The sequence below is a fragment of the Nocardia acididurans genome, from assembly GCF_016741815.1.
In the GTDB taxonomy this organism is placed as follows: Bacteria; Actinomycetota; Actinomycetes; order Mycobacteriales; family Mycobacteriaceae; genus Nocardia; species Nocardia acididurans.
Map to the genome: position 1 here is coordinate 114,157 of NZ_JAERRJ010000015.1, position 49,737 is coordinate 163,893.

The 49,737-nt window shown below is 68.3% G+C and carries 42 protein-coding genes (1 of these 42 only partly in view); 20 read left to right on the forward strand and 22 right to left on the reverse strand.

Annotation, left to right across the window (positions count from 1 at the left end):
- The 3 genes from gatA to JK358_RS33375 form a co-directional block, all read left to right on the forward strand.
- Window positions 1-1,139: the 3' portion of an Asp-tRNA(Asn)/Glu-tRNA(Gln) amidotransferase subunit GatA gene (gene gatA / locus JK358_RS33365; RefSeq protein WP_201955412.1), read on the forward strand. 331 nt of this gene lie to the left of the window's left edge; 1,139 of the gene's 1,470 nt are visible here — the last part of the coding sequence; its start codon lies off the left edge, out of view; the stop codon is at window positions 1,137-1,139.
- A gap of 183 nt (window positions 1,140-1,322) precedes the next feature.
- Window positions 1,323-3,566 carry an ADP-ribosylglycohydrolase family protein gene (locus JK358_RS33370; RefSeq protein WP_232852336.1) on the forward strand — a complete coding sequence of 748 codons (2,244 nt, stop codon included), beginning with the start codon at window positions 1,323-1,325 and terminating at the stop codon, window positions 3,564-3,566.
- A 92-nt stretch (window positions 3,567-3,658) separates the two neighbouring features.
- Complete coding sequence (locus JK358_RS33375) at window positions 3,659-5,674, forward strand: ADP-ribosylglycohydrolase family protein (RefSeq protein WP_201955442.1); 2,016 nt, start codon at window positions 3,659-3,661, stop codon at window positions 5,672-5,674.
- 42 nt (window positions 5,675-5,716) lie between these two features.
- Here JK358_RS33375 and JK358_RS33380 read toward each other — a convergent pair whose 3' ends face one another.
- Window positions 5,717-7,177 (reverse strand): alpha/beta-hydrolase family protein, encoded by a 1,461-nt coding sequence (locus JK358_RS33380; protein WP_201955446.1) that lies wholly within the window; start codon window positions 7,175-7,177, stop codon window positions 5,717-5,719.
- Window positions 7,174-7,938 carry a hypothetical protein gene (locus JK358_RS33385; RefSeq protein WP_232852337.1) on the reverse strand — a complete coding sequence of 255 codons (765 nt, stop codon included), beginning with the start codon at window positions 7,936-7,938 and terminating at the stop codon, window positions 7,174-7,176. Before JK358_RS33385 ends, JK358_RS33380 begins: the two co-directional genes overlap by 4 nt.
- 168 nt (window positions 7,939-8,106) lie before the next feature.
- On the opposite strand from JK358_RS33385, the gene JK358_RS33390 reads away from it, so the two are divergent.
- Entirely contained in the window at window positions 8,107-9,300 is a 1,194-nt protein-coding gene (locus JK358_RS33390) for a sensor histidine kinase (RefSeq protein ID WP_201955449.1), read from the forward strand.
- 24 nt (window positions 9,301-9,324) lie between these two features.
- Here JK358_RS33390 and JK358_RS33395 read toward each other — a convergent pair whose 3' ends face one another.
- From JK358_RS33395 to JK358_RS33410, 4 genes are read right to left on the reverse strand one after another with little or no spacing between them, the layout of a single operon-like run.
- Window positions 9,325-9,822 (reverse strand): hypothetical protein, encoded by a 498-nt coding sequence (locus tag JK358_RS33395; protein WP_201955452.1) that lies wholly within the window; start codon window positions 9,820-9,822, stop codon window positions 9,325-9,327.
- Between the two features lie 12 nt (window positions 9,823-9,834).
- Window positions 9,835-11,232, reverse strand: a complete 1,398-nt coding sequence (locus JK358_RS33400) for a hypothetical protein (protein WP_201955454.1) — start codon at window positions 11,230-11,232, stop codon at window positions 9,835-9,837.
- Window positions 11,229-11,537 carry a WXG100 family type VII secretion target gene (locus JK358_RS33405; protein WP_201955457.1) on the reverse strand — a complete coding sequence of 103 codons (309 nt, stop codon included), beginning with the start codon at window positions 11,535-11,537 and terminating at the stop codon, window positions 11,229-11,231. Before JK358_RS33405 ends, JK358_RS33400 begins: the two co-directional genes overlap by 4 nt.
- Window positions 11,538-11,561: 24 nt before the next feature.
- A complete protein-coding gene (locus JK358_RS33410; RefSeq protein ID WP_201955460.1) occupies window positions 11,562-11,876 on the reverse strand; it encodes a WXG100 family type VII secretion target in 315 nt (104 codons plus the stop codon).
- Window positions 11,877-11,972: 96 nt separating this feature from the next.
- On the opposite strand from JK358_RS33410, the gene JK358_RS33415 reads away from it, so the two are divergent.
- Together JK358_RS33415 and JK358_RS39625 are read left to right on the forward strand one after the other, a co-directional pair.
- Window positions 11,973-12,632, forward strand: coding sequence for a response regulator (locus JK358_RS33415; protein WP_201955462.1), 660 nt, complete (start codon window positions 11,973-11,975; stop codon window positions 12,630-12,632).
- Between the two features lie 66 nt (window positions 12,633-12,698).
- Window positions 12,699-15,425, forward strand: coding sequence for a serine/threonine-protein kinase (locus JK358_RS39625; RefSeq protein WP_307817864.1), 2,727 nt, complete (start codon window positions 12,699-12,701; stop codon window positions 15,423-15,425).
- A gap of 78 nt (window positions 15,426-15,503) precedes the next feature.
- On the opposite strand, the gene JK358_RS33425 is transcribed toward JK358_RS39625, so the two are convergent.
- On the reverse strand, window positions 15,504-15,773 hold the full coding sequence (locus tag JK358_RS33425; RefSeq protein WP_201955590.1) for a hypothetical protein: 270 nt from the start codon (window positions 15,771-15,773) through the stop codon (window positions 15,504-15,506).
- Window positions 15,774-16,167: 394 nt separating this feature from the next.
- Between JK358_RS33425 and JK358_RS33430 the strand changes: the two genes are divergently transcribed.
- From JK358_RS33430 to thrS, 3 genes are all read left to right on the forward strand, one after another.
- On the forward strand, window positions 16,168-17,049 hold the full coding sequence (locus JK358_RS33430; RefSeq protein ID WP_201955465.1) for a helix-turn-helix domain-containing protein: 882 nt from the start codon (window positions 16,168-16,170) through the stop codon (window positions 17,047-17,049).
- On the forward strand, window positions 17,046-17,249 hold the full coding sequence (locus tag JK358_RS33435) for a DUF397 domain-containing protein (RefSeq protein ID WP_201955467.1): 204 nt from the start codon (window positions 17,046-17,048) through the stop codon (window positions 17,247-17,249). Before JK358_RS33430 ends, JK358_RS33435 begins: the two co-directional genes overlap by 4 nt.
- A gap of 275 nt (window positions 17,250-17,524) precedes the next feature.
- Window positions 17,525-18,742, forward strand: coding sequence for a threonine--tRNA ligase (gene thrS, locus JK358_RS33440; protein WP_201955469.1), 1,218 nt, complete (start codon window positions 17,525-17,527; stop codon window positions 18,740-18,742).
- A gap of 17 nt (window positions 18,743-18,759) precedes the next feature.
- Here the strand turns inward: thrS and JK358_RS33445 are convergent, their stop codons facing one another.
- Together JK358_RS33445 and JK358_RS33450 are read right to left on the reverse strand one after the other, a co-directional pair.
- Window positions 18,760-19,998 carry a serine hydrolase domain-containing protein gene (locus JK358_RS33445; protein ID WP_201955472.1) on the reverse strand — a complete coding sequence of 413 codons (1,239 nt, stop codon included), beginning with the start codon at window positions 19,996-19,998 and terminating at the stop codon, window positions 18,760-18,762.
- A gap of 105 nt (window positions 19,999-20,103) precedes the next feature.
- On the reverse strand, window positions 20,104-20,733 hold the full coding sequence (locus JK358_RS33450; protein WP_201955474.1) for a TetR/AcrR family transcriptional regulator: 630 nt from the start codon (window positions 20,731-20,733) through the stop codon (window positions 20,104-20,106).
- A 141-nt stretch (window positions 20,734-20,874) separates the two neighbouring features.
- Here JK358_RS33450 and JK358_RS33455 point away from each other — a divergent pair, with 141 nt between their 5' ends.
- Window positions 20,875-21,270, forward strand: coding sequence for a nuclear transport factor 2 family protein (locus JK358_RS33455; RefSeq protein ID WP_201955477.1), 396 nt, complete (start codon window positions 20,875-20,877; stop codon window positions 21,268-21,270).
- Between the two features lie 171 nt (window positions 21,271-21,441).
- Window positions 21,442-23,616: a SpoIIE family protein phosphatase gene (locus tag JK358_RS33460; protein ID WP_201955480.1), complete on the forward strand. Its 2,175-nt coding sequence runs from the start codon at window positions 21,442-21,444 to the stop codon at window positions 23,614-23,616.
- 138 nt (window positions 23,617-23,754) lie between these two features.
- Here the strand turns inward: JK358_RS33460 and JK358_RS33465 are convergent, their stop codons facing one another.
- From JK358_RS33465 to JK358_RS40520, 6 genes are all read right to left on the reverse strand, one after another.
- Window positions 23,755-24,786, reverse strand: coding sequence for an ATP-dependent 6-phosphofructokinase (locus JK358_RS33465; RefSeq protein ID WP_201955482.1), 1,032 nt, complete (start codon window positions 24,784-24,786; stop codon window positions 23,755-23,757).
- A 148-nt stretch (window positions 24,787-24,934) separates the two neighbouring features.
- Window positions 24,935-25,837 (reverse strand): serine hydrolase, encoded by a 903-nt coding sequence (locus JK358_RS33470; RefSeq protein ID WP_307817865.1) that lies wholly within the window; start codon window positions 25,835-25,837, stop codon window positions 24,935-24,937.
- A 182-nt stretch (window positions 25,838-26,019) separates the two neighbouring features.
- A complete protein-coding gene (locus JK358_RS33475) occupies window positions 26,020-26,964 on the reverse strand; it encodes a serine hydrolase (protein ID WP_201955484.1) in 945 nt (314 codons plus the stop codon).
- Complete coding sequence (locus JK358_RS33480; RefSeq protein WP_307817866.1) at window positions 26,954-28,753, reverse strand: serine/threonine-protein kinase; 1,800 nt, start codon at window positions 28,751-28,753, stop codon at window positions 26,954-26,956. The genes JK358_RS33475 and JK358_RS33480 overlap by 11 nt, the downstream gene beginning before the upstream one ends.
- A gap of 57 nt (window positions 28,754-28,810) precedes the next feature.
- Window positions 28,811-29,494 (reverse strand): response regulator, encoded by a 684-nt coding sequence (locus tag JK358_RS33485; protein WP_307817867.1) that lies wholly within the window; start codon window positions 29,492-29,494, stop codon window positions 28,811-28,813.
- Complete coding sequence (locus JK358_RS40520; RefSeq protein ID WP_201955488.1) at window positions 29,491-30,867, reverse strand: sensor histidine kinase; 1,377 nt, start codon at window positions 30,865-30,867, stop codon at window positions 29,491-29,493. Before JK358_RS40520 ends, JK358_RS33485 begins: the two co-directional genes overlap by 4 nt.
- A gap of 187 nt (window positions 30,868-31,054) precedes the next feature.
- Here JK358_RS40520 and JK358_RS33495 point away from each other — a divergent pair, with 187 nt between their 5' ends.
- From JK358_RS33495 to JK358_RS33515, 5 genes are all read left to right on the forward strand, one after another.
- Window positions 31,055-31,384 carry a hypothetical protein gene (locus JK358_RS33495; RefSeq protein ID WP_201955490.1) on the forward strand — a complete coding sequence of 110 codons (330 nt, stop codon included), beginning with the start codon at window positions 31,055-31,057 and terminating at the stop codon, window positions 31,382-31,384.
- 27 nt (window positions 31,385-31,411) lie between these two features.
- Entirely contained in the window at window positions 31,412-32,200 is a 789-nt protein-coding gene (locus tag JK358_RS33500; RefSeq protein WP_201955492.1) for an ABC transporter ATP-binding protein, read from the forward strand.
- Window positions 32,197-34,692 (forward strand): ABC transporter permease, encoded by a 2,496-nt coding sequence (locus tag JK358_RS33505; protein WP_201955494.1) that lies wholly within the window; start codon window positions 32,197-32,199, stop codon window positions 34,690-34,692. Before JK358_RS33500 ends, JK358_RS33505 begins: the two co-directional genes overlap by 4 nt.
- A 44-nt stretch (window positions 34,693-34,736) precedes the next feature.
- Complete coding sequence (gene gatB, locus JK358_RS33510) at window positions 34,737-36,251, forward strand: Asp-tRNA(Asn)/Glu-tRNA(Gln) amidotransferase subunit GatB (protein ID WP_372440779.1); 1,515 nt, start codon at window positions 34,737-34,739, stop codon at window positions 36,249-36,251.
- 164 nt (window positions 36,252-36,415) lie between these two features.
- Window positions 36,416-37,243: a MerR family transcriptional regulator gene (locus JK358_RS33515; RefSeq protein ID WP_201955499.1), complete on the forward strand. Its 828-nt coding sequence runs from the start codon at window positions 36,416-36,418 to the stop codon at window positions 37,241-37,243.
- Window positions 37,244-37,297: 54 nt separating this feature from the next.
- On the opposite strand, the gene JK358_RS33520 is transcribed toward JK358_RS33515, so the two are convergent.
- Window positions 37,298-38,449 (reverse strand): PQQ-dependent sugar dehydrogenase, encoded by a 1,152-nt coding sequence (locus tag JK358_RS33520; protein WP_201955501.1) that lies wholly within the window; start codon window positions 38,447-38,449, stop codon window positions 37,298-37,300.
- Between the two features lie 184 nt (window positions 38,450-38,633).
- On the opposite strand from JK358_RS33520, the gene JK358_RS40525 reads away from it, so the two are divergent.
- Window positions 38,634-39,608, forward strand: coding sequence for a DoxX family protein (locus tag JK358_RS40525; protein ID WP_307817868.1), 975 nt, complete (start codon window positions 38,634-38,636; stop codon window positions 39,606-39,608).
- Window positions 39,609-39,713: 105 nt separating this feature from the next.
- Here JK358_RS40525 and JK358_RS33530 read toward each other — a convergent pair whose 3' ends face one another.
- The 3 genes from JK358_RS33530 to JK358_RS33540 form a co-directional block, all read right to left on the reverse strand.
- Complete coding sequence (locus tag JK358_RS33530) at window positions 39,714-40,013, reverse strand: hypothetical protein (RefSeq protein ID WP_201955503.1); 300 nt, start codon at window positions 40,011-40,013, stop codon at window positions 39,714-39,716.
- 17 nt (window positions 40,014-40,030) lie between these two features.
- Window positions 40,031-41,872 carry a dihydroxy-acid dehydratase gene (gene ilvD, locus JK358_RS33535; RefSeq protein WP_201955504.1) on the reverse strand — a complete coding sequence of 614 codons (1,842 nt, stop codon included), beginning with the start codon at window positions 41,870-41,872 and terminating at the stop codon, window positions 40,031-40,033.
- 77 nt (window positions 41,873-41,949) lie between these two features.
- On the reverse strand, window positions 41,950-42,411 hold the full coding sequence (locus tag JK358_RS33540) for a PH domain-containing protein (protein WP_307817869.1): 462 nt from the start codon (window positions 42,409-42,411) through the stop codon (window positions 41,950-41,952).
- 319 nt (window positions 42,412-42,730) lie between these two features.
- Between JK358_RS33540 and JK358_RS33545 the strand changes: the two genes are divergently transcribed.
- The 3 genes from JK358_RS33545 to ilvC all read left to right on the forward strand — a co-directional run bounded on the left by JK358_RS33545 (window position 42,731) and on the right by ilvC (window position 46,295).
- Window positions 42,731-44,686 (forward strand): acetolactate synthase large subunit, encoded by a 1,956-nt coding sequence (locus JK358_RS33545; RefSeq protein WP_201955506.1) that lies wholly within the window; start codon window positions 42,731-42,733, stop codon window positions 44,684-44,686.
- Window positions 44,683-45,186: an acetolactate synthase small subunit gene (gene ilvN / locus JK358_RS33550; protein ID WP_181581209.1), complete on the forward strand. Its 504-nt coding sequence runs from the start codon at window positions 44,683-44,685 to the stop codon at window positions 45,184-45,186. Before JK358_RS33545 ends, ilvN begins: the two co-directional genes overlap by 4 nt.
- A gap of 107 nt (window positions 45,187-45,293) precedes the next feature.
- The gene (ilvC, locus tag JK358_RS33555; RefSeq protein ID WP_201955587.1) at window positions 45,294-46,295 is read left to right on the forward strand and encodes a ketol-acid reductoisomerase; all 1,002 of its coding nucleotides are present in this window, start codon (window positions 45,294-45,296) and stop codon (window positions 46,293-46,295) included.
- A 54-nt stretch (window positions 46,296-46,349) separates the two neighbouring features.
- On the opposite strand, the gene JK358_RS33560 is transcribed toward ilvC, so the two are convergent.
- From JK358_RS33560 to JK358_RS33570, 3 genes are all read right to left on the reverse strand, one after another.
- Window positions 46,350-47,483, reverse strand: coding sequence for a hypothetical protein (locus JK358_RS33560; RefSeq protein WP_201955508.1), 1,134 nt, complete (start codon window positions 47,481-47,483; stop codon window positions 46,350-46,352).
- On the reverse strand, window positions 47,480-48,067 hold the full coding sequence (locus JK358_RS33565) for a hypothetical protein (RefSeq protein WP_201955510.1): 588 nt from the start codon (window positions 48,065-48,067) through the stop codon (window positions 47,480-47,482). The genes JK358_RS33560 and JK358_RS33565 overlap by 4 nt, the downstream gene beginning before the upstream one ends.
- Before the next feature lie 9 nt (window positions 48,068-48,076).
- Window positions 48,077-49,737: VWA domain-containing protein (locus JK358_RS33570; protein ID WP_232852340.1), on the reverse strand; the 1,661-nt coding region annotated here is incomplete at its 5' end.

Consider the following 49,737-nt stretch of genomic DNA (forward strand, 5'->3'; position numbering starts at 1 on the left):
AGCTGCGCGACGCGGGCATCCCGATTCTCGGCAAGACCAATATGGACGAGTTCGCCATGGGGTCCTCCACCGAGAACTCGGCGTACGGCCCGACCCGAAACCCGTGGGATACCAGCCGGATTCCCGGCGGCTCGGGCGGCGGCTCGGCGGCCGCGCTGGCGTCGTACCAGGCTCCGCTGGCCATCGGCACCGATACCGGCGGCTCGATCCGCCAGCCCGCCGCGGTCACCGCGACCGTCGGCACCAAGCCGACCTACGGCACCGTCTCCCGCTACGGCCTGGTGGCCTGTGCGTCCTCGCTCGATCAGGGTGGCCCCTGTGGCCGCACCGTGCTGGACACCGCGCTGCTGCACGAGGTCATCGCCGGATACGACCCGCGCGACTCCACCTCCCGCAATGTGCCGGTGCCGCCGGTGGTCGCCGCCGCGCGCGAAGGCGCACAGGGTGATCTGCGCGGCGTGAAGGTCGGCGTGGTGAAGGAACTGCACTCCGACTCCTACCAGCCGGGTGTGCTCTCCTCTTTCGACGCCGCCGTCGCGCAGTTGAAGGATCTGGGTGCGGAAGTCATCGAAGTGTCCTGCCCGCACTTCGAATACGCGCTGCCCGCGTACTACCTGATCCTGCCGTCCGAGGTGTCCTCGAACCTCGCGCGTTTCGACGCCATGCGTTACGGCCTGCGCGTCGGTGACGACGGTTCGCATTCGGCCGAGCAGGTCATGTCGCTCACCCGCGAGGCCGGATTCGGTCCGGAGGTCAAGCGCCGCATCATGATCGGCACCTACGCGCTGTCGGCCGGGTACTACGACGCCTACTACGGTCAGGCGCTCAAGGTCCGCACGCTCATCGCGCAGGATTACGACCGCGCCTACGAGCAGGTCGACGTGCTGGTCTCGCCGACCAGCCCGTTCACGCCGTGGAAGCTGGGCGAGAAGGTCAACGATCCGCTGGCCATGTACCTGTCCGACCTGTGCACGCTGCCGACCAACCTGGCCGGGCACTGCGCCATGTCGGTGCCGTCGGGGCTCAGCGCCGACGACGGGATGCCGGTGGGTCTGCAGATCATGGCTCCGGCGCTGGCCGACGACCGGCTGTACAAGGTCGGCGCGGCGTACGAGGCGGCGCGCGGCGCTATCGCCTGAGAAGCTTTGCGAGCGAACCCCTTCCGCCGGTCGGCGGGAGGGGTTCGCTGTTTCCGGGGGAGGGGTGGCGCGGCGGCGGCACGGAGACAAATTCGGCCATTCAGGATAAATGCATCTCAAATTGACGTAAGGGTCGGTATCGCGGCTGCGAGCGATCTCCTACGCCGGTAGGCTGCACTCTGTTTGGAATTGGGCGAGGGGATCATGTTGCAGCACGGCGAAGTCTTCGCGGGCTATGTCATCGAACGCGAACTCGGCCGTGGCGGAATGGGATCGGTGTACGCCGCCCGTCACCCCCGGCTGCCTCGGCTCACCGCGCTGAAACTGCTGCACCGCGACATGTTCGGTGATCACGAGACCCGGCTGCGCTTCGAACGCGAGGCCGATGTGGTGGCCCAGCTCGACCATCCCAACATCATCACCGTCTTCGACCGCGGCGCTGAGGGCGATCAGCTCTGGATCGCCATGCAGTACGTCGACGGCACCGACTGCGCCTCCCTGGATCCCCGGGATCTCGCGCCCGAGCGCGCCGCGGACATCATGGTGCAGACCGCCGCCGCCCTCGACTACGCGCACAGCAAAGGCGTGCTGCACCGCGATGTGAAGCCCGCCAACATCCTGCTGTCGCATACCGCCGGAACCGGTTCGGGCTTCCGAGAACGCGTACTGCTCAGCGACTTCGGCATCGCCCGTGTACTGGACGGCACGGCCGGGCTCACCCGCACCGGCACGCTCAACGCCACCCTGGCCTTCGCCTCACCCGAGCAGCTCACCGCCTCGGAGCTCGATCACCGCTCCGATCAATACTCGTTGGCCTGCACGCTGTTCCGGCTGCTCACCGGGCGCGGGCCGTTCGACGCGGGCAATCTCACCGCCGTCATGCTCGGCCACATCCAGCGGCCGCCGCCCGCCGCCAGCACCCTGCGCGGCGATCTGCCGCCCGGCCTGGACGCGGTGCTCATGCGGGCCATGGCAAAGAATCGTGCGGACCGCTTCGCCTCCTGCAGCGAATTCGCCGAGGCGGCACGGGAAGCCGTGGCGGGCAGCCGGACGCCCGTGGGATTCGGCGGCGCGACGGGATTCGCCCACGCCCCGGGGGCGACCGCGGGCTACACCGCCGGGCCCGCCGCGACCCGGGGATACACGCATGGGTCGGGCGTCGATCCGGACTACACGTACGGACCGGTCTCCGCGCCGGGCTTCCCCTCCGCCGCCCCGCTCACGCCACCGCCCGCCACCACGGTCGCACCGGTGCACACCGGACCGGCCGTCCGCGCGGAATCACCCGTGGGACCGGCGATCGCGCTGGACACCGTGCACGGCTGCCTGCTCGGCGGCGCGGTCGGCGACGCGCTGGGCGCACCCGTCGAAGCCACCTCCGTGCAGAACATCCAGCAGTGGTACGGGGTGCGCGGGGTGACCGGGGATCGGGACTCGTACAAGGGCGAGATCTCCGACGAAACCCAGCTCACCCTGTTCACCGTCGAGGGCCTGATTCGCAGCCGGTTGCGGGCGCGCGCCAAGGGCATCGGCGACGCGCCCCTCGGCATGATCCAGGCGAGCCTGCTGGTCTGGCTGGAGGGCCAGGGTGTCGAGATCACCGAGCAGCCCCTGCGCCTGCACAGCAGCCTGCGCGAATACCGCGAGCTGATGAGCTACCGGGGACCGAGCAATGCCGCGACCTCGGTGCTGAAGCGCGTCGCGGATCAGCGGAAGCCGTTCGCGCTGCTGGGAACTCGCGGCAATCCGGTCAACGACTCCAAGGGGTGCGCCGCCGTGGTGCGGGCCGCGCCGTTCGGGTTCAGCACCGAATCGCTGGAGGCCGCCTTCGAATTGGGCTGTGACGCCGCCGCCATCACGCACGGTCATCCCAGCGGTCAGCTGCCCGCGGGCGTGCAGGCCGCCCTCGTCTTCGGGCTCGCGCACGGCCAGGATCTGCGCACCGCCCTCGACGGGGCGCGCGGCGAACTGGAGCGGCAGCGCGACCACGAGGAGACCTCCCGGGCGCTGGCCGCGGCCGTCCAGCTCGCGCGGGACTCCGCCCGGCACGGGCGTCCCATGCCGACACCCGACATCCTGCAGCGGCTCGGCAACGGGCTGGTCGGGCCGGAGGCGCTGGCCATCGCGGTCTACTCGGCGCTGTGCGCGGACACCGTCGGCGGGACGCCGGAGCAGATCTTCCGCAATGGAGTCCTGCTGTCGGTCAACCACTCCGGTGACAGCGACTCCACCGCGGCCGTCTGCGGTGCGCTGCTCGGCACCCTGCTCGGGGTGGCGGCCGTCCCCGACGAATGGCGCAGCGGATTGGACGCCGCCGCCATCGTCGAACGCCTCGCCACCGACTTCTGCAAGGAGTACGGTCCCAACCCGCCGCACGACAAGTCCGGCCATCCGACCGCCAACTGGCTCGCGCGCTACCTGGGCTGACCGGGCGACTCCGTCGCCGCGGCGCAACCGCTGCGGGCGGTTCGGCGTGCCCGGTAGGCTGCAACCTGTTTCGAAGTGCTAGGGGATCGGGGATGGTACGACGCGGGGAGATCTTCGCCGGATATCGCATAGAACGCGAAGTGGGTCGCGGGGGGATGGGGTCGGTATTCGTTGCCCGGGATCCGCGGCTGCCGCGCTGGATCGCGCTGAAACTGCTGCATCGGGAGATGTTCGGGGACACCGAGACACGCAAGCGTTTCGAACTCGAGGCCGAGGTGATCGCGCAACTCGACCACCCGAACGTGATCACCGTGCACGATCGGGGCTGCGAGGACGATCAGCTGTGGATCGCCATGCAGTACGTGAACGGGACCGACTGCCAGACCTTGGAACCCGAGGACGTCTCACCGGAGCGGGCGGTGCAGATCATCCTGCAGACCGCCGCCGCACTGGATTACGCGCACGGCAAAGGGATCCTGCACCGGGATGTGAAGCCCGCCAACATTCTGCTGTCCGCCACCGCCGGATTCGGGTTCAACGAACGCGTCCTGCTGACCGATTTCGGGATCGCGCGCGTGCTGGGCGCTTCGGCGCACCAGCGGCTCACCACCACCGGGAAATTGAACGCCACCCTGGCGTACGCGTCGCCGGAACAGTTGACGGCCGAGCAGCTGGATCACCGATCTGATCAATATTCGCTGGCGTGCACGCTTTTTCGGCTGCTGACCGGGCGGGCTCCGTTCGAGTCACCGATGGTGGGGGCGGTGGTGCTGGGGCACGTCCAGGCGCAGCCGCCGGCGGTGACCTCGCTGCGCGCGGGACTGCCGACGCGCCTGGACGAGGTGCTGGCGCGGGCGCTGGCCAAGAAGCCGCAGGAACGATACGGCTCGTGCACCGAATTCGCGGAGGCGGCGTGGGAGGCCATCAGGACGCCCGTCGCCGCGGGTGCGGATCGGCGGCCGCCGACCTGGCCGGAGCGGGTGCACGGCGCTCTGCTGGGCGGGGCCGTCGGTGACGCGCTCGGCGCGCCCGTGGAGACCATGCTGTTGCGAAATATTCAGCAGCGCTTCGGGATCCAGGGCGTGAACGGCGATCCGGACCTGTATCGGGGCAGGATCTCCGACGAAACGCAGATGACGCTGTTCACCACCGAGGCGCTGATCCGCGGTTCGGTGCGGGTGCGCAGCTCGATGCACGCGCGGGCGCGTGGACTCGGAGTCGCCGCCACCGGGCTGATCCAGGAGAGCCTGCTGGTGTGGCTGGGCGGGCAGGGGATCGCTGTTGCCGCACAACCGTATCCCTTGCGCAGCAGCCTCACCATGTATCCGGAACTCATGTCCTATCGGGGGCCGACGCATGCGACGGTGTCCGCCATGGAGCGGGTGGCGGCGCTGCGGCGGCCGGGTATCGCGCTGGGTACCCGGGAGCAGCCGATCAACGACTCCAAAGGGTGTGCGGCCGTGGTGCGCTCGGCGCCCTGCGGATTCGCGCGATCGATGGCCGAGGCGTTCGAATTGGGTTGCGACTCAGGGGCGCTCACGCACGGCAATCCCAGCGGCTGGCTGCCCGCGGGCGTCTTCGCCGCCACGGTGTTCGGGCTGTCGGCCGGGCTGGAGCTGCGTGCGGCGCTCGAGCAGGCGCGGATCGAACTCGTCCGGCACGACGGGCACGAGGAGACGGCGGCGGCGCTCGACGCCGCCGTCCGGCTGGCCGGGGAGCAGGCCGTGGCCGGGGGGCCGATGCCCGAGCCGGACAGTCTGGAGGCGCTCGGGTACGGGGTGATCGGCACCGAGGCGCTGGCCATCGCGGTCTACTCGGCGCTGTGCGCGGAGGTGATCGGCGGCGCGGACGAGCAGGTGTTCCGCAATGGAGTGCTGTTGTCGGTCAACCACTCCGGGGACAGCGACGCCACCGGATCACTGTGTGGGGCGCTGCTCGGGGCCCGGCTGGGTGTGCGGGCCGTCCCGGAGCGGTGGCGGACGCCGTTGGACGCGACCGCGGTCATCGAGCGGTTGAGCACCGACTTCTGCCGGGAATTCGGGGACCATCCGCCGCAGGACGCGGACGGTGTGCCGCCGGACGAATGGTATGCCCGGTATCCGGGGTGAATCACTGGGCGGCACACCGAGTCTCGGCTCACGCGCATCGCCTCAGCAGGTGCCGAGCGCGGTGCCCTGATCGGTGCCGTAGCGGTGCCCGTGGCCGGGCGGGGCATCCAGGGCGGCGAGCAGATCCGCCGAGGTCTGAACGAAGCTCACCACCGGAAGCCACTGCGGCACCGGCGCATCGGGCCGCGTGTCGCCGAGGTCGGGGGCCTTCCACAGCAGTGACGGCGACCAGTGCACCACCGGATCCGAGGCGTTCGCGAGCACCGTCGCGCCCGCGCGGTGCGCCGCATTGCCGGGCGGTCCCGCCCACAGCGCCGCACAGCTGCGCCGGTCCTGGTCGGCGTCGTCGGCGAAGACCGAACTGCCGCCCAGCGCGCCCAGGCTCTGCCCGTAGATGTACAGCTTCGGCGGCTGCGACATTCGCGAAAGACGTTCCTCCAGAGCGGTATACAGTGCGCGCGCGGACTCCTCGGCGGCCTTGCGTCTGAAGATGAACGTCACCCAGCTGGGCGCGTTGGAATACTGCAACCCGACCACAGCCACATCCCCGCCGAATCGTTCGTCGATCCCCATGGCGGCGCTGCCGTCGATCCACCCCGAACCGGTCGGCACCGCCACCACCAGATGCCGCCGCTGCAACCCGCCCGACCGCTCCAGTTCGCGAATCGCCAGCTCCACTCGCGCGTCCAGGTTCGGCGCGGAATGCAATCCCACGTAGACCCGCACCGCCCGCGCGGGCTCACCCGCCACGAACCTGCGCCCCTGCGACCCCAGCGTCGACCACACCGCCCCCGACTCGGGGCTGCCCGAACGGGTCGGTGAAACCGGCTGCACCACAGCCGGATCCATGTAGGCGTCGGCCGAAGCATAGGCGGCCTGCCGCCAATCGACGACAGCCGGGACCAGCATGAAATGCCCCGTCAGCGCGAGCACGGTGCCCGTCGCCACGGCCCGCGCCCGCCCCAATCGCCGGACAGCCCAGCGGATTCCGTGGCAGATCCCCACCACGGCTCCCACCAGGAGCAGCGCACCGATCAGCCATCGAATCCAGTACCCGGGACCGATCGGGGAAACCCCCATCGCCTCCCGCAACCGGTTCTGCCATCGGGTGGCGAGTACACCCGCACCCACGACCAGCAGCGCCGCACCCGTGAACACCGGGACTCGGAATCGTCCCGACCCGGTGCCGAAACGTGTGCGGCCCAGAATAATTCGCGTGCCTGCCGCGGCTGCCAGTCCCAGCAGCACCAAGAGTCCGGTCAGTACCGCCTGCGCGGAAGGCGTGCGGGGCAGCAGTCCGGGAGCCAGCGAAACCAGGCACGCCACGGTGATCGCGATGCTGGTCCCGGAACGCGGAACCGCCGACCGGATCCGTTGTGCGGCACTGGCTTTCCTGCGCTCGGACTGTGGTCGCGCTGTGACCCGCCGCTCCTGCGTCGTCTCCCCGGGCAGGTCGGTCCATTCGTACTGCGCCGCAGCGGTATTCGATTCGATGATGCTCATCGGTCCCCCTCCTGGTTGGTGCGACGGCGGGCGACGACCGCGCGGAGCAGGCCGAGCGTCAGGGTCGCGGCGGCTGCCAGCAGGGCAAGGCGCAGCGGCTGATTCGTGTCGTCGTCGGATTTCGCGAAGGTGGCCTCGTGCACGGGGACGCCGTAGCTCTGGCGGATGGAGTTCAAATCCACGGCGGCGGTGGCGATGCTGGCCATCATCTGGCACCCGGCGCGTGACACCGCGCCGGGGCGGGCCTCGCAGGACTCGTGCATGCGCTGCTCCAGGGCGGCGTCGATGGATTGCCGAGCCCAGGGGCCCAGCGGCTGGCCCTGCTCGGCGGCGTAGCGCAGCAGGTCGTAGCCGAGATCGTGGGCCTTGCAGGCCAGATCGAATTCGGCGGGCAGGGTGATGGGGGAGGAGCAGTCGCCGTTGGGGTTCACCAGGACGCCGTTCAACAGGGTCGGCTGGTAGCCCTCGACGAGCGCGAAATCGGCGGGGACCAAGGTCGTATCCACCTGTCCGGCAGTGAATTCCAGGACCGCGGTGCGGGCGGCGGCGTTCTCCTGCAGCGGAGTTCCGATCTCGGCGGCTCCGGCCGCGGGGGAGAAGACCACCGCGGTGGACAGGACGAGGGTCGCGGCGGCAGCCAGCAGGCCCAGACGACGGGCGGCGGTGTGCGGCGCGATGGCGTGGTCGGCCGCGGGGGAGACCGGGTGGGCAGCCGGGGCGGCTGGGGGCGTGGTGCCCGGAACGGACGGGAACGCTCTCATGCCGGTTGACGCTAGGAATCGGGCTTCGACCGGGGCCTCACGCTGCGGGGCCGTTCCGGTGTGGGCGGGCGGGGCTACCGGGGCGTCCGGCCCCATACCGGGGTAGGGGGTGGGAGATCAACCGGGCGTATGAGGTGTCGGCGGCGTTCGTTCTCTACCGTCGAGGGCATGGTCGGTACTTTGGTGACGCATGCGCGTCGGTCGAAGGCGCGAATCTGGTTCGACGTCTTCACAGTGGTGGTCGCGATCGTCTTCATCTCGGTCGCGTGGCCCACGCTGCACCTCACCCACGAGGTGTCGCCGCCCGCCCAGCCGCTGATCGCGGGCCTGGCGGCCTTCCCCATCCTGCTGATCCGCGTGAATCCCGCACTGGGATGGGCGGTTTCGGCCGGCTCGGCGCTCCTGGTCGCCCTCGCGATCCCGAACACCCCCGACAACAACATCCCCTTCCAGGTAGTGCACATCCTCTGCCTGTTCGCCCTGCTGTTCTCGGTGGCGATCACCGCTCCCATGCAGATAGTCCTGGTCGCCTGGCTCTCCACGGCCCTGCTGTTCGGCACCACCGTGTCCTCCCAGGGCGACTCCTTCGCCACCGCGGGCATGGGCTGGCCCCTGGCCATCACCGCCCTGGTCATGTTCGGCCTCCTCGTCCGCTGGCTCGTGGTCCAGCGCCGCGAACTGGCCAAACAATCCGAGGAAACCGAACTCGAACGCGCCCGCCGCACCATCCTCGAGGAAAAAGCCCGCATAGCCCGCGACCTGCACGACGTGGTCGCCCACCACATGTCCATGGTCGTGGTCCAAGCCCAAACCGCCCCCTACCGCATCGCCGACCTCTCCCCGGAAGCCACAGCGGAATTCGAATCCATAGGGGTAGGGGCCCGAGCCGCCCTCAACGAAATCCGCGGCCTCCTCGGCGTCCTCCGCAGCGACGGCCAACTCCCCGAACACGCCCCCCAACCCACCGCCGCCGACGTCCTCACCCTCCTGGAGGGTGCCCTCCGAGCCGGCGTCCCCATCTCCTGGACCCTCGACGGCGACCTCGAAACCATCCCCGAAACCACCGGCCTGGCCCTCTACCGCATAGTCCAGGAATCCCTCGCCAACGCCTCCCGCCACGCCCAGGGCGCCCCGGTGAAGGTCGAACTCACCGCCGCCACAGCCCTCACTCTGGTGGTAACCAACGGCCACCCCCTGACCCCCCGCACCGACCAATCAACCACCGGTGGCAGCGGCATAGCAGGCATGCAATCCCGAGCCCAAGCCGTAGGCGGCACCCTCACCGCCATCCCCCTCCCCGACGGCGGCTTCGAAGTCCGAGCCCAACTCCCCCTCACCGCCGAGGTACTTCAGCCGAGCTGACCAATGGGCGAAGAATCACTGAGCCTAGCTATTAAGCTCTGCTCCAATTTCCGCGAGTTCGCCATCATTTGAGATGCCAACCCAAACTGGTCCGCAACGCAGAACGGAAGAAGATCTGTGGTCGGTGAAGAACAGTCGTAGAGAGTTCTGGTCAGTCCACATGCCGAGATTCTCCTCGGCATCTGCAACTGACCCATGGCGAAGATTGCTCGATGCCGCCGTAGATTCGGAAACCCAATAACTACGATCGATCAGGGGCGCAGAGCAGGAAGGGATATCTCCGGTCCCGGATATATCTGGGAATTCTTGGGTGGACGGCGGCGATATGAGTACGATGAAGGAAACCAGCATTCCCGTGTGCAAGTCCAGTTTCAGCTCGATTTCGCCGCCAGCCGTTCCGGACACTCGCAAGTAGATCAGATCGGCTGACGGGCGTGGAAGCCAGGTGGCCTTCATGGGAACCCACGGGTCGTGTTCCACGGCTGCCTCGTCGCAACTGGCGTGACCGATTACTTTAACCATTGCTCCTCCGAATCAACCCCGATACAGGGCATGGACTACCACTGGTAGTTGTCCGGCTTCTCGGGGCGCCCCAAACTTGAGTTCCCAGCCGCCGACCGTCTGTAGTTGATCATAGACCAGGCCACCGCCGCGTCCAGCTTCATCGATTGCCGCTTGAAGGCTTTTCATCTGGACCTGAGTTACCAGATCCAATTGAGATTTGACATCGCCGCGGCTGTCCATATGTTGAAGATATTCGGCCATGTGCTCGGTGGCATTGCCATGAACCCATACTCGAGTTTCTCCGGCTTGCATCTCGAAGGACCGTGGCAGCTCTGTGCTGGGGTAGTTGTCTTGCGTGGCCTTAATATCATCCCAGAATTTGTCATCTCTTACATAGGGCCCCTCGGCCTTAACTCTGTTCCACGCATTCCGCAGCTTCTCGACGAGTTTGGTGCTTAGGTCTTTTACACGCTGGATGGTTTCTTTAGTTTTCGTTGTGATGCGCTTGACTTCGACGGCGGTGCGGAGTTTGGCCGCTTGGGTCGCCTTCTTGATGAGATCGGCGAATTTGTCGATGATCTTGGCGACGCTGGCTGCGGTTTTTGCCGCCACCGCTGCGGCACCGACGCCGAAACTGACGCATGACACGAGGACCGAGATTGCAAGGTTGACTGCGACTTCTATGGCGATCTCGGCCGCTAGGTCTCTGAGCAGTTGTTCCAGGTCTTTGCGGAGATCGTCGTGGGCGGTTTTCTGGTCGCTGCAGGATTGGGACATTTCGCCGTAGGCGCCGGCGAGGTCGGAGGCTGCTGTTTTGAGTTCGCGGAGGTCTTCGTCGATGAAGTTGGCGTCGGGGGAGGTGACCTGTTCGAACATGGCTGCGGCGCGTTCGAGTTCGGTGGCGACGGCGGTGACCGAGGCGTGGGTGGCCATGGCGTTCCACAGTTCGGTGGCTCGGTTGAGTTTGGCGGTGTCGCCGTCGGGGATGGGGATACCGACTTTGGCGGCGAGTTCGAGGCCGTCGTCGACGATGCCTCGGCCGTCGCCGCCGGCCGAGGTGGGGAGGGTGAAGATCAGTTGGTCGATGCCGCCGGTGAAGGCCGGGTTCAGGGTCGGCTGTTGGGGTTCGGGGACTCCGGCGGCAGCGTCGTGGTCGGCTAGGGCGTGGTTGTAGCCGGCCTGGTTGAGGACCTGGGCATAGCCGTCCAGGGCCAGGACCATGTCCAACGACATCTTCCAGAGGTCTTGGGCTTGGGCGTCGTAGGAGTCGGCCCAGATTTTGCCGTCGCCGACGCTGCCTGCCATGCCGGAGGTTTCCCGCAGCGAGTAGAACCCGCCCTGGAACACCGCCATCAGACCGGAGGCGGCGTTGTTGCAGGCGGTGGCGGCGTCGTAGTAGGCCTGCGGGGCGACGTCCAGGACCGTCACGAGGAGGCTCCGCCGCGGCCGAGCATGTCCAGATTGGTGGCCACGGCCTCGGTGTAGCGCTGGTGGGCGGCGGCCGCTGCGGCTCGCATGGCGTCGATGCCCTCGGAGACGTCCTGTGCGCCGGTGAGCCACTGTTTGAAGGCGTCGTCCGCGGCAACTGCCGACGGGCCCGACCAGCTTGCTTGCACGGCGGTGGTGCGCTGTTGGATGCCGGTGAGGCTGTCGTTGAGGAAGCCGACGAATCCGGCTACGCGCGCGGTGATGTTGTCGAGCTCGGTCAGATCGACCCGGAATGGTTCGGCCATAAGCTTTTTCCTCCCCCTGGAGAACTACGGAAGATCGAGTGAGCTGATGTTCGTGGTCCACGCCGCGTCGAGCTGGGTGTGCGCGTCGGCGGTGACACCCAGGAGTTCAGCCAGCGTTTTCAGCGAATCCAGGACGGTTTGGGCTCCTTGGCGGGCTTCGTCCCAGCCGGCGCGGTAGGCGGTTGCCGAGACGCCGGTCCAGCCCTCCAGCAGATTGTTCACCTCGGTGTCGAGCGTGCGGACGGCGTCGACCAGCTCCGCGGCGGTCAACTGCACATAGCGGCCCGCATCGGTTACCTCGGAAGGAACGACATCGAACGTTCCGTCTCCCTGCGCCACAGCGACCCCCTCGAAAACCTTGAACGCCGCGAATCTACCGCACGCCCGGCGCGACGCCGGACATGGCAATATCGGTTGGGTGCGTGAGGCGGGACTATGGCGATAACGGTGTTGATCGCCGATGACCAGGCGATGGTGCGGGCCGGGTTCGGGGCGCTGCTGGGTGCGCAGACCGATATCTCGGTGATCGGGGATGCGCCAGACGGGAAAACCGCTGTGGCGGAGGCCAAGCGGTTGCGGCCGGATGTGGTGCTCATGGATGTGCGCATGCCGGAGATGAACGGGCTGGACGCGGCCAAAGCCATTCTGTCGGCGGGGTTCGATCCGCCGGTGCGGGTGCTCATGCTGACCACGTTCGATATCGACGACTACGTGTACGAGGCGCTGACCATCGGAGCGAGCGGGTTTCTGCTGAAGGACGCGCCCGCCGAGGAGCTGGTGCGGGCGGTGCGGGTGGTGGCGGCCGGGGATGCGCTGCTGGCCCCCACGGTGACGCGTCGGCTCATCGCGGATGTGACGCGGCGGCGGAACCGGCGCGCGCCCGCGCCCGCGCTGGAGGTGCTGACGCCTCGGGAGCGGGAAGTGCTCGAGCTCGTGGCGCGCGGAATGTCCAATGCGGAGATCGCCGAGACCCTGTTCGTGGCGGAACAGACCGTGAAGACCCATGTTTCGAAGGTTTTCGCCAAACTGAATCTGCGCGACCGTGCGCAGGCGGTGGTGCTCGCCTATGAATCCGGCCTGGTGACACCCGGGTAATTCGGCGGTTCATATGGGCATTCGGCGCGGTACGCTTGCGGACTTGAACGTCACCGGAAGGGGGTCGTGGTGCTGAATAGCGGTGACGTGTTCGCCGGGTTCACCATCGAACGGCTACTCGGACAGGGCGGGATGGGATCGGTGTATCTCGCCCGCCATCCCCGGCTGGGCAAGCTGACCGCGTTGAAGCTGCTGAACCGGGAGTTGGTCGCGGATCGGGAGATTCGGGCGCGGTTCGATCGCGAGGCCGATCTGGTGGCGCAGCTCGATCATCCGAGCATTGTGGAGATCTACGATCGCGGCGTCGAGGACGGCATGATGTGGATCTCCATGCAGTTCATCGACGGGGTGGACGCGGCGAGCGTGGATGTCACGCAGCTGCCGCCGGATCGGGCCGTGCAGATCATCGAAGGGGTCGCGGCCGCACTGGATTACGCGCACGCCATGGGCGTGCTGCATCGGGATGTGAAGCCCGCCAACATTATTCTGGCGCGCGCGGTGGCCGGGCACGGAGAACGCGTATTCCTCACCGACTTCGGCATCGCCCGCCTGCGCGAGGACTCCACGCATCTCACCCAGACCGGCATGTTCACCGCCACCCTCGCCTACGCCAGCCCCGAGCAGATGACCGGCGGCCACCTCGACCACACCTCCGACCAGTACTCCCTGGCCTGCGCCCTGTACTGGCTGCTCATCGGCGCGGGCCCCTTCGACTCCCCGCATCCCGCCGAACTCATCCGCGGCCACCTGCAACTCCTCCCGCCCCCCGTGAGCCTGCGCCGCCCCGGCCTCACCCCCGCCATGGACGCGGTGCTCACCAAGGGCATGGCCAAACGCGCCATCGACCGCTTCCCCTCCTGCACCGACTTCGCCAAGGCCGCCCGGCGCGCCCTCACCGCCCCCGCGCCCACCGTCCAAATCCCCTCGCCGCCACAGCAATCCCGCACATCCGGACCCACCTACCGCCCCAACCCGGCGGCCCCGCAGCCTCCGGGCTACGCTCCGCCGAACTATGCCCCACAGGCCTATCCGGCCGCGCCCTACCCGCCCCAGGCCAACCAGCCCGGCTATCCGCCGCAGGCGTACCCGCCGCCGGGCTACGCGCCGCTCCAGGTGCCGCCGCCGGGTTACGTTGCGCCGCAACAGCCCCAGCCCGCACCTGTGCAGCCGGGGCCCGTGCAGCAGCCCCAGCAGGGACCTCCTCAGCCCGCGGCGCCTCCGCGCGTGCCCGCCGGTGCGCCGCATCAGCCTGCGAATGCTCCATCGCCGCAGGCTGTTTCGCCCGTGCATGCGGATCCGGCCGTCGAGGTGGGCGAAGGCTCCACCGACGTCTATCCGATAGACGCACAACAGGATTCGCCCGACCCCGATGAATCGGACACCACCGCGTATCCGATCGAGACACCGCCCGGCGCTGTTCCTGCGTCTACCGACGAGTCGGAACCGGGTGTGCGAGCAGGCAACCCGCGCAGCGCCGAGCCGGATTCCGATGTGGTCGAAGCTGTTTCGGATAGCCTGCCCGCCGCTGCAGGCGCGGCCGAGTCCCGCGAAGCCGAAGCGGATGCACCCGGCGCGCAGGCCCGCGAGGTCACGACCCTTCCGTCCGAGGAGGTCTCGGGCGCAGACACGCCCCGTCGCCCCGATATGACGGCCCCGTACCGGAAAGGCTCACTGAGCAAACGGGATTCAGGCCAGGCGCGAACGGGCGAGACCGCGTCACACCCGGATTCGCCCCCGCCCGCCGCCGACCCCGCAGGCAGTTCTCGAACGCCGAACGTCACCGTCGAACCGCAATCCGGTGCCGTCAGTGCCGCCGCACCCTCCGCGTCCGCGACTCCCGCCGTCGAAGGCTGGTCGGTACCCGGCGCGTCCGACAATACGGCCGCGCGCGTGCGACACCCCGAGTCCGGAGCCTTCGTGCCCACGGCAGGCGCGGGCTCCTCGGCAGACAACCGACCGAAATCCGATGGCCGCGAAGCCTCCCCCGCATCCGACACCGGTACCGCCGCACACGCGAAAGACGCTGCCGCAGTTGGAGCGGGAAGCGCTGCGGTCGCAAGCCCAGCGGGTGTTGCTCCTGCCGGGGCGGCGGGTACGGCGGCCGGAGTTGAAGGTCCTGCCGTCGCGGGTCCTGCCGGTGCCGGTCCTGTCGGGGTATCAGGTGCGACAGCTGGAGTCGAGAACCCTCCGGTTCCCGGTCCGGGGAGTGCCGCTCCCGCTGGGATGGCAAGTGCGACAGCTGAAGTCGAAGGCCCTGCGGCCGCCGATCCAGGAGGCGTCGCTACCGCCGGGGGAACCGGCACGACAGCCGCAGCCGGAGGTTCTTCAGCCGCCGAGCTCGGAGGTGCCTCCGCGGCGGGAGGCGTTGAGCCGGTCGGAGCGGGAGCCGTCTCGGTCTCGCCTGCCGAAAGCACTGCGGGGGAGGCGTATTGGGGTCGTGGTGCGGCGCTGTCCGGTGAAGGTTCCGGGGCGACGCCCGGGACGGGTGGCGGGTCGGCCGGACGGGGCTTCGCGACGGGGGAGATGCCTGCTTTCACGACCGGGGAGATGCCCGGGTTCGTTACCGGGGAGTTCGCGCCGTATCCGGGTGCGGTGCCGCCGGGCGTGCCGTATCCGGCTGGGCCGTACGGGAATGCGCCGGGGACGTTCGGACCACCGACGCCGCCGCGGGCGCAGCCTCGGGCGGATCGGCCGGGGATCGAGCAGTCGCAGGTGACGGCGCTGGTGGTGCTGGCGCTGGCCGTGGTGGTGCTGATCCTGCTCGTGGTGGTGGTACTCGCGCTGACGGGCTAGGGCCGCGCGCTGCGGGGTCCGCCGTACCGTCCCGGCTCGCGGCGCGATCGGGCGTGCCGCGAGCCGGGTAGCGCGGCGTCAGGGGGCGGCGCGGTCGTCGAGCACCATTTGCCCTGTGTCCACCAGGATTTGGCGGGCGCGGCGGCGGATGAGGCAGTTGTCGACCGTGCAGCACACGTGGATCTGCATGGCCTGATGAGCCTGCGGGAGGGTCAGGTCGCCGGGGTCTATGGTGCAGTCGAAGAGGTACATCATGGCTACCGCCGGGTGGTCAGCGCGGGTGTGCTGTGCGGGTGGCCCGGCGGTGGGTGGTGCTGCTGGTGGCGCGCTCACTCGCGCGCCGGGCACTCAGGCAAGCGTATCGCCCGGGCGCGGCGCAGAGCGTGGCATTCGTCGTCTCGGCAGTGACGGTGGATCTGTAGCACTTCGTGCGTGAGCTCCAGGGGCAGTTCGCCGGGATCTGTTGTGCAGTCCAAGATCAGCAGTGCGGATCCCATGATTCCTCGAAATGTTCCGTGCGGCTCCAAGGGGTGGGTGCGCCCGGCTCGGGGACGAGTGGGTCCAGAGGGTTCAGGGCTCCGGCTCTCGCCGGGCGCGCCTCCAAGTCCAGCACCGACGCTGCGGGCCGACAATCGAACTACGCGCGGTGGGGGAAACTTTCCGAAACCTCCAGGTCGTCATTCATTCTGCGTGGGAGCATCGTTCACAGTGACCGAAAAACGCCTTCGCGGGGGAGGATTCGATGTCCGATCATGGTTCCACACTGCCGCGCCGCCAACTCGGCAGGTACCTGCGCGAGGGGCGCATGCAATGCAATATGACGATCGCCGAAGCGGCCGGACTCATGGAATGGAGCGAGTCGAAACTGCAACGGCTGGAAACCGGTAACGCCGAGAAGATCCGTGTTCTCGACATCCGTGAACTGTGCCGTATCTACGACTTCGACGACGAGTTCACCGCGGCCCTCACGGGTTTGGCGCAGCAGGCCAGCGTCAAGTCGTGGTGGCATGAATACGATGATCTGATTCCGGAGGGTTTCAATGTCTATGTGGGCCTGGAGGCTTCGGCCCGGGCCCTTATTTCGTACCAACCGGACTTGATTCCCGGACTCCTGCAGACCGCCGACTACGCGCGCGTCCTCATCGGCGATTACTGGCCGGATGCTGCCCGTGACCAGATTGACCGAAGAGTCCAGTTGAAGATGCGCCGCCAGAGTCTGCTCACCCGCAAGCGCAGTCCCGCCACCTTCGTGGTTGTCGTACACGAAGCCGCACTTCGGCGCGTTGTCGGCAGTCCGCGCGTGATGGCCGCGCAGCTGCGACGCGCGGCGGATATGTCGACACTGCCGACGATCGCTGTTCGTGTACTACCCTTCTCCGCGGGCGTCCCGATCGGGCACACTGTCGGGCCGTTCGTGATCCTGGAATTCGGCCGGGACAGCGGAAACCGACCGGTCGAACCCACGGTGGTGTACCTGGAGAACTTCCTCGGCGACCTGTACCTGGAAAAGCAGGCGGCCGTCGACCGGTATCACCAGGCATACCAGGCCCTCCAGCAGTCGGCGCTGGACGAGGCAACCAGTAGAGACCTCTTGCGGAAGGCAGCGAAGGAGTACGCGACGTGAATGTCGAACCGTCCGGCGCACGGTGGTTCAAGAGTGCCCGCAGCACCGGCGCGAAGGAATGTGTCGAAATCGCATTCCTATCCGGTCGAGTGGGAGTCCGCGACAGCAAGAATCCGACCGGTCCGGCATTGTTTTTCGGCCCGGCCGAATGGGATCGATTCACCTCCGCCCTGGTGGACGGACGCTTCGATCGCCGGTGATTCGCGGCGGCGGGCGAAGAAAAGTGCAGATACGACAAATAGATTGGAACTCCCGCGCACCGCGCGGGAGTTCCGCTCTTTCGAGCAGTGGACAGGCGGAAAAATGCCGCGCCCCACGGCACCGGATCGGTGTACCGTGACGGCCATGCAGCGTGCCCTGTCGACCACGACGCCGGACGACGTCCCGGCGCGCTGAATCCTGCACTGACAGAAGCCCCGGGCGGATGCCCGGGGCTTCGTCGCGCGGTCATCTGCCCTCCATCGGGAGGAGACCCGTGTACGACCATCGCAAACTGGGCCGCGAACTCGGCCTGTTCGACACCGATCCGCTGATAGGCGCGGGCCTGCCCTACTGGCTGCCCGACGGCGCGACCGTGCGCCAGAGCCTGGAGGACTACATTCGCGCCGTCGAACGCCGGGCGGGCTACCGGCACGTCTATTCGCCGGTCCTGGGCAAGCGGGAACTCTACGAAATCTCCGGCCACTGGGCGCATTACGACGACGACATGTACCCGCCCATGGACGTGGGCGGCGAACAGGTGGTGCTGCGGCCGAGTCTGTGCCCGCATCACGCGCTCATGTACCGCGCCCGCTCGCACAGCTATCGGGAACTGCCACTGCGGATGGCCGAGCTCGGGGCCATGTATCGCTCCGAATTATCCGGTGTCCTGGGCGGATTGACCCGGGTCCGCTGTATCCATCTCAATGACGCCCACATCTTCTGCACCCTCGATCAGGTCGCGGACGAGGCCGCCGCCGCCCTGGAGCTGATCGGTTCCGCGCACCGGGCCATGGGTTTGCGCAATGCCCGCTACCGCCTGTCGCTGCCCGGCGCGAGTGGCAAATACGTTGCGGCGCCGGAGATGTGGCAGCAGGCCACCAGGATTCTGACCGAGGTGCTCGACAGGTCCGGGCTCGGCTACGAGGCGGCCGAGGGGGAGGCTGCCTTCTACGGTCCCAAGATCGATGTTCAGGTCACCGACCACGCGGGCCGTGAATCCACCCTGTCCACCGTGCAGGTCGACTTCTATCAGCCCCGGCAGTTCGATCTGCACTACATCGGCCCGGATGGCGGCAAGCATCGCCCGGTCATGGTGCACTGCAGCATCATCGGCAGCGTGGAGCGGGCCGTGGCCCAGCTGATCGAGGAGCACGGCGGCGCTTTCCCGGCCTGGCTGGCCCCGAATCAGATTGCGGTACTGCCGATTTCCGAGGCCGAGGAGGGCGCGGCCCGCGAGCTGCGGGACCGCTGTCTGCGGGCGGGCCTGCGCGCCGAGGTCCTGGACGCGGGATCCGGGAGCCTGGGCGCCCGGATCCGGGAGTCGCGGCTGGCGCCCTATCAGTTCGTCCTCGGACCCGCCGAGACCGCGAATGCCGAAGTGGCGGTGCGGCTTCGGGACGGCCGCAGACTGCCGCCGCAATCCGTGGACGCCGCGGTCGACCGGGTCCGCGCGGTGGTCGAGCAGTACGACACCCTGCTGTGGCCCGCCTGACGCGGACCCGGTGCTGATCAGGCCGCGCCGGCCGTGCGCTCCTCCACCACGCCCGCCGGGCGGCGGGCGGCCTGCAGCACCAGGTGGAGCAGCGGCACCATGAAGGTCATGTCCACCGCGCTCCAGCCCACCGACATGCGGTTGTGCACGAAGCCCACCGAGACGCCCGAGCGCGGATCGGCCCAGCCCATCGAGCCGAACGCGCCCATGTGCCCGTAGCCGCGCGGTGCGCGCGGCGAGGGGAAGCTGTGGTAGCCGAGATGCCAGAACGGCACCAGCAGGCTGCGATCCAGCCGATAGGTGCGGATGCGTTCGAGCTCGCGAACGGTCTTGGCGGACAGGTACTTCCGGCCGTCCACGATGCCGTCGCAGGCGAGCGCGCCGTACATCTTGGCCAGCGCGGGCGCGGTGCACACCGCATTGCCGGCCGGGAGCGCGGTATTCAGAACCGTGGGCTGCTCCCCGCGGAAGATGCCCTCCAGTCCGGGCACGTAGATCGATGCGATGGGGGAGCGCACGGTCTGCGGCAGGCGGAAGGCCGCCGCCGCGATCGGCCCCGGAATGCTGCGGTTCGCCAGGGTTTTCACCGATCCGACCAGATCCGCGCCGAGGGTGCGCGCACCGGCGGGCGGGCGGCCCAGATGGATGCCGTCCACCCCGAGCGGTTCGGCGATCTCGGTCCGGTACAGCTCGGTCATATCCTTGCCGGTGATGGCGCGGCCGAGCCCGGCCATCAGCCAGCCGATGGTGAGCGCGTGATAGATCGGTTTGCCCAGCAGGTGATCGGGTTTCGCGGCCGCGAGCCGCTCCTCCATGAGCCGGTGGTCGAGCACCTCGGCGGGGGTCGACGCGGGCAGCGCCGACAGCCCGGCCCGATGGCTCAGCATCGTCTCGACCGTGATCGACTTCTTCCCGTTGGCCCCGAACTCCGGCCAGTACTCCGCGACCGGGGCCTGGTAGTCGAGCAGACCGCGATCCGCGAGCCGGTGCAGCACGGTGGCTGAGACGCCCTTCGAGGCGGAGTAGATCATGGCCCCGGTGTCCCCGGTCCACGGCGTGCCCGCGGCGTCGGCCGCACCGCCCCACACGTCCACGACCCGGTCTCCGCGCAGGTAGACCGACAGTCCGGCGCCGTTGCCCGGGCGCTCGGCGAAGAAGCGGGCGAAATATTTTACGGCCGAGGCGAATCGGGGGTCGGTGCTGCCGCTGACCCCGCTCGGCAGATCGACGTCGACGGCGAATCTGGAGGTTCTCATCCATCAACGGTAGACAGCCCATATTACTGCGAACAAGAATTGTCTCAGACAAAGTGGAAAATTTGTCCGGTGCACAAACTCGGGCGGTTCATATTGTTGGACAGGTCAGTCCAGTTTGTTACTTCTGCCAGGATCCAGGGCCAGCCCCGAGATGAGCTGCTCGATGACCGCGCGCAGGGCGGCGGTATCGGCCTCGGTCTCATCGGAGTTCGCCAGGTACTGGGCGGCCTCGTCGAGTGCGCCCACCAGCACCAGCGCCAGCGGCCGCACGGGCTGGCGGCGGATGCGCCCCGCCGCGATGGCTCCCGTCAGCGCGTTCTCCACCAACCCGATGGTGTGCCGTAACTCGATCTCGCGCCAGCGTTTCCAGCCCAGCACCGCCGGGCCGTCCAGCAGTGCGATGCGCCGGACCTCCGGGGCGGTCGAGGCCTGCAGCCAGGCCAGGCAGCCGACGGTCAGGCTCTCCAGCGGATCGGCGGCCCGCGCGGCGGCGACGGCGGAGCCGATCACCTGCACCAGGCTCTGCTCCAGGTCCTCGAAGACCGCCTCGAACAGCTCCCGCTTCTCGCTGAACTGGTGGTAGAGCGCGCCCCGGCTGACTCCCGCCGCCTCGGCCACCGCGATCGTGCTCACCGCGCCGTATCCGTGGTGCCCGAACAGATCTCGCGCCGCGCGGATCACCGCGGTGCGGGTGGAGGCAGAGCGTTCGGCTTGGGTGCGGCGGTCAGCGTTCATGGCGACGTCGAAGTCTAGGGCAGATACGAATCCGGCTGCGATTCGAGGCATTTCGGCGCGGGCTTCGTGCGACAATCGAGCAGGAACATACAGTCAACCTGTTTGTATCTTGATTATCGTCTCTTGGAAAGACTTCGCATCATGTCCGAAAGCACCAGGGAACTCTTCGAGCGCTATCACGCCTGCTGGGCCGACCACGCGCCCGACCGCATCGTCGAATTGCACACCCCCGACTCGGTTTTCCACCTGCACTCCGGCCGGGAACCCGCCCGCGGGCGCGAGGAGATCCGGGCGGCCGCCGCCGAAACCTTCGCCCTCGTACCGGACCTGAAGTTCGCGCTGGTGAATCTGCGTGTGGGCGAGGATTTCTGGGTCGTGCAGTGGAACCTCACGGGCACGTCGATCACCGGCGCGGCCGTCGATGTCGATCTCGCCGATGTGGTGTTCGTGGAGAACGGCGCGGTCAAGGAGAAGCACTCCTATGTGGACGGCGTGGCCATGCAGGCCGCCATGTCCGCACCGGCCGAGATCGCCTGAGCAGGCAGTAAATACGGCATACAACCCGAATCGGACATCGGGCCCGCGTGTATACGCGGGCCCGAGCCGTCCGCATCGGATTTCCCGGCATGTGACACCACCATCTCGCCTACGCTTTGAGGAGGAAACCGGCAGAGCGCGGGGGCTCTGAATCGAGGTGAGGAGGTCGGCGTGGCCGGCCACGCGGACAACGACTCGCCGACCTCGCGCATCGGGGACGCGCGGGTCGTGCGCGAGGTTTTCGAGGCCATGCCGTTCATGCTGTTCGGCCTCGAGGGGCCGGACCACACGTGCACGGCGGTCAACGCGGCCTTCCGGAAGATGACCGGCAGAACCGAACTTCTCGGCAGGCCGATCCGCGAAGTGGTGCCCGAAGCCGCGGGGCAGCAGGTGTTCGCCGTGCTCGACCGCGTCTACACCACAGGCGAGCCGGAGGCCGCGCGCGAGTGGCGGGTACAGGTGGATCGCTCGGGCACCGGCATACTCGAGGAAGTCTTCGTGGACTTCATGGTCACGCCGAAATCGACCGGGCGCGGCGAGATCACCGGGCTGCTCGTGGCCGCCATCGACGTCACCGCGCGGGTGCGGCAGCGCCAAGCCGAGCAACGGCGCGCCGCGGAGGCCGAACAGCGCTATCGGGCCGTGCGCGATGTCGTGGCCGAACTGCAGAACGCCCTGCTGCCCCGGGGCCTTCCGATCCTGCCCGGCACCCATATCGCCGCCCGCTACCTCGTCGCGGGGCGGGATCAGGCGGCGGGCGGGGACTGGTTCGACGCCGTCGTCCTGCCCGACGGCTGGGTCGCCCTCATCGTCGGCGACGTGGTCGGCCACGGGGTGGCCGCATCGGCGGCCATGGGCCGGCTGCGCGCCGTTCTCGACGAAGCCCTGATCAGCGCCCCCGACGTGGAAACCGCTCTGGCGCGGGCGGATTCGTACGCGGCCGCCGACCCCGCCCTGCGTGCGGCGACCCTCGCGGTGGTGGTCCTCGATCCGATCGGCGGCGGCTTCCGGTACGCGACCCTCGGGCATCCGCCACCGCTGATCGTCGGCGCCGGCGGGGCTGCCCGCTTCCTGGAGCCCACCGGCGACGGCCCCCTCGGTCTCGGCGCGAAACCGCGGTGGGACAGCTGGTTCGGGCCCGATGCGCGGCCCGGCGTGCGCGGCCCGCTGGGGTACGTCCCGAAAATCAAGGGGGAGAGCCGCTTCGGGTTCGGCGCGCTGTCGGGCGTGGGCGGGCTCATCGGCACGGGGGCCGCGTCCGGCGTGGGCGGGCGGGCCGGAGCGGGGGCCAAACCGCTGCTGATCTCGGACACCTTGGCCGTCGGGGAGACGGTGCTGCTCTACAGCGATGGATTGGTGGAGCGGCCGGGCCGCCCGCTGTCCGACGGTTTGGCCGAGCTGGCGCAGGTGGCCGCGGACGCGGCGGCGAACCGGGTGTTTCCGCGTGGGGCCGCGCCGACCCCGGCCGAGCGGGTGTGCCAGCTGACCGTGGAGCTGCTCACCCGCCGCGGCTACGACGACGATGTCACCACCCTCGCGGCGCAGCGCCTGACCGCTCCGGCCGCGGCGCTGGTGGTGGATCTGGACGACGGCTACGCGGGCGTCTCGCGGACCCGGCACGAATTCTCCGACTGGCTGGACGAATTCGGCGTCCTGGACGACACCCGCTCCACCCTGGAGCTGGCCGTCGACGAGGTGGTGACCAATGCCGTCGAGCACGCGTACCGCCCCGGGCGGCCGGGCCCGGTGCGGGTCGAGGCCGGTCTGCTCGAGGATGGCGTGCTCCAGGTCCGGGTGATCGACCAGGGCCGCTGGCGGGAGCCGGATCCGGTCGACACCTCCCGGGGGCTGGGCCTGGTGGTGGTCGAGCAACTCGTCGACGAACTGCGGGTGGCTCATCCGCCGCAGGATGCCGCCGACCCGCGCGGCTCCCGGGGCACGGTGGTGACGCTGCGGCATCGCCTGCACCGGCTGGCCATGCTGGCCTCCGACACCGTCGCCGTGCCGGTGCCCAACGGTGAGCGCCCGGTCTTCACCACCGTGGTCGATACGCTCGCCACCCAGCCGCTGCTGTCGGTGCGCGGTCCGATCGATGTCACCACCGTCGAGGAGTTCTCCCGCCGCATGCTCACCGCCTGCCGCGGCGGCGTCCTCGACCTGACCGTCGATCTCACCGAGGCCACCCTGCTCGCCAGCGTCGGCGTGCGCGCCCTGCACAATCTCCGCGAACAGATGGCCGCCCACCAGCAGCGCCTCACCCTGATCGCCGCCCCGGACAGCCTCGCCCACACAGTCCTTGCGCTGGTTGGCCTTTCACACCTGCCGAGCATCGACGCGCGCCGCTGACACCCGGCCGCACCGCAAGATCCGGTCCTCGCGCCGCGGCGATGAACCGCGTCGGGGAAGTGGGCTGCCGCGCAGTGGAATTCGGGCCCCGCACCGAGGTGCGGAGCCCGAATTGCCGTGTGGCTCAGTGACTGTGGCTCAGCCGAAGAAGGCGGCGGCCTCGCGGTAGCGGTCCTGGGGGACCAGCTTCAATTGCTTGGTGGCCTCCGACAGCGGGACCAGGGCGATGTCGTTGCCGTGCAGGGCGACCATCTGGCCGAACTGCCCGGCGTGCACGGCCTCGGCGGCGTGAACTCCGAAGCGGGTGGCCAGGACTCGGTCGTAGGGGGTCGGGGTGCCGCCGCGCTGGACGTGGCCCAGGACGGTCACACGGACCTCCTTGCCGATACGCCGTTCGATCTCGGGGGCGAGCTGCTGGGCGACGCCGGTGAAGCGGACATGGCCGAATTCGTCGATGCCGCCGTCGCGCAGCGTCATGGATTTCGGATCCGGGTGCGCGCCTTCGGCGACCACGCAGATGAAGTGCGAATCTCCGCGCTGGAAGCGGCGTTTCACCATGGCGCAGACTTCGTCCACGTCGAAGGGCACCTCGGGCACCAGGGTCAGGTGCGCGCCGGAGGCGATACCGGAGTTGATGGCGATCCAACCGGCGTGGCGGCCCATCACCTCGACCAGCATGACGCGCTGATGCGATTCGGCGGTGGTGTGCAGCCGGTCGATGGCCTCGGTGGCGATGGAGACCGCGGTGTCGTGGCCGAAAGTGGTGTCGGTGCAGTCGATGTCGTTGTCGATGGTCTTCGGCACGCCGACCACCGGCACGCCTTCGTCGGCGAGCCAGCTGGCCGCGGTGAGCGTGCCCTCGCCGCCGATCGGGATGAGGGCGTCGATGCCGTTGTCGTCGAGGGTCTGCTTGATGCGGGGGAGCCCCTCGCGCAGCACGTCCGGGTTGGTGCGGGCGGTGCCGAGCATGGTGCCGCCCTTGGTGAGCAGGCGGTCGGTGCGGTCGTTGTTGAGGATCTGGATCTTGCGATCCTCGAGTAGGCCGCGCCAGCCGTCCTGGAAGCCGACGATCGCGTCCCCCCAGCGCCCGTTCGCGGTGCGAACGACGGCACGGATCACGGCATTCAGGCCTGGGCAGTCCCCGCCTCCGGTCAGAACTCCGATACGCATGGCCACCATCTTGCCAGTCCCGCCCAGCCGTGACATTAGCGCCCGGTTTCCCCGCCGTTGCCGGTTCCGCACGCATGTCCGCGGTCGGGTGCCAGCCCGATTCCGGGGTCCCCGGCCCTTACGAGATCCGTTGTCCCGGGTCGCCCTGTCAGTGCGACCCGTTGCAGCTGCCGCCGCGCAGTTCGTCGAGGTGTTCGCTGATCAGCGTGGCCACCTTGGTGAGCATGACGGTGCCCTCGTCGAAGGAGCCCGAAGAGGGCTGGGCGGCAATCGCGATGGCGACCTGTCCGCCCGGTGCGGGAATCAGGCCGAACTGGCGCACCAGGTACTTGCCGTTGATGTCGGGACCCCAGCCGCCCTTGAACTCGGCGCCGTCGAGGGTCCCCAGTCCCCACCGCTGCCCGTAGCTGATCTTGCCCATGAGTCCGGTGACGGAATCCGCCTGTGGCAGGCACGGCAGTTTCGAGGCGAACCGCAGCTGATCCGACAGCGACCAATTGGCTTGCCCGAAGGGCGAATACTCCGCGCGCGTCCGGGTGGACGGCACCTTGGTGACAGCGTCCCCGCCCTCGCGCAGCACCGCTTCCACGGCCTGCGCCGCGACATCGGGCGTGCCGAGCGACTGCCAGAGCATATCCGCGGCCGAATTGTCGGAGTTGGTAATGGCGGAGTTGGCCGATCCGGTGTACCCCGAGTTCTCCCGCAGCGCGGCCAGTGTCAGCGGCACCTTGATGGTCGACCAGGCCGGGCCGGTACTCCAATTGCCGAAGGGCGTGATGCGATCCCCGCCGACCGCCACCATGGCCAGGCCGACCTCGCCGTTCAGCGTGGGCAGCAGCTCGTTCACGAAATCGCCGGCGAGCGTGCCGGGCAGCGCGACGACGGTGCCGGGGCCGCCGGTGGTGGTGCCCGCGGCGGCGGGCGCGTCCGGTTCCAGGGGCGGCTGGCTACCGCATCCGGCGAGTGCGCCCACCAGCAGCGCCACCGCGCCGCAGGCGGCCGCGCGTGTTAGTCGCCTCCGGGCAGCGGCCCGCGAAAACGGTGCGTCCACCCCGTCTACCTCCAAATGTCCCCGGATGCCGGTAAGTCCCTGTTCCTAGCGGACACACCTGAAACCCGTCAATTCGCATGGATTGTTATGGGTTCCGGCGTCGGGGTCAAACGCGGTGCGTATGGCCATTTTTCGCGGGTGCTGTCCGATATGTGCCGCGAAATCCGTGCGGGACAGCGGGTTCAGTCGCAGATACCGCCGCGTAGGTCCTGCAGATGATCGGCCAATAGCAGGGCCATGCGATCCAGCATGTCGGTGGCGTCCTCGAAGGAACCGGAGGCGGGCTCGGCCGCCAGCGCGACCGCGACCGGACCGGCCAGCGTCGGCACCAGCCCGAACTGGCGCACGGTGTAGAAGCCGGTGTCGTCGTCGGGTCCCCAGCCGCCCTTGAACTCGGTACCGAACAACCGGCCCAGACCCCAGCTCTGGCTGGGCGTGATCTCGCTCATGAGCGAGATGACCGAGTTGGCGCGCGGCATGCACGGCAGGGCGGCCGCGAAGCGAACCTGGTCGGACAGTGCCCAATCCGTGGCGCCGAAGGCGATCAGATCGTCGTTGCCGAGCTGTGCCAGGTGCGTGTGCCGCCCGCCGATATCGGTGGTGTCGTCTCCGGCCTCGTGCAGGATCTCCTGCACCGCGTCCGCGGCCTCGTTGTCCGAACCCAGGGAGTTCCAGAGCGTCTGGGCCGCATCGTTGTCCGAATAGGTGATGGCGGCCTCGGCGAGCGAGCGCATCCCCGTCGGATCGTGGCGCAGTGCCGCCAGCGCCAGCGGCACCTTGATGGTGGACCAGGCGATCCCGGTGGTCCAGTCACCCAGCTGGGTGATCTCGCTGCCGCCGACGGGCATGAACGCCAGGCCGATCCGGCCCTCCATTCCGGCCTGCAGATCGGCGAAATCCGCTGCGATGCCTGCGGTTTGCGGCAGACCGAACAGCTCGGGCAGGTTGGGTGCGAGCATGGAGATGCCCTGCCCGGCCTCCGCGACCGGAACGATCGCATTCGGATCCGCCGCGGGCGCGCCCGAACCGCCGGAGTCGAGACCGCACGCGGAGACCGCGAGCAGTGTCGCCGCCGTGACAGCGCGAGCAATGGCCTTGCGACAGGCCGGAATAGGGTCAGTAGACATACACCACCGCGTTCTCACCACCGATGCAGGTGACCAATTTGCCTGCAGCAGTGCAATTCATCGTGTAAGCCCGGCCGGTGACCGGGCTGACCGCCACAACACTCGCCGACGCGCCCTGCTGCCCGCCACTGGCGGCGGCATAGGCGCGGCGCACTTCTTCCGCGAAAGGACAACTGGTAACAGTACTTCCGATCGCGGAGACGGTGAAACCGTTGGTGGACGGATACACCGCCGGACACGGCGTAGCGCCCACCGGCAGCTGGACTGTGGTCTGCGCCGGGGGCGTCGTAGTGTTCGGTTGTGACAGTGGCAGTTTGATCGTCGTATCGTCCTGCGCCACCGTCGTATTCGGTGATTCGTTGCCGGAGGGCGCGAGGACTTGCCAACCTACCGCACCGGCGATGGCGGCCAGCGCCACCACCAGCACGCCGATGGCCAGCGGACCCGCCATCGACTTGCGGCGCGGCCGCCTGGCGGGCGGGGGAGCCGGATCCACCCGCTGATGCTCCGAGGTCGGATACAGCGAGGGATCGGGCGCGGGCGCGTACGGGAAGTCCTGCTGCGGGGTCGCATGCCCCCACATCGGCTGCTGCGGCTGCGCGGGCTGCGCCGACTGCGGCAGCGGCGTGTAGTGGAAATCGCTGACCCGCACCGTGGTCGGATCGGTCGGCAGGATCACCGGCAGCTCCGAGGACGGCTCCGGATCGGCCTGCGGCGCGACTGCCCGGAAGGTCCCGGTCGTGGTCACCGGCGGATAGTTTCCGGTATTCGGTTGCAGCACAGTCGGATCGGTATTGCCGACGCCGTGCGTACCCGGCAGGGGCGGCTGCGTCGCCGAACCCGGCCGGGGCGGCTGCCCTGGCGCGCCCGGCAGCGGCTGCTGCCCTGGCGTACCCGGCATGGGCGGTACCGTGCGGCCCGGCCGGATCACCTCGGTGGGCGGTGCGGTCACCGGGCCGCCGGTGAGGGCCGTGCGTGCGGCGCGGGCGAACTCACCGGCGGTGTAGAAGCGGGCGTTGGGGTCCTTGGCCATCGCCCGCGCCACGATGGCGTCGAGTGCGATCGGAATTCCGCCGCGCTGCATACTCGGCCGCGGCGGCGGCTCCGAAAGATGCGCGCGGATAAGCCCGCTCATGTTCTGTGCCGGGAACGGCTTATTGCCCGTGACGCATTCGTGCAGCACACAGGCCAGCGCGTAGAGGTCCGCGCGCCCGGTGACCGGACCCGCGTCGAACCGCTCCGGAGCCATGTAGGCGTAGGACCCGACCGCCGTCCCGGTCACGGTGATGGCGGTATCGCCCTCGGTGCGCGCGATGCCGAAATCCGCCAGATATGCGAAATCTGCATCAGTGACAAGAATATTGGCGGGTTTCACATCCCGGTGCACGAGACCCGAGTAGTGCGCGGCATCCAGCGCGGCCGCGATCTGCTCCACGATCCCGATGGCGCGCAACGGATCCATCGGACCCTGCGCGTCGAGCAGCGAGCGCAGATCCTGCCCGCGCACCAGCCGCATATCGATGTAGAGCACGCCATCGATCTCGCCCCAGTCGTGGATCGGGATGATGTGCGGTTCGGCCAGCCGCGCGGCCGCCTGCGACTCCCGGCGGAATCGCTCCTGATAGGAGGGATCGCGCGCCAGCTCGGCGGGTAGCAGCTTCAGGGCGACGACACGGTCTTTCGACGCGTCGTACGCCTCGTAGACCTCCCCCATGCCGCCCCTGCCCAGCAGCGAGCGCAACTCGTACGGCCCGAACCTGCTCCCGGCCCGCGATGGCGGTGCATCCACCCCGTCAAACCTCCAACTCCTGGGTGGGCAGCGCTGCGAAGAACTGCGTCCCACACCTCAGAGATTGGATTCTCCCGGTGCAACAACGCCGTGGTCAAACGCGAAGACGATCGCGGCGGCGCGATCACGTAACCCGAGCTTTCCGAAGATGTGGCCGACGTGGCTTTTCACGGTCACCTCGGAGATGCCCAGCGCCTGCGCGATCTCGCCGTTGAGGCGGCCGCGGCCGATGAGCTCGAGTACCTCGAGCTCGCGCGTGGTCAGCTCGGGCAGGCGGGAGTCGGCCGGGGCGGGCGGGCGCGCGGACCGATAGGCCGACAGCACGCGCGGCGTCACCGACGGATCCAGCCAGGAGCCGCCCGCCGCCACCGTGCGCACCGCGCGGATCAGATCCTCGGCGGGGGAATCCTTGAGAATGAAACCCGCTGCGCCCGCGCGCAATGCGCCCGACAGCAGTTGATCGTCGTCGAAGGTGGTGAGCACCAGCACCGGCGGCGCGTCCGGGCGGGCGCGCAGGGTGCGGGTGGCCTCGATGCCGCCGATGCGTTTCATGCGCAGATCCATCAGCACCACGTCGGGCATGTTCGCGGCCAGCGCGGCGGGCACCTCGTCGCCGTCGGCGCATTCGCTCACCACGAAACCGTCTCTGCGGCGCAGGATTCGGCGCAGACCGCCGCGGACCAGCTCCTGATCGTCCACCACCAGAACGTCGACGAGTTCGTCGTCGGCTTGCGCGGTCACACACCCTCCTGGATCTGCCCGCCGGGGCCCGGACGCTCGTCCTGCCATTTGCGGGTCACCGTTTGCACAATCGATCGCACCGATTCCTCGGCCGCCTGGCCCATACAGGTGGCCTGGCTGGTGTTGCCGTGCACGGGAATTCGTGCCTCCACCCGCCAGCCGTCACCGCCCTGACCGGCGACCAGCGTGCCGCCGAGCAGCGTAACCCGCTGGCGCATACCCGAAATTCCCATACCCCGGCCCGGCCGGGTGAGTACCCCCGTCGGCAGGGTGTTCGTCACCAATACAGTGATGTCCTTGGCGCACAACTTGATTCGAACCCGAGCGCTGGCGCCCGGCGCGTGCTTGGCGATATTGGCCAGCGACTCCTGGCTGACCCGGTAGACGGCCAGACCCAGTGCCGCGGTGACGCGGTCCCGGTCGCCGTCCATCCGGTAGTCGATCTCCATCCCGGCGCGCACGAAATCCGCGACCAGATCCCCGATATCGTCGAGCCCGGGTTCGGGCGTCTGCTTGGAGGGCCGCTGATCCAGCAGTCCGACCGTGCGCCGGATATCGGCCATGGCCTGGCGGCCCAGTCGTTCGGCATCGGCGAGCGCGTCCACGGCCTCGTCCACATCGCGATCGGTCTGCAGGGCGTGCCGGGCCGCCGTCACATGCAGCAGCGTGATGGACAGCGAATGCGCGATCACGTCGTGCACCTCGCGGGCGATGCGGCGGCGCTCCTCGTCGGCGGCGTGCGTCGCGCGGATCTCCTGCGACTCGCGCTCCTGATAGAGGTCCTTGCGCTGGTACTGCATCATGCGGCCGACCATCCAGCCGAACAGCAGGGCGGGGACGAACATGAGGATCTCCCCCTCCTCGAGATGACCGATCGATTGGAAGAAGAGCAGTTCCAGCCCGAACACGGCGGTGAAGGACAGACTGACCCGCGACGACGCGACGGCCGCGAGCTGTCCGGCGCCCGCGATGAGCACGAACGGGGCGACGTCCACATTCACCGGCTGTATCAGATACAGGATTCCGGACACGGTGGTCGCGATGCCCAGGGCCCATGGCCGCATCAGCCAGCCGAAGATGATGTAGACCGGTCCGACCGCATAGGCCGTGATCAGCGCCAGCAGCGGCAGTGGACTGGGGAAGTAGGGGTAGCGCTGCAGGGTTCCGGCGATCGCCACCGCCAGCAGCATGACGTCGAACAGCAGGATCGCCGCCACCGGATAGTCGTACGGCATCTCCGCGATATTGCGCCGGCACTCCGCGATCGGATTGCGCAGGAAGCGGCGCAGCCGCTCGCCGCTGCCGCGCATATCTTCGCGCAGCTCACGCAACGCCTGCCCGGCTGCCCGAGGGGTGGCATTTGTCACGTTCACTCTGCAAGAGTAATCGCGCGGCACGAGGAGGTACATCGTGCGGGGGCAGGGGTGGCGCTCCTACCACGGTAGGAGGAACAGCCGGTGCTACGGCACGAAGACAGGCCGTTGCCGCGACCGTAGCGTGAGGGCATCGGACGATGTCCGGCACCGAACCGGCCGGGCACGCTATGAAAGGTTGGGGGCCATGTCTTGGGCAGACCTACATGCTCGCACCGATATCCTGCACGCCGTCCTGGACCGGGCGGCCCGAAATCCCGCTGATCCCAAGCTGTTCGACGATCTGCCGGAGCTCGATCGGCTCTACGGCGGCGTCGACGGCGTGCTGCTGGCCTTGCGCTACCGGTGGGAGAACCACCTGAACGTGAAGCTGGATCACGCACTCGCACAGGGCAAATCGATGATCGAAGTGCATCAGGAGCTGGCCGCCGAACAGCCGGCGCTGCGCGCGATCCTCGACATCCACGACACCGACCGCATCTACAGCCGGCCGCGACCACGCGCCATGGCCGGCTGATCCGGCACATCAACGAGGGGAACGACCATGCTGGAACTGACCGACATCACCAAGGAATACCGGATCGGCGAGCAGTCCGTGCGCGCCCTGGACGGCATCAGCCTGCGCATCGAGGCGGGCGAGTTCACCGCCATCATCGGGCCGTCCGGATCGGGGAAATCCACGCTGCTGCATCTGCTCGGCGCGCTCGACTCTCCGGACTTCGGGTCGATTCGCTTCCGGGACAAGGAAATCGGTGGTCTCGACGACGACCGGCAATCCGAGTTCCGGCGGCATCAGGTCGGTTTCGTCTTCCAGTTCTTCAACCTGCTGCCGACCCTGTCGGCCTGGGAGAACGTGGCCATTCCCAAACTGCTGGACGGCACCGGACTGCGCAAGGCCAAGCCGCGCGCGCTCGAATTGCTGGACCTGGTGGGGCTTTCCGACCGCGCCGAGCATCGGCCCGCCGAACTGTCGGGCGGGCAGATGCAGCGCGTCGCGGTGGCGCGGGCGCTCATCATGGATCCGCCGCTGATCCTCGCCGACGAACCCACCGGCAACCTGGACTCCAAGACCGGCGCGGCGATTCTGCAACTGCTGGGAGACATTACGCGCCAGGGCAATTCGGTCGTCATGGTCACCCACGACATGGGGGCGGTGCGGTACTGCGATCGCGTGATCACGCTGCGCGACGGGCAGATCGGCTCCAACGAGCGCGTGGAGCGCACCGACAACGGTGAGGTCCGCAGGGTTCCGGTGGAGTCGGGTAGGGACGCCGAGACCGCAGCGGATTCCGCCGCTGCCGAGGGCGCGGTGTCGGACGGGGTGCGCGCATGATCCGCGCGGGCTGGGATCGCCTGCGGCTGTTCAATATCGGCGAACTGCTCGCGCACCGCGGCCGCACCCTCATGTCCATGGCCGTCATGGCCATCTCCGCCGCCCTGCTGGTGTCGGTGTTCAGCATCTCCGGATCCATCACCGGCTCGGTGGACCGGCTCACCAACTCCCTCGGCGGCAAGGCCGAACTCGAGATCAGCGGCATCACCGACGCCGGATTCGACTCCGCGCTGCTGGGCGACATCAAGAAGGTGGCGGGCGTCGAGGCGGCGGTGCCGATGCTGCGGCAGTCCATCGGCGCGGACGCCGACCGGGCGCTGCTCATCGGAGCCGACACCAGCGTCTCGGCGCTGGGCAGCGACCTGGACGGATCCCTGCGCGATCAGGCCACGAAACTGTTGACGCCCAACGGTGTTCTGGTCGGCTCGGTGATGGGCTATCAGGAGGGTGAGCAGTTCCAGCTCGGCGGAATCACCGCCACCGTCGCGGGCGTGCTCGACGACGACACCATCAAACGGGTCAACGGCGGGCACCTGGTGATCGCCGCCCTGCCGACCGCGCAGAAGATCACCGGGCGGGCCGGGCGGCTGGACTCCATCCAGATCGTGCCCGCCGCGAATACCGATGTGGCGCAACTGCGTTCCGCGCTCACCGAGGCCGTCGCCGGACGCGCCGTGGTCGCCGATCCGAGCCTGCGCGGGGCGCAGGCGGGCGGCGGCGCGGTCTCGCTGGTGCGCTACTCCACGCTGGCCTCCTCGGCCGCCGCGCTCATCGTGTCCGCTTTCCTGATCTACAACGCCATGAGTATGGCTGTGGCACAACGTCGTCCGACACTGTCGCTGCTGCGCGCCATCGGCGGCCGACGCACCCCGATGGTGCGTGATCTGCTCGCCGAGGCCGCGCTGCTCGGATTGCTCGGCGGCCTGCTCGGCTCGGCGCTCGGCATGATCATGGGCCGCGGCGCCATCGAACGACTACCCGCCGCCATCGTGCAATCGGTGGAGGCGCGCACCGAGTACATCGTGCCCGGCTACGCGGTGCCGGTCGCGGTGGCCGCCTGCGTGCTCGCCAGCGTCGCCGCCTCCGCACTGGCCGCCCGCGCGGTGTACAAGGTCGCCCCCATCGAGGCGCTCGCGCCGATCGGAGCCTCCGGCGCGGACGCCATGAAACCGGCCGTGCGCTGGATCGCCGGCGCGCTCGGCGTGACGCTGATCGTGGCCGCGGTCCTCATCGCCACCTCCGACCGGGGCATCTACTCGCTGGCCGGAATCTCCACCTCGATTGTCGGTGCGGTAGTGCTGTGCTTCGCCCTCACCGGCCCGATCGTGCGCGGAATCGCGGCTGTGGCAAGGATTTTCGGCGCACCCGGCGCACTCGGCGCGACCACCGTCGAACGCGCCCCGCGCCGCGTGTGGGCCACCGCCATGACCGTCATGATCGGCGTCACCGCCGTGGTCGCCATGGGCAACGCCACCCGCAACATGGTCGACTCCGCCCAGGCCACCTTCGAGGAAATGGGCGTCACCTCGGCGTTCGTCAGCCCGGCCAGTATGGAACAGTTCCCGACCGGCCCCATGCTTCCCGCGGACCTGAAGGCCAAGATCGAAGCCATTCCCGGCGTGGAAGGCGCGGGCTCCGCCCAGATGGCCTTCGCGACCGTCGGCGGCGGCCGAGTCATGTTGCAGGCCTTCGAAGCCGGCGTGGGCCGTCAAGCCGCCACCGCCGACCTCACCCAGGAAACGTTGCGCCGCATGGCCGCCGGTGACGGCGTCGTCATCTCCCGCGACGTCTCCCGCACCCTCGGCGTCGGGACCGGCGCGACCCTGGACCTGCCCACCCCGACCGGTGTCCGGACAGTCGAAGTCCTCCAGGTGATCCCGTACTTCTCCGCCATCGCGGGCGTGGTCGTCATGGACTTCGACGTCATGCAGCAGTGGTATCAGCGCCCCGGTGAAACCATCCTCGGCGTCGACTTCGAACCCGGCGCGGACAAAGACCAGGTCTTCGCGGCCCTGCGCGCGGTGGTCCCCGCCGATATCCACGTCGAAACCGGCCCCGCCACCGTCGCTCTCATCTCCGGCAGCGTCCAGCAGGGCACCTCCATCAGCAGCGCCATCCTCTGGATCGTCGTCATAGTCGCCACCGTGGCCCTGCTCAACACCCTCATGCTCTCGGTCCTGGAACGCCGCCGCGAACTCGGCGTCCTGCGGGCCATGGGCACCAGCCGCCGTTTCCTGCTCCGCACCGTCCTGGCCGAGGCGGCAGGCATCGGCCTGATCGGCGCGGCCCTGGGCCTGGCCGTCGGCGCGGCCGTGCATTACCTGGCAACCCTCGCCCTGGGCAATGCCGTGGGCGTCGACGTGCACTACGAGCCCGGCCCCCTCCTGCTCGTCTACGCCGCCGTAGCCCTGCTCCTGTCCCTCCTCGGCTCCATCCCACCCGCCATCCGTGCTGCTCGCCTGCCCATCGTGGAGGCCCTGGCCGTCGACTGACCGTGGTTTCGGCGCACGTGAACGCCTTACATAGGATGGAGCGCATGAGCGCACCCACGGTCGACTTGATGGACTACTCCGACGTCATCAGCCGGTACGAGCCGGTACTTGGCATGGAGGTGCATGTCGAGCTGGGCACCGCCACGAAGATGTTCTGTGGCTGCCCGACCGAATTCGGGGCCGAGCCGAATACGCAGGTGTGCCCGGTGTGCCTCGGCCTGCCGGGGTCGCTGCCGGTGGTGAACGAGAAGGCGGTGGAGTCGGCCATCCGGATCGGGCTGGCGCTGAACTGCTCGATCACGCCGTGGGGGCGGTTCGCGCGGAAGAACTACTTCTACCCGGATCAGCCGAAGAACTACCAGATCAGCCAGTACGACGAGCCGATCGCGACCGACGGGTACCTGGATGTGGTGCTCGACGACGGCTCGATCTTCCGGGTGGATATCGAGCGGGCGCACATGGAGGAGGACACCGGGAAGTCGCTGCACGTCGGCGGGTCGACCGGGCGTATTCACGGTGCCTCGCACTCGCTGCTCGACTACAACCGGGCGGGCGTGCCGCTGATCGAGATCGTCACCAAGCCCGTCACCGGGGCGGGGGAGCGGGCGCCCGAGGTGGCGCGCGCCTATGTGACCGCGCTGCGTGAGGTGCTCAAGTCGCTCGACGTCTCCGATGTGAAGATGGAGCAGGGGTCGCTGCGGTGTGATGCCAACGTGTCGCTGATGCCCATCGGCGCAAAGGAATTCGGCACCCGCACCGAGACCAAGAACGTGAACTCGCTGCGCAGCGTCGAGGTCGCGGTGCGCTACGAGATGCGGCGGCAGGCCGCCGTGCTGGCCGCGGGCGGCGAGATCCTCATGGAGACCCGCCACTTCCACGAGACCGACGGCACCACCTCGGCCGGGCGTCCCAAGGAGACCGCCGAGGACTACCGCTACTTCCCCGAGCCCGACCTCGAGCCCATCGCGCCCGACGCCGCCTGGGTCGAATCGCTGCGCGCCACCATCCCCGAGTACCCGTGGCTGCGCCGCGCCCGCATCCAGGCCGACTGGGGTCTGTCCGACGAGGTCTTCCGCGACCTGGTCAACGCCGGTGCGCTCGATCTGATCATCGCGACCGTGGACGCGGGCGCGTCGGTGGACGCCGCCCGCTCCTGGTGGGTCAACTCCCTCACCGAGAAGGCCAAGGACCGCGGCGTCGCCCTCGAGGACCTCGCCATCACCCCCAAGCAGGTCGCCGAGGTGGCCGCCCTGGTCGAGGCCAAGACCATCAACAACAAGGTCGCCAAGCAGGTCGTCGACTTCGTCCTCGCCGGTGAGGGCGAGCCCGCGCAGATCGTCGAAGCCAAGGGCCTGGGCATGGTCTCCGACGACTCCGCCCTGCAGACCGAGGTCGAGAAGGCTCTCGCCGCCAACCCGGACATCGCCGAGAAGATCCGCTCCGGCAAGGTCCAGGCCGCCGGCAAGGTCGTCGGCGACGTCATGAAGGCCACCCGCGGTCAGGCCGACGCCGCCCGCGTCCGCGAACTCGTGCTCGCCGCCTGCGGCGTGGAGGGCTGACCGCGGGAGCTTGACTCTCACACCGTGTCAGGCTCGAACCTGGAGAAGTCACATTCACTATCGGAGACTTCGCCAGGTTCGGATCGGTACCCAACCGGCGGCACGCGTACATGGCCTCGGCGGCACTTGGCCGGGCGCTGAAGGCACGGAGAGGCGGGTAAGCCATGTTTGGTATCGGAGACTTCGCCAGGTTCGGCCGGGTGTCGGTGCGGATGCTGCGGCATTACGACCAGATCGGGCTGTTGACGCCCGTCGAGGTGGATCCATCGACGGGGTACCGCTTCTACTCGGCGGATCAGCTGGCTCGATTGAATCGTATTGTCGCGCTGAAGGATCTGGGGTTCACCCTGCAGCAGGTCGCGGCGCTGCTGGATGATCGGCTCACCGTCGATCAGATGCGCGGGATGCTGCAGTTGCGCAGGGCTCAGCTGGCCAATCAGCTTGCCGCCGACAATGCGCGGCTGGCCGGCGTGGAGGCGAGGCTCCGACGTATCGAGAAGGAGGGTGTCATGCCCGACAACGAGATCATCGTCAAATCCGTCGAAGCCACTCGGGTGGCTGAATTATCGGATTTCGCAGCCGATTTCGGTGACGAGGCGATCGGGCCGGTGCTCACCGAGCTGTTCGAGCGGCTGGACAAGCTGGTGCCGGAATCGGGGCTCGTGGTGCACGAGCCCTCCATCGCCTACTACGAGGATCTGGGCGACCGGGTGCGCTGTCACGCCGCGCTTCAGGTATCCGGAACCGCTTCGCCCGCAAGTCTTTTCGAGGTCGTGGAGCTTGCGGGCATCCCGCGGGCCGCGACCATGGTGCACCGCGGGCCGCTCGCCGATCTCGGCCCGGCCTTCGATGTGCTCGGACGGTGGGCGGACGAAAACGGTTACGCCGTAACCTGTCCCATCCGCGAGGTGTACCTGCACTGCCCGCCGGAGCACGACTCCGACGAGTGGGTCGTGGAGCTGCAGCTGCCGATCGGCCCGCGCGAGGCATAGCCCGCGCGGTGCAACCTCTCAGGCCGCCCCTTTCGTAGGGGCGGCCTGATTCGTCTAGTCCGGTCCGCTGCCGCTCTGCGCGGACGGCGCGACCAGGATGACGCGGTCGTCGTTGGGGCCGGGCTCGCCGCCGGGGGCCTTGTTGATGGTCGCCAGCCAGATGGAACCGCTCGGGCCGGGCGACGCGCCGTTGAGGCGGCCCCACATGTTCTGATACTGCAGGCTCGGCACCACGGTGATGGCGTGGGTGTCCTTGTCGGCGGCGGCGATGGCCAGGCCCTTGGCCTCGGTCATGGCCACCGAGACCGTGTCGGCCCCGGCCACACAGCCGGAGACGCCGGGGTGGTCGGTCCAGGTCCAGCCGGTGACGAGCGCGCCCTCCGGGGTGACGCGGCGCAGCCGGTCCTCGACGGGGGTGCGGTCGGTGACCCAGATCGTGCCGCCGGGGCCGATGCAGACATCCCCGGCGGTCGCGATGCCGGAGGTGACGACCTCGGTCTGCGTGGGCGCGCCCGGGGACAGCGTGACCCGCAGCAGCTTGCCCGCCAGCGACCCCGGATTCGCGGCGCCGCCCGCATCCCCGGCGTCGCCGGTGAGCACCAGCATCTCGGTCTCGGAGATGAATTCGATGGCGCCGTGATTCCCGGTGCCGCCCTTGGGGATTCCGGTCAGCACCGGCTTGGCCGCGCCGTCCTCGCCGATGCGCACCACGCGATTGTCGCTGGGCGTGGTGAGGTAGGCGTAGATCAGCCCGTCCTCGGAGTAGGTGGGCGAGAGGGTGATGTCCTCGAGCCCGCCGTCACCGGAGCCGTCCACGTCCAGCTGCGCGATCTTCGGCGCGACATGCGCGGGCGGCATGGGCGTCGGATCCTGGGTGTCGATCTTGAAGATGCCGCCGGTCTTCTGCTCGGCCACCAGACCGGTCGTCCCGTCCGGCAGCCCGACCACGCCCGAGGTCACGTCCAGGCAGGTGGCGACCACGCCCTCGGACTGGTCGATGCACGGCCCCTCCGGCTTGGCCGTGGTGGTCGACGGCCGCTTCTCCGGACCGAAATCCGCGTCCTTCCAGGTGGGTTCGGTCGTGAAGGGACCGGACGCCGAATCGTCGAAGCGGGCGCAGCCGGTCACCAGCACGGTCGCGGCGATCAGCAGGCTGAGGCTGACCGTCCCCGCGCGCACCCCGGTTCGGCCTCGGAACGAACTCATGGCTCAGACGTTACGGAAAACCCGCCGCGCATGCTCGGACGGGGTCGCACAGCGCGCCATGTCGTGAGGAATCGGCCGGGAACCACGCATCACGACTCGGAAGGACATCTCGTCACGAATCGGACAGTGGACACGCCAGCCAACTGTCGTGTGCCGGACGCCCGGGGCACCTAGTGTTTGCCACGTGACACAGAAGCCGAACGAACCGTCCGCCGACGCGACGGGCAGCGATGCGCCCGCATCGCCCGAGTCGGCTCCCGTGGGCGGCCCAGCGGGCGAACCGGTGCGCAGTCCCTTCGACTCGCCCACCGAGCAATTCGCCGCCGCCGACATCAACACCGCCGTCGACACCGCGAAGTTCGACACCGCGACCGCGGATACCGCGCCGCAGCTCATCAAGGAACCACAGCTCACCAAGGAACCGCCCCGCACCGACGAGGAACTGGGCCTGGATCCGGACGTGCCGCTGTACTCCGAGCTGAAGAACTCCATTCCGGGCGCGGCCCAGCAGAGCGCGACCCCCGCCGCCGAGGCCGCCGCCGCGACGTACTCCTTCGCCAGCATCCCCGCGGCCCCGCCCGCCACCACCGAACCCACCGGCCGCCTGCGCCGCCGCGGCGACGACCGGCGCGGCACCCTGGACCTCGGACTCCTGTTGCTGCGCTTGATCATCGGCGGCACCTTCATCTACCACGGCCTGCAGAAGCTCACCGGCTGGTTCCACGGCCCGGGGCTGGACGGCACCAAGGCCATGATGGAGAACGGCGGGTGGAAACAGCCCGAAATCTCCGCGGCGCTGCTCATCGTCGGCGAACTCGGCGGCGGCATCCTCGTCGTGCTCGGCCTGGCCACCCCGCTGGCGGCCGGCGCCTGCCTGGCGGTCATCCTCGACGCCTGGATGTGGAAGCAGGGCATGATCTCCGGCTTCCAGTACAAGGCCAAGGAGAACTCCCTCGAACTGGAGTCGGTCCTCGCGGGCATCGCCGCGGTTCTCATCCTGACCGGCCCCGGCCGCCTCTCCCTGGACCGCAACCGCGGCTGGGCCACCAGGCCCTTCCTCGGCTCGATCGCCGCCCTGATCGCCGCCATCGCCGCCGCGATCGTCACCTACATCTACCTGCACGGCGGCAACCCACTGACCGGCGTCGGCCCCTTCTGATCCGCCTCGGCGATTTCAGCGCAGAGCCATCGGCCGTCCTACCTCCAGCTACGAAGCGGCCCGGGTGATCGTCAGATCACCCGGGCCACTCATGTTGTCACCAACTCACCAGGAGGCGGTCGTGAACCGCTGCCACTCGTCGTAGGTCTCCTGGTGCAGCCGCAGCACCTCGCCGGACTTCGCGTCGATCTGCTGCGCCAGCACCGCGCGGTGGGCGCTGATGGCCGCCGCGTCCTCCGGGGCCGCCATGAACTCGGCCGATTCCAGTTCCCTGGATTCGGCGGCGAGCTCCTCGGCCTCGGCCAGCAGGATCTTGGCGTGCGCGTTGCGTGCGTCGCTACGCTCCAGCATCGCCGAGTACTCCGCCAGCATGGTGTCGGCTTTGCCGATGTATTCGATTGTCACAACCCAACTTTCTCGATCTACGGCACGCGCCGCACTGCACCCTTGTCGGCCGAGGTCGCCAGCGCGGCATACGCGCGCAGCGCCGTGGTGACGGGCCGCACGCGATCGACGGGCTGCCAAGGCCGTTCGGACGCTTCCATTTTCGCGCGCCGCTCGGCGAGAACTTCTTCGGGGACCAGCAATTCGAGCGCACGGGTGTGCACGTCGATGCGAATGCGGTCACCGTTCTCGATCAAACCGATGGTGCCGCCGCTGGCCGCCTCGGGCGAGATATGCCCGATGGACAGGCCCGATGTGCCGCCGGAGAACCGGCCGTCGGTGATGAGCGCGCACTCCTTGCCCAGGCCCGCGCCCTTCAGGAACGCGGTGGGGTGCAGCATCTCCTGCATGCCCGGGCCGCCCGACGGACCCTCGTAGCGCACGACCACCACATCGCCGGGCTTGATCTGCTTGCCGAGGATGGCCGACACCGCCGCCTCCTGGGATTCGACCACCACGGCCGGGCCCTCGAAGGTGAACAGGTCCTCGTCGATGCCCGCGGTCTTCAGGATCGCGCCGTCCGGGGCGATATTGCCGCGCAGCACGCACAGGCCGCCCTCGACGGTGTAGGCGTGCGGCACATCGCGGATGCAGCCGCCCTCCTGATCGGTGTCCAGCGAGCTCCAGCGGTTCTCGGTCGAGAACGGCACGGTGGTGCGCACGCCGCCCGGCGCGGCATGGAACAGCTCGAGGGCCTCCTCGGTGGCCTTGCCGCCGCGGATGTCCCAGTCGTCGAGCCAGTCGTCGAAGGACTTGGTGTGCACGGTGGTGACGTCGGTCTCCAGCAGCCCGCCGCGGCGCAGCTCGCCGAGGATGGCCGGGATGCCGCCGGCGCGGTGCACGTCCTCCATGTGGTAGTCGGAGTTCGGCGACACCTTGGACAGGCACGGCACGCGGCGCGAGATCTCGTCGATGCTCTGCAGATCGAAGTCGATCTCACCCTCCTGCGCGGCGGCCAGAGTGTGCAGCACGGTGTTGGTGGAACCGCCCATGGCCACATCGAGGGCCATGGCGTTGTGGAAGGCCTTGACATTGGCCACATTCCGCGGCAGCACCGAGGCGTCGTCGTCGCGGTACCACCGGTTGGCGATATCCACGATCACGCGACCGGCCTTCTCGAACAGCGCCCGCCGCGCGGCATGCGTGGCCAGCGTCGAGCCGTTGCCCGGCAACGACAGACCCAGCGCCTCGGTGAGGCAGTTCATCGAATTGGCGGTGAACATGCCGGAGCAGGAACCACAGGTCGGGCACGCCGACCGCTCGACCTCGGTGAGCCCGTCGTCGGTCACGTGCGGCGAGGCGCTCGCGGAGATGGCGGTGATCAGGTCGGTCGGGGCCTGCGCCACACCGCCCACGACCACGGCCTTACCGGCCTCCATCGGCCCACCGGACACGAACACCGCGGGGATGTTCAGCCGCATGGCCGCGTTCAGCATGCCGGGGGTGATCTTGTCGCAGTTCGAGATACACACCAGCGCGTCAGCGGTGTGCGCGTTGGCCATGTACTCCACCGAATCGGCGATGATCTCGCGCGAAGGCAGCGAGTACAGCATGCCCCCGTGCCCCATCGCGATGCCGTCATCAACCGCGATGGTGTGGAATTCGCGCGGTACGCCGCCGGCCGCCCGGACCGCCTCGGCCACGATCTCGCCGACGTCCTTCAGATGCACATGGCCCGGCACGAACTGCGTATACGAGTTCGCGATGGCGACGATCGGCTTACCGAAGTCGGAGTCGGTCAGGCCGGTGGCCCGCCAGAGCGCGCGAGCGCCCGCGGCATTGCGTCCGGCTGTCGTGGTTCGTGAGCGAAGCGGTGGCATGGGTTCGAATCCTCGGATTTCTCGTCGCAGGGGGCTGTTCGGCGACTGCGCCGAAGGTGCTCGGCGGGCCTCTAACGTTACTCCTGCGACTCTTCTTCCCCGGCGTCCGCGTCCTCTTCCTCCGGCTCCACGAACGGGTCGGGGATGCGGCCGTTGGAGGCTACGACGAGTTCGCCGAGGCGGTCGAAGCCGACTGCGGGGAGGGTGGCATCGGTCTCGTCGGTGAGGTGGAGTTTGAGGTAGCCGCGCTTGGGGATCTGCAGGCCCTTCACCTGTGACCAGTCGATATGCCGGGTCTTGAACATGGTCTGGGTGTCGATGCCCTTGTCGGAGACCGTGGTCCGGGTGCGCTCGACCCACACCACGAGGGCCAGGGGTATGGCGAACAACACCCATAGGACTTCGGGCGCTCCGAAGAAGGGGAAGGCGACGGAGAACAGCAGCAGGAAGACGCCGAGATGGGCCAGCCGGGGAATGCGGATCACATGACCCGTGTCCGATCCATTGTCGGGCGTATGGGACGATCGTGCTGGTGGCACGGACTGATGCGATGACGACACACCCCCATCCTCGCATTGTGTTGAACGAACCCGAACAACCGCTCTGTCTCACATAATGAGACGCCGTAGGTCAGCTGTTTGACTGAACGACTCGCGCGCGCTTACCGTCATGCGCGTGAATCGAAACGAGTTGCTCGTAATCGGCCGGCGCGTCCAGCGCTGAGCCGACGACTGTAGGTCATTACGTCAGCTCGCAACTGCGACGCGCCACCCTCGAACAGCCAAGGCTGTCGAGGGCTTTTTTGTGTTCAGGCAAGTCCCGTGGACTCGAACGACTAAGCAGTAAGGAACCAAGACGGTGAGCGCACCTACCGCACGGCCCGGGCCCTCGGCCCGCAAGCCGGCGCCTTCGGCCCCGGCCGCGGCTCCGGCCGCAACCCCGAATCGTCGCCAGGTCCCGCCCGAGCGGGTCACCGGCGCGCAGTCTGTTGTCCGCTCCCTCGAGGAGCTCGGCGTCGACACGGTATTCGGTATTCCGGGCGGTGCGATCCTTCCCGTCTACGACCCGCTGTTCGACTCCACCAAGGTCCGCCACGTGCTGGTGCGCCACGAGCAGGGCGGCGGCCACGCCGCCACCGGCTACGCGCAGGCCACCGGCAAGGTCGGCGTCTGCATGGCCACCTCCGGCCCCGGCGCGACCAACCTGGTGACCCCGATCGCCGACGCCCAGATGGACTCGGTGCCGCTGGTGGCCATCACCGGCCAGGTCGGCCGCTCGCTGATCGGCACCGACGCCTTCCAGGAAGCCGATATCTCCGGCATCACCATGGCGTGCACCAAGCACAACTTCCTGGTCACCGACCCGATCGACATCCCGCGCATGCTGGCCGAGGCCTTCCACCTGGCCTCCACCGGCCGCCCCGGCGCGGTGCTCGTGGACATCCCGAAGGATGTGCTGCAGGCGCAGACCACCTTCTCCTGGCCGCCGGAGATGCGACTGCCCGGCTACCGTCCGGTCACCAAGCCGCACGGCAAGCAGGTGCGCGAGGCCGCCCGCATGATCCTCGACGCCAAGGCCCCCGTGCTGTACGTGGGCGGCGGCGTCATCAAGGCCGACGCCTCCAAGGAACTCCTCGAACTGGCCGAGCTGACCGGCATCCCGGTGGTCACCACCCTGATGGCGCGCGGCGCGTTCCCCGACTCGCACACCCTCAACATGGGTATGCCGGGTATGCACGGCACCGTGGGAGCCGTTGCGGCCCTGCAGAAGTCGGATCTGCTGATCACCCTGGGCGCGCGGTTCGACGACCGCGTCACCGGTCAGCTGGATTCCTTCGCGCCCAACGCCAAGGTCATCCACGCCGATATCGACCCGGCCGAGATCGGCAAGAACCGGCACGCGGACGTCCCGATCGTGGGCGACTGCCGTGAGGTCATCGCCGAGCTCATCGAGACGCTGAAGGCCGATCCGGCCACCGGCGCTGTGTCTTCGGGGAGCTCCGCGGGCTCCGCTCCCGCACCGCTGCTGGATCTCACCGAGTGGTGGGGCTACCTGTCCGGCGTGCGCGACGCGTACCCGCTGGGCTACACCCCGCCGTCGGACGGTTCGCTCTCGCCCGAGTTCGTGATCGAGAAGCTGGGTCAGCTCGCCGGTCCGGACGCCATCTACTGCGCCGGCGTCGGCCAGCACCAGATGTGGGCCGCGCAGTTCATCAAGTACGAGAAGCCGCGCACCTGGCTGAACTCCGGTGGCCTGGGCACCATGGGCTACGCCGTGCCCGCCGCCATGGGCGCCAAGATGGGCGCACCGGACCGCGAGGTCTGGGCGGTCGACGGTGACGGCTGCTTCCAGATGACCAATCAGGAACTGGCCACCTGTGCCGTGGAGGGCGTGCCGATCAAGGTCGCGCTCATCAACAACGGCAACCTGGGCATGGTGCGGCAGTGGCAGACGCTGTTCTATGAACAGCGTTACTCCAACACCGACCTCGGCACGCACACCCTGCGCATCCCGGATTTCGTGAAGCTCGCGGAAGCCCTGGGCTGCCACGGTATCCGCGTGGAGAAGGAAGAGGACGTCGAGGCCGCCATCCGTGAGGCGCAGGCCATCAACGACCGTCCCGTCGTGATCGACTTCATCGTCGGCAAGGACGCGCAGGTGTGGCCGATGGTCGCCGCCGGCACCTCGAACGACGAGATCATGGCCGCGCGCGGCATCCGCCCGCTGTTCGACGACGACGAGTCGGCGTCCGAGCCCGCGGTGATCCACGAGGCCATGTCGCACGAGCGCGCCCAGAAGGGGACCGAGGAATGAGCACCACCCACACCCTCTCCGTGCTGGTGGAGGACAAGCCGGGCGTGCTGGCGCGCGTGGCGTCGCTGTTCTCCCGCCGCGGGTTCAATATCGAGTCCCTGGCCGTCGGTGGCACCGAGATCCCGGAGATCTCGCGTATGACCATCGTGGTGACGGTCGAGGATCTGCCGCTCGAGCAGGTCACCAAGCAGCTGAACAAGCTGGTGAACGTGATCAAGATTGTCGAACAGGACGCCGAGACCTCGGTGGCCCGCGAGCTCATCCTGGTGAAGGTGCGCGCCGACGCGTCGGTCCGCACCCAGGTCATCGAAGCCGTGAACCTGTTCCGCGCCAAGGTCATCGACGTCTCACCCGACGCGCTGACCGTCGAGGCGACCGGCACCCGCTCGAAACTCGATGCGCTGCTTCGCATGCTGGAGCCGTACGGCATCCGCGAGATCGTCCAGTCCGGTGTGGTCGCTGTCGGCCGTGGGCCGAAGTCCATCACCGCGACTCGCTAGTAACCGGCCGCGCCTGCGGCCATCCGCAAGACCACCCGGCATGCTTTCAGCCGGGACCAATGCTTTAAACACAGAATCCAGAAGGAGAACCCAAAGTGGCAGTCGAGATGTTCTACGACGATGACGCCGACCTGTCGATCATCCAGGGCAAGAAGGTCGCGGTCATCGGCTACGGCAGCCAGGGCCACGCCCACTCGCTGAGCCTGCGCGACTCCGGCGTCGACGTGCGTGTCGGTCTCGCCGAGGGTTCGAAGTCCCGCCCGAAGGCCGAAGAGGCCGGTCTGACCGTCGGCACCCCCGCCGAGGTCGCCGAGTGGGCCGACGTGATCATGGTGCTGGCCCCCGACACCGCCCAGGCGTCGATCTTCACCAATGACATCGAGCCCTCCCTCAAGGACGGCGACGCGCTGTTCTTCGGCCACGGCCTGAACATCCACTTCGGTCTGATCAAGGCTCCGGCCAACGTCACCGTCGCCATGGTCGCCCCGAAGGGCCCCGGCCACCTGGTGCGCCGCCAGTTCGTCGACGGCAAGGGCGTCCCGGCCCTGATCGCCGTCGACCAGGACCCGACCGGCAACGGCCAGGCCCTGGCCCTGTCCTACGCGAAGGCCATCGGCGGCACCCGCGCCGGCGTCATCAAGACCACCTTCAAGGAAGAGACCGAGACCGACCTCTTCGGTGAGCAGGCCGTGCTCTGCGGCGGCACCGAGGAACTGGTCAAGACCGGCTTCGAGGTCATGGTCGAGGCCGGCTACGCCCCCGAAATGGCGTACTTCGAGGTCCTGCACGAGCTCAAGCTGATCGTCGACCTCATGTACGAGGGCGGCATCGCCCGCATGAACTACTCGGTCTCCGACACCGCCGAATTCGGCGGCTACCTGTCGGGCCCGCGCGTCATCGACGCCGACACCAAGAAGCGCATGGAAGCCATCCTCAAGGACATCCAGGACGGCACCTTCGTCAAGCGCCTCGTCGCCAACGTCGAAGGCGGCAACAAGGAGCTCGAGGGCCTGCGCAAGCAGAACGCCGAGCACCCCATCGAGGTCACCGGCGCCAAGCTGCGCGGCCTGATGAGCTGGGTCGACCGCCCGATCACCGAAACCGCCTGAGGTTTCGTAGATCTCGAGAGGGCCCGTCCGGATTCCGGGCGGGCCCTTCTCGTTTCAGCTGCAGACGTTGTCGCGGATGCAGGCCAGGAGGAGCAGGGTGACATCTGCTCGCGGGGGAGTGGTGTTGCGGGGCTGCATGGCGAGGGGGATCCGCGGGAAGTCGGCGGCATTGGCGGAGCCGAGCTGGGTGGCGGAGCGGAAACCGTAACGCTTCCAGGCGATTTGCTGGATCTCGGGGTCCTGGAGGGCGGTGATCAGGGGTTGCGCCGCCTGGGTGAGAGTCAGGATCGGGTTGCTGTTGAAGATGGTGGGGTCGGGGTAGAGCAGGCGGGTGCCGTTGAGCAGGGCCTCGGTGGCCGAGGGGTTGTCCTGGTAGGCGGTGAGCTGCTGCAGGATCTGGTTCTCGTAGCCGGCGTAGAGGGTGGAGGCGCCCTGGATGAGCCATTCGCGGAAGCCGCCGTCGGAGCTGTCGGGTTGCAGGCCCTGGGCGTCGTAGAGGCCGCGCACTGTCGGGAGGCCCGTCTTGGCCTCGGTGACGGTGGGCGGCTGGTAGACGTCGGAGGAGGCGACGATGGTGAGTTCCAGTTGGGCCAGGGTGAATCCGGAATTGGAGGACTTCGGGTCGGTGCTGGTGATGCGGATGGGGCCGGCCAGGTTCTGGGCGTTCAGGGATTCCCATTTTTGTTTGGGGAGCACGTAGTCCAGCAGCAGGCGTTTGAAATCGACTATGTAGTAGGAGTTCTCGCGCTGAACGACGATGCCCGCGCGGAGCAGGGCATCGGTGGCGGCAGTGCCCGCGTAGATCACCTCGGGGGATTCGAGGACGGATTCGGCGCGGTAGCCGGGGAAGTCGTCGGTGTTGTGGGTGCTCTCGAAGACACTGCGGGCGCTGGCGGACGACGGCCACAGGCAGTCGACCTTTTGGGAGCGCAGCTGATCGGTGGGGATCTGCACCAGGTCGTAGGAGCCGCGCTTGTCGAAGTTCACCTCGAGGGAGTACTTGTCGCGCAGGATGCCCTGAATCTCGGAATCAGCCATGAGCGACGACTTTTCGGATCCACCCAGGCAAGTGAGCCGGGTGGCGGCGGCAGGAGCCTTGTTGCTGTCGCGGATCACCACGACGCCCACGGCAATGGCCACCACGGCCACCGCGACGGCGATCAGAACGGGAAGTCGAGATTTGTTCATCGGTCCTCGCTGCGGGGAAGCCCAGGGGGATTGAGAAGTTCGAGGTGCGCCAGCGCGGTGAAGAAGCGCTCCATATCCTGCTGGCCGACCTGGTCGGCGCTGTGCACGGCGAAGGTTTCGAAAACGGCCAGCACCCGGGCGCTGTGTGTCAGCAGGGCGTCGGCATTGTGGAAGGCCGCCGGATGCGCCTGGATCTCCAGGTAGCGGTCCAGCACGGATTCGACGCTGGCGAGATAGTCGAGCAGTTTGCCCGAGGTCATGGAAAGGCTTGCGGGATCGTGCTTTTCGGTGCGCTCCAGCAGAACCGGTATGCGCTCGCAGGCCCGCAGCAGCGAAGCCCGGGTCTCGCCGTCGCCGACCCTGGCGGCCAGCTGCGCGACCCGCTGATTGCGGTCCTGCACCGAACGGGTCAGCTGCCGTCGCCCGCTCGCCTTCGAAAATGACTGTCCCGCAACGCCTGCCAGCACCGCCACGCCCACCGCCACCAGTGCCGCGCCGCCCGCCGATCCGAGCACGGCGTACAACCCGAGGAATGCGATGACCAGCGCGACCAGTGCCGTGATGACGGCGGTATTACTGGGCAAGCGCACCCCTCACCGGTATCCGGTGGCCTGGCGCAGCGCCATGACCATATCGTCGGAGGTGAAGTAGGAGCCGCCGGTCCGCTGCGCGATATCCCGCAGCGCATCGTCCTTCACACCCTCACCGAAGCCGATGGTCACGACCGGCACACCGGTGCGCGCGATCTCGTCGAGCCCTTTGCCGCCCTCGGTGTCCGCGCCGTCGGTCATCAGGATCACCAGTCGCTTGCGCGCCGGATCGGCCGTCCCGCTGAACTGCCGCGCCGCCGTGGACAGGCACTTGTAGATGCCGGTATTGCCACTGGGACTGCGGCTGTCGATCGCTTTGTGCAGCGCGCCCAGGCTCGCGGCGCTGTTGCCCTCGGTCCAGGGCTGCGACACCGTATTGGTGTCGAACACCAGTACCGAGGTGCGGTCCTTGGGCCCGGTCTGCAGCAGATACTTCTTCGATTCGGTGGGATCGAACAGCAGATCAGCGGCCCGCTGCACGCCCTTCCAGCCGCCGTTGCCGTCCATACTGCCCGAGGCGTCGATGCAGTACACGAGATCGGTGGGCGTGCGGTACACGGTCTGATAGTTGTCCAGCGCCGCGTCGATCACCGCGGCCGCCGGATAGGTGATCGGCTGCCCCTGCAGATTCGCCTGAATTCCCCAGGCGGAGTTGAACACTTCCTTCGGCGCGTCCGGCAGCGACAGCCCGATGCTGGTGATCGGCCGCCGTCCCAGCTCGATCAGCTTCTTCTGCGTATCGGCCTGCAGCAGGAAGCTCTGCAGCTTCCGAAAGTTCGTCCGCTTGTCCGGGTTGTCACCGTGCGACAGGAATCCCAGCGGAGCATCCGAAATCGCCAGCACGCCTTTGGGATAGAGAACCTGCAGCGGCTCCTTCCCCTGCGCCACCAGCTCCTTGTTCCGCTCGATCACCAGATCCTCGTAGGTGAACAGCGTCTTGCAGTCCTGCGGCGCGGCCAGGCATTCGTCCATGAGCAGCCCCGTCGAGGGCGGCGTCCGCGCGAAAGCCCGTGCGAAGCGGGTGATCCCGGCTTTCACCGGTTCCGAATCCAGTTGCTCCCGGGTGAGCGCGACACCCGGGCCGTTCCCCGCGAAATAGTTCAGGAACCCGAGCAGAACCGTTGCCCCCGAATTGGATTGCGTCGGATTCGTCATCCACGCCGTGGTCTTCTTCGCCTCGACGGCGGCCAGAATCTCCTCGATCCCGACCTCGCGCCCGGTGAACTCGAGCGCGTCGAACTCCGACTTGCGCCCCGCGTACACCAGCGGGGTGCTGAACATCGGCTGCACCTCCTGCAACCGATGCCCGTCGTCCCCCAGCTGCTGAAAAACGCTGGAGGCGAACCAGAATGCGTCATAGGGCGGCGTATCGCCCGACGTCAACAGCCGAGCCTGATCGACCGAGCCCATCTTCGTCATGGTGCAGGTGAGCTTCTGCGTGCCGCACCACGGTTGCACGATCTGCTGGAACACCGCGTCGTGCTCGGACCCCGCGACGATATTCAGCACCTCGGGCGCGGGGTCGTAATCGACAATGGTCCCGGATTTTTCCCCGGTACCGCATCCCGTCGCCAGTCCGCACACCGTGAGAATCGCTGCGACAAGCATTTTCGTGCGCCGGATCGCCAATAGCGTCACCCTTTCCCCTCTTGGCGCGATCCTAA

What these genes read in the sequence shown, in the direction of transcription:
- ilvC (WP_201955587.1), top strand. Translation starts at nt 45,294, where the DNA reads ATGTTCTACGACGATGACGCCGACCTGTCGATCATCCAGGGCAAGAAG.
- JK358_RS33520 (WP_201955501.1), bottom strand. Translation starts at nt 38,449, where the DNA reads ATGAGTTCGTTCCGAGGCCGAACCGGGGTGCGCGCGGGGACGGTCAGC.
- JK358_RS33445 (WP_201955472.1), bottom strand. Translation starts at nt 19,998, where the DNA reads ATGAGAACCTCCAGATTCGCCGTCGACGTCGATCTGCCGAGCGGGGTC.
- JK358_RS33450 (WP_201955474.1), bottom strand. Translation starts at nt 20,733, where the DNA reads ATGAACGCTGACCGCCGCACCCAAGCCGAACGCTCTGCCTCCACCCGC.
- JK358_RS33500 (WP_201955492.1), top strand. Translation starts at nt 31,412, where the DNA reads ATGCTGGAACTGACCGACATCACCAAGGAATACCGGATCGGCGAGCAG.
- JK358_RS33455 (WP_201955477.1), top strand. Translation starts at nt 20,875, where the DNA reads ATGTCCGAAAGCACCAGGGAACTCTTCGAGCGCTATCACGCCTGCTGG.
- JK358_RS33395 (WP_201955452.1), bottom strand. Translation starts at nt 9,822, where the DNA reads ATGGTTAAAGTAATCGGTCACGCCAGTTGCGACGAGGCAGCCGTGGAA.
- JK358_RS33405 (WP_201955457.1), bottom strand. Translation starts at nt 11,537, where the DNA reads ATGGCCGAACCATTCCGGGTCGATCTGACCGAGCTCGACAACATCACC.
- JK358_RS33385 (WP_232852337.1), bottom strand. Translation starts at nt 7,938, where the DNA reads ATGAGAGCGTTCCCGTCCGTTCCGGGCACCACGCCCCCAGCCGCCCCG.
- JK358_RS33465 (WP_201955482.1), bottom strand. Translation starts at nt 24,786, where the DNA reads ATGCGTATCGGAGTTCTGACCGGAGGCGGGGACTGCCCAGGCCTGAAT.
- JK358_RS33505 (WP_201955494.1), top strand. Translation starts at nt 32,197, where the DNA reads ATGATCCGCGCGGGCTGGGATCGCCTGCGGCTGTTCAATATCGGCGAA.
- ilvD (WP_201955504.1), bottom strand. Translation starts at nt 41,872, where the DNA reads ATGCCACCGCTTCGCTCACGAACCACGACAGCCGGACGCAATGCCGCG.
- gatB (WP_372440779.1), top strand. Translation starts at nt 34,737, where the DNA reads ATGAGCGCACCCACGGTCGACTTGATGGACTACTCCGACGTCATCAGC.
- JK358_RS33390 (WP_201955449.1), top strand. Translation starts at nt 8,107, where the DNA reads ATGGTCGGTACTTTGGTGACGCATGCGCGTCGGTCGAAGGCGCGAATC.
- JK358_RS33430 (WP_201955465.1), top strand. Translation starts at nt 16,168, where the DNA reads ATGTCCGATCATGGTTCCACACTGCCGCGCCGCCAACTCGGCAGGTAC.
- JK358_RS33475 (WP_201955484.1), bottom strand. Translation starts at nt 26,964, where the DNA reads ATGTCTACTGACCCTATTCCGGCCTGTCGCAAGGCCATTGCTCGCGCT.
- JK358_RS33495 (WP_201955490.1), top strand. Translation starts at nt 31,055, where the DNA reads ATGTCTTGGGCAGACCTACATGCTCGCACCGATATCCTGCACGCCGTC.
- ilvN (WP_181581209.1), top strand. Translation starts at nt 44,683, where the DNA reads ATGAGCACCACCCACACCCTCTCCGTGCTGGTGGAGGACAAGCCGGGC.
- JK358_RS33415 (WP_201955462.1), top strand. Translation starts at nt 11,973, where the DNA reads ATGGCGATAACGGTGTTGATCGCCGATGACCAGGCGATGGTGCGGGCC.
- JK358_RS33375 (WP_201955442.1), top strand. Translation starts at nt 3,659, where the DNA reads ATGGTACGACGCGGGGAGATCTTCGCCGGATATCGCATAGAACGCGAA.
- JK358_RS33515 (WP_201955499.1), top strand. Translation starts at nt 36,416, where the DNA reads ATGTTTGGTATCGGAGACTTCGCCAGGTTCGGCCGGGTGTCGGTGCGG.
- JK358_RS33560 (WP_201955508.1), bottom strand. Translation starts at nt 47,483, where the DNA reads ATGAACAAATCTCGACTTCCCGTTCTGATCGCCGTCGCGGTGGCCGTG.
- JK358_RS33380 (WP_201955446.1), bottom strand. Translation starts at nt 7,177, where the DNA reads ATGAGCATCATCGAATCGAATACCGCTGCGGCGCAGTACGAATGGACC.